Annotated in this window: 47 protein-coding genes, 1 tRNA gene and 1 pseudogene (2 of these 49 only partly in view); 32 read left to right on the top strand and 17 right to left on the bottom strand. The window is 72.9% G+C overall.

Annotated elements, in window-relative coordinates; translation table 11 throughout:
- Positions 1 to 527, bottom strand: partial view of a magnesium and cobalt transport protein CorA gene (locus ACH4TL_RS03015; RefSeq protein ID WP_398313053.1) — the start only. 574 nt of this gene lie to the left of the window's left edge; 527 of the gene's 1101 nt are visible here — the first part of the coding sequence; its start codon is at positions 525 to 527; its stop codon lies beyond the left edge, outside the window.
- A gap of 453 nt (positions 528 to 980) precedes the next feature.
- Here ACH4TL_RS03015 and ACH4TL_RS03010 point away from each other — a divergent pair, with 453 nt between their 5' ends.
- From ACH4TL_RS03010 to ACH4TL_RS03000, 3 genes are all read left to right on the top strand, one after another.
- A complete protein-coding gene (locus ACH4TL_RS03010) occupies positions 981 to 1583 on the top strand; it encodes a suppressor of fused domain protein (RefSeq protein ID WP_398313055.1) in 603 nt (200 codons plus the stop codon).
- Positions 1584 to 1650: 67 nt separating this feature from the next.
- Positions 1651 to 2289, top strand: coding sequence for a DUF6758 family protein (locus tag ACH4TL_RS03005; RefSeq protein ID WP_398313057.1), 639 nt, complete (start codon positions 1651 to 1653; stop codon positions 2287 to 2289).
- Positions 2290 to 2402: 113 nt separating this feature from the next.
- Positions 2403 to 3278: a PHP domain-containing protein gene (locus ACH4TL_RS03000; protein WP_398313702.1), complete on the top strand. Its 876-nt coding sequence runs from the start codon at positions 2403 to 2405 to the stop codon at positions 3276 to 3278.
- 97 nt (positions 3279 to 3375) lie between these two features.
- Here ACH4TL_RS03000 and ACH4TL_RS02995 read toward each other — a convergent pair whose 3' ends face one another.
- Positions 3376 to 3531 carry a hypothetical protein gene (locus ACH4TL_RS02995; protein WP_009715242.1) on the bottom strand — a complete coding sequence of 52 codons (156 nt, stop codon included), beginning with the start codon at positions 3529 to 3531 and terminating at the stop codon, positions 3376 to 3378.
- A gap of 235 nt (positions 3532 to 3766) precedes the next feature.
- Between ACH4TL_RS02995 and ACH4TL_RS02990 the strand changes: the two genes are divergently transcribed.
- Positions 3767 to 4696, top strand: a complete 930-nt coding sequence (locus tag ACH4TL_RS02990) for an NYN domain-containing protein (protein ID WP_398313059.1) — start codon at positions 3767 to 3769, stop codon at positions 4694 to 4696.
- On the opposite strand, the gene ACH4TL_RS02985 is transcribed toward ACH4TL_RS02990, so the two are convergent.
- Both ACH4TL_RS02985 and ACH4TL_RS02980 read right to left on the bottom strand, forming a co-directional pair.
- Positions 4693 to 5556, bottom strand: coding sequence for an alpha/beta fold hydrolase (locus ACH4TL_RS02985; protein WP_398313061.1), 864 nt, complete (start codon positions 5554 to 5556; stop codon positions 4693 to 4695). The two genes, ACH4TL_RS02990 and ACH4TL_RS02985, sit on opposite strands and share 4 nt — an antisense overlap.
- Before the next feature lie 158 nt (positions 5557 to 5714).
- Positions 5715 to 7797: pseudogene (locus ACH4TL_RS02980) on the bottom strand (DEAD/DEAH box helicase).
- Positions 7798 to 8098: 301 nt separating this feature from the next.
- Here ACH4TL_RS02980 and ACH4TL_RS02975 point away from each other — a divergent pair.
- Positions 8099 to 8833 (top strand): ferritin-like fold-containing protein, encoded by a 735-nt coding sequence (locus ACH4TL_RS02975; RefSeq protein ID WP_398313063.1) that lies wholly within the window; start codon positions 8099 to 8101, stop codon positions 8831 to 8833.
- A 105-nt stretch (positions 8834 to 8938) separates the two neighbouring features.
- Here the strand turns inward: ACH4TL_RS02975 and ACH4TL_RS02970 are convergent, their stop codons facing one another.
- The 4 genes from ACH4TL_RS02970 to ACH4TL_RS02955 form a co-directional block, all read right to left on the bottom strand.
- Positions 8939 to 9208 (bottom strand): hypothetical protein, encoded by a 270-nt coding sequence (locus ACH4TL_RS02970; protein WP_398313065.1) that lies wholly within the window; start codon positions 9206 to 9208, stop codon positions 8939 to 8941.
- A gap of 196 nt (positions 9209 to 9404) precedes the next feature.
- Positions 9405 to 9632 carry a DUF3107 domain-containing protein gene (locus ACH4TL_RS02965; RefSeq protein WP_398313066.1) on the bottom strand — a complete coding sequence of 76 codons (228 nt, stop codon included), beginning with the start codon at positions 9630 to 9632 and terminating at the stop codon, positions 9405 to 9407.
- Positions 9633 to 9766: 134 nt separating this feature from the next.
- Entirely contained in the window at positions 9767 to 10408 is a 642-nt protein-coding gene (locus ACH4TL_RS02960) for a TetR/AcrR family transcriptional regulator (RefSeq protein WP_361477576.1), read from the bottom strand.
- Between the two features lie 135 nt (positions 10409 to 10543).
- On the bottom strand, positions 10544 to 10774 hold the full coding sequence (locus ACH4TL_RS02955; RefSeq protein WP_398313068.1) for a hypothetical protein: 231 nt from the start codon (positions 10772 to 10774) through the stop codon (positions 10544 to 10546).
- A 132-nt stretch (positions 10775 to 10906) separates the two neighbouring features.
- Here ACH4TL_RS02955 and ACH4TL_RS02950 point away from each other — a divergent pair, with 132 nt between their 5' ends.
- The 7 genes from ACH4TL_RS02950 (at position 10907) to moeZ (ending at position 19860) form a co-directional block, all read left to right on the top strand.
- Positions 10907 to 11971, top strand: coding sequence for an alpha/beta fold hydrolase (locus tag ACH4TL_RS02950; protein ID WP_398313070.1), 1065 nt, complete (start codon positions 10907 to 10909; stop codon positions 11969 to 11971).
- Entirely contained in the window at positions 11964 to 13475 is a 1512-nt protein-coding gene (locus ACH4TL_RS02945; protein WP_398313072.1) for a DUF3152 domain-containing protein, read from the top strand. The genes ACH4TL_RS02950 and ACH4TL_RS02945 overlap by 8 nt, the downstream gene beginning before the upstream one ends.
- Before the next feature lie 201 nt (positions 13476 to 13676).
- Positions 13677 to 15464: a DUF3492 domain-containing protein gene (locus tag ACH4TL_RS02940; protein WP_398313074.1), complete on the top strand. Its 1788-nt coding sequence runs from the start codon at positions 13677 to 13679 to the stop codon at positions 15462 to 15464.
- Positions 15461 to 16792, top strand: coding sequence for a hypothetical protein (locus ACH4TL_RS02935; protein ID WP_398313076.1), 1332 nt, complete (start codon positions 15461 to 15463; stop codon positions 16790 to 16792). The genes ACH4TL_RS02940 and ACH4TL_RS02935 overlap by 4 nt, the downstream gene beginning before the upstream one ends.
- Positions 16789 to 17814, top strand: coding sequence for an NAD-dependent epimerase/dehydratase family protein (locus ACH4TL_RS02930; RefSeq protein ID WP_398313078.1), 1026 nt, complete (start codon positions 16789 to 16791; stop codon positions 17812 to 17814). The genes ACH4TL_RS02935 and ACH4TL_RS02930 overlap by 4 nt, the downstream gene beginning before the upstream one ends.
- Positions 17815 to 17891: 77 nt before the next feature.
- Positions 17892 to 18596 carry a spherulation-specific family 4 protein gene (locus tag ACH4TL_RS02925; protein WP_398313704.1) on the top strand — a complete coding sequence of 235 codons (705 nt, stop codon included), beginning with the start codon at positions 17892 to 17894 and terminating at the stop codon, positions 18594 to 18596.
- An 85-nt stretch (positions 18597 to 18681) separates the two neighbouring features.
- Complete coding sequence (moeZ, locus tag ACH4TL_RS02920) at positions 18682 to 19860, top strand: adenylyltransferase/sulfurtransferase MoeZ (protein ID WP_398313080.1); 1179 nt, start codon at positions 18682 to 18684, stop codon at positions 19858 to 19860.
- A gap of 67 nt (positions 19861 to 19927) precedes the next feature.
- Here the strand turns inward: moeZ and ACH4TL_RS02915 are convergent, their stop codons facing one another.
- From ACH4TL_RS02915 to ACH4TL_RS02905, 3 genes are all read right to left on the bottom strand, one after another.
- Positions 19928 to 21544 carry an alpha/beta hydrolase gene (locus ACH4TL_RS02915; protein ID WP_398313082.1) on the bottom strand — a complete coding sequence of 539 codons (1617 nt, stop codon included), beginning with the start codon at positions 21542 to 21544 and terminating at the stop codon, positions 19928 to 19930.
- A gap of 79 nt (positions 21545 to 21623) precedes the next feature.
- Positions 21624 to 23165, bottom strand: a complete 1542-nt coding sequence (locus tag ACH4TL_RS02910; RefSeq protein WP_398313084.1) for an alpha/beta hydrolase — start codon at positions 23163 to 23165, stop codon at positions 21624 to 21626.
- Positions 23166 to 23254: 89 nt separating this feature from the next.
- A complete protein-coding gene (locus tag ACH4TL_RS02905; protein ID WP_398313086.1) occupies positions 23255 to 26062 on the bottom strand; it encodes a YbhN family protein in 2808 nt (935 codons plus the stop codon).
- Positions 26063 to 26262: 200 nt separating this feature from the next.
- Between ACH4TL_RS02905 and ACH4TL_RS02900 the strand changes: the two genes are divergently transcribed.
- The 5 genes from ACH4TL_RS02900 (at position 26263) to nudC (ending at position 36073) form a co-directional block, all read left to right on the top strand.
- The gene (locus tag ACH4TL_RS02900) at positions 26263 to 26676 is read left to right on the top strand and encodes an MGMT family protein (RefSeq protein WP_398313088.1); all 414 of its coding nucleotides are present in this window, start codon (positions 26263 to 26265) and stop codon (positions 26674 to 26676) included.
- An 87-nt stretch (positions 26677 to 26763) separates the two neighbouring features.
- A complete protein-coding gene (locus tag ACH4TL_RS02895) occupies positions 26764 to 30075 on the top strand; it encodes an ATP-dependent helicase (RefSeq protein WP_398313090.1) in 3312 nt (1103 codons plus the stop codon).
- Between the two features lie 38 nt (positions 30076 to 30113).
- A complete protein-coding gene (locus ACH4TL_RS02890) occupies positions 30114 to 33608 on the top strand; it encodes a UvrD-helicase domain-containing protein (RefSeq protein ID WP_398313092.1) in 3495 nt (1164 codons plus the stop codon).
- Positions 33609 to 33682: 74 nt separating this feature from the next.
- Entirely contained in the window at positions 33683 to 35086 is a 1404-nt protein-coding gene (locus ACH4TL_RS02885) for a M20/M25/M40 family metallo-hydrolase (RefSeq protein WP_398313093.1), read from the top strand.
- Between the two features lie 51 nt (positions 35087 to 35137).
- A complete protein-coding gene (gene nudC / locus ACH4TL_RS02880) occupies positions 35138 to 36073 on the top strand; it encodes an NAD(+) diphosphatase (RefSeq protein WP_398313095.1) in 936 nt (311 codons plus the stop codon).
- A gap of 37 nt (positions 36074 to 36110) precedes the next feature.
- Here nudC and ACH4TL_RS02875 read toward each other — a convergent pair whose 3' ends face one another.
- A complete protein-coding gene (locus ACH4TL_RS02875) occupies positions 36111 to 36353 on the bottom strand; it encodes a mycoredoxin (protein ID WP_398313097.1) in 243 nt (80 codons plus the stop codon).
- 147 nt (positions 36354 to 36500) lie between these two features.
- Between ACH4TL_RS02875 and ACH4TL_RS02870 the strand changes: the two genes are divergently transcribed.
- The 4 genes from ACH4TL_RS02870 (at position 36501) to ACH4TL_RS02855 (ending at position 39931) form a co-directional block, all read left to right on the top strand.
- Positions 36501 to 38786 (top strand): ATP-dependent DNA helicase UvrD2, encoded by a 2286-nt coding sequence (locus ACH4TL_RS02870; RefSeq protein ID WP_398313099.1) that lies wholly within the window; start codon positions 36501 to 36503, stop codon positions 38784 to 38786.
- A 142-nt stretch (positions 38787 to 38928) separates the two neighbouring features.
- Entirely contained in the window at positions 38929 to 39204 is a 276-nt protein-coding gene (locus tag ACH4TL_RS02865; RefSeq protein WP_398313101.1) for a hypothetical protein, read from the top strand.
- Positions 39205 to 39320: 116 nt separating this feature from the next.
- Positions 39321 to 39683: a WhiB family transcriptional regulator gene (locus tag ACH4TL_RS02860; protein WP_398313103.1), complete on the top strand. Its 363-nt coding sequence runs from the start codon at positions 39321 to 39323 to the stop codon at positions 39681 to 39683.
- Complete coding sequence (locus ACH4TL_RS02855; protein ID WP_398313105.1) at positions 39680 to 39931, top strand: hypothetical protein; 252 nt, start codon at positions 39680 to 39682, stop codon at positions 39929 to 39931. The genes ACH4TL_RS02860 and ACH4TL_RS02855 overlap by 4 nt, the downstream gene beginning before the upstream one ends.
- A gap of 77 nt (positions 39932 to 40008) precedes the next feature.
- On the opposite strand, the gene ACH4TL_RS02850 is transcribed toward ACH4TL_RS02855, so the two are convergent.
- Positions 40009 to 41460, bottom strand: a complete 1452-nt coding sequence (locus ACH4TL_RS02850; RefSeq protein WP_398313107.1) for an ABC1 kinase family protein — start codon at positions 41458 to 41460, stop codon at positions 40009 to 40011.
- Positions 41461 to 41534: 74 nt separating this feature from the next.
- Entirely contained in the window at positions 41535 to 42677 is a 1143-nt protein-coding gene (locus tag ACH4TL_RS02845; protein WP_398313109.1) for a ThiF family adenylyltransferase, read from the bottom strand.
- A gap of 251 nt (positions 42678 to 42928) precedes the next feature.
- On the opposite strand from ACH4TL_RS02845, the gene ACH4TL_RS02840 reads away from it, so the two are divergent.
- The 4 genes from ACH4TL_RS02840 to ACH4TL_RS02825 all read left to right on the top strand — a co-directional run bounded on the left by ACH4TL_RS02840 (position 42929) and on the right by ACH4TL_RS02825 (position 46771).
- Positions 42929 to 43531, top strand: a complete 603-nt coding sequence (locus ACH4TL_RS02840) for a M48 family metallopeptidase (protein WP_398313111.1) — start codon at positions 42929 to 42931, stop codon at positions 43529 to 43531.
- A gap of 100 nt (positions 43532 to 43631) precedes the next feature.
- Positions 43632 to 45302, top strand: coding sequence for a TerD family protein (locus ACH4TL_RS02835; protein ID WP_398313113.1), 1671 nt, complete (start codon positions 43632 to 43634; stop codon positions 45300 to 45302).
- Between the two features lie 11 nt (positions 45303 to 45313).
- A complete protein-coding gene (locus tag ACH4TL_RS02830; RefSeq protein WP_055547996.1) occupies positions 45314 to 45997 on the top strand; it encodes an AIM24 family protein in 684 nt (227 codons plus the stop codon).
- Between the two features lie 15 nt (positions 45998 to 46012).
- Positions 46013 to 46771, top strand: a complete 759-nt coding sequence (locus ACH4TL_RS02825) for an AIM24 family protein (protein ID WP_398313115.1) — start codon at positions 46013 to 46015, stop codon at positions 46769 to 46771.
- 43 nt (positions 46772 to 46814) lie between these two features.
- On the opposite strand, the gene ACH4TL_RS02820 is transcribed toward ACH4TL_RS02825, so the two are convergent.
- Together ACH4TL_RS02820 and ACH4TL_RS02815 are read right to left on the bottom strand one after the other, a co-directional pair.
- A complete protein-coding gene (locus ACH4TL_RS02820; protein WP_398313117.1) occupies positions 46815 to 47342 on the bottom strand; it encodes an NUDIX hydrolase in 528 nt (175 codons plus the stop codon).
- Entirely contained in the window at positions 47339 to 48805 is a 1467-nt protein-coding gene (locus ACH4TL_RS02815; protein WP_398313119.1) for a zinc-dependent metalloprotease, read from the bottom strand. Before ACH4TL_RS02815 ends, ACH4TL_RS02820 begins: the two co-directional genes overlap by 4 nt.
- Positions 48806 to 48996: 191 nt before the next feature.
- Here ACH4TL_RS02815 and ACH4TL_RS02810 point away from each other — a divergent pair, with 191 nt between their 5' ends.
- The 4 genes from ACH4TL_RS02810 to ACH4TL_RS02795 all read left to right on the top strand — a co-directional run bounded on the left by ACH4TL_RS02810 (position 48997) and on the right by ACH4TL_RS02795 (position 52183).
- The gene (locus ACH4TL_RS02810; protein WP_398313121.1) at positions 48997 to 50106 is read left to right on the top strand and encodes an SDR family oxidoreductase; all 1110 of its coding nucleotides are present in this window, start codon (positions 48997 to 48999) and stop codon (positions 50104 to 50106) included.
- A 100-nt stretch (positions 50107 to 50206) separates the two neighbouring features.
- Positions 50207 to 50674, top strand: coding sequence for a molybdenum cofactor biosynthesis protein MoaE (locus tag ACH4TL_RS02805; RefSeq protein WP_398313123.1), 468 nt, complete (start codon positions 50207 to 50209; stop codon positions 50672 to 50674).
- Between the two features lie 175 nt (positions 50675 to 50849).
- Positions 50850 to 51029, top strand: coding sequence for a hypothetical protein (locus ACH4TL_RS02800; RefSeq protein ID WP_398313125.1), 180 nt, complete (start codon positions 50850 to 50852; stop codon positions 51027 to 51029).
- A gap of 65 nt (positions 51030 to 51094) precedes the next feature.
- The gene (locus tag ACH4TL_RS02795) at positions 51095 to 52183 is read left to right on the top strand and encodes a PDZ domain-containing protein (protein WP_398313127.1); all 1089 of its coding nucleotides are present in this window, start codon (positions 51095 to 51097) and stop codon (positions 52181 to 52183) included.
- Positions 52184 to 52274: 91 nt separating this feature from the next.
- Here the strand turns inward: ACH4TL_RS02795 and ACH4TL_RS02790 are convergent, their stop codons facing one another.
- Positions 52275 to 52841, bottom strand: a complete 567-nt coding sequence (locus tag ACH4TL_RS02790) for a PPA1309 family protein (RefSeq protein WP_398313128.1) — start codon at positions 52839 to 52841, stop codon at positions 52275 to 52277.
- A gap of 145 nt (positions 52842 to 52986) precedes the next feature.
- On the opposite strand from ACH4TL_RS02790, the gene ACH4TL_RS02785 reads away from it, so the two are divergent.
- The 3 genes from ACH4TL_RS02785 to ACH4TL_RS02775 form a co-directional block, all read left to right on the top strand.
- The gene (locus ACH4TL_RS02785; protein ID WP_398313706.1) at positions 52987 to 55929 is read left to right on the top strand and encodes a UPF0182 family protein; all 2943 of its coding nucleotides are present in this window, start codon (positions 52987 to 52989) and stop codon (positions 55927 to 55929) included.
- A 67-nt stretch (positions 55930 to 55996) separates the two neighbouring features.
- Positions 55997 to 56070: transfer RNA gene (locus ACH4TL_RS02780), tRNA-Met, on the top strand.
- A gap of 170 nt (positions 56071 to 56240) precedes the next feature.
- Positions 56241 to 57545 carry the 5' portion of a tetratricopeptide repeat protein gene (locus ACH4TL_RS02775; protein WP_398313130.1) on the top strand. It continues 513 nt past the right edge of the window, so only the first 1305 of its 1818 coding nucleotides appear in the window; the start codon lies at positions 56241 to 56243; its stop codon lies beyond the right edge, outside the window.

The raw sequence follows: 57545 nt of genomic DNA, 5'->3' as shown, positions 1-57545 counted from the left end.
TTGGCCAGCAGCTCGGGGTCCTCCTGGAGCCGGTGGCGCAGGGCGCGCAGCGAGCCCTGGCCGCCGTGCCGCACGGTCACGATGAAGTTGTGGCCGGTGAAGCACATCACCTCACCGGTCTCCACGACCTCGCTGGTCGAGGTGAGTTGGGCGTGCTCCACGTAGTGGATGGTCTTGAAGACGGTGAACAGGCTGTCGTCGTACCGCTCCAGCTTGGGCCGCTGGTGCGCCTGCACCGCGTCCTCGACGGCCAGCGGGTGCAGCCCGAACTCCTGTGCGATGCCAGCGAACTCGCGCTCGGTCGGCTCGTGCAGGCCGATCCAGGCGAACCCGCCCTCGGTGCGCACCCGCTCCATGGCCTGCGCCGGGCTGACGTGGTCGCTGACCCGCTTGCCGTCGCGGTAGACGGCGCAGTCGACGATCGCGCTGTTGACCGACGGGTCGCGGGTGGTGTCGTAGTTGCTGGTGCTGTGGGTCCGGCGCAGGGCGGGGCGGACGGCTGCGCGCAGGTCACGGATCATCGACATGACGGGCTCCTTCACGGGCCGGCCGTCAGCGGTGGGCGCGCGGCGCAGCGCGGCGCCCGGAACGTGGACGTACGGCACTCATCGAGGCGTACGTACGTCCGCAAAGCGGGCGGCGCTCCGTGCGATGACGCTGACGGAGTTCGCGGAGAACAGAACAGATGCGTTACGAAGGCGCTCTGCCGTCACATGCCCTTGATGCGGAAGGACTTCACGTGTTTCACCGCGAGGCGGTGGGGTACGGAAGGTCTCAGATCATGAAGCCGCATACCAAGGGGAAACGACGGGAGAACTGTCGGTACTGCACGGTCGACTCGGATCCACCGCAGCCCCACCTCCTCCGGCCGGTCCCCCTTGGGGGACGACGTATTTCCCTGGGCAGGCAGCAAGGCTATCAGTCGGCAGAACCGTTAAGCCGCCGCTTTGCCCGTTCGATACGCGATCTATGCTCACCGCATGTCAGACGTTCTGGAGCTGGTCGAGGCCCGGCTGATCACCGCGCTGGGCGATCCTGACGCCCGCGCCGCCGTCACGTTCGTCGGTACGGACCGCATCGAGGTGCTGCGTTTCCGCGCGGACGGGAACGTCGTCCGGTACGCCACCCTCGGCATGTCGGACCATCCGATGACCGACCCCACCGCCCCCGTCGCCGACCCCCTCCGCGGCCCGCGCGCCGAGCTGGTCCTCACCGTGCGCAGCGGCGTCCCGGGCCCCGGCTCCACCGTCCTGGACGAGGTGCTGCGCCCGCTCGCCGTGCTGGCCGCCTCGCCGCAGGTGGAGGGCGTGGTGGTGGCCCCGGGCGCGTCCCTGGACCTGGGCGGCCCGCTGTGGCCGGGGGCGCCCTTCACCTCCGTACTGGTCGGCGAACCGGGCGGTCTGGTCGAGGACTTGGAGCTGATCGAGCCGATGGAGCCGGTGCGCTTCCTGCCGCTGCTGCCGATGACCGGGAACGAGGCGGCGTGGAAGCGGGTCCACGGCGCCGGTGCACTCCAGGACCGCTGGCTGCGGCACGGTACGGACCTGCGCGACCCGGCCCGCTCCGGTGTGCCGCTGGTCTGACCCTCGTCCCCTCCACACGGGTGATCGTCCTTGACGTGGGGGCGGGCGGGGAGGACCGTGGGGCCCTATGAGGGGCGAACCCAGTTGCCCGAAGTGCGGTGGCCGGGTGCGTGCGCCCGGTCTCTTCGCCGACACCTGGCAGTGCGGTGTGCACGGCACGGTGCACCCCGTCCAGCCGGTCGTCCCGCCGAGCGTGGAAGCACTCGTGGTCGTCACCAACCGCGCCCGGGTGCCCGTATGGATGCCGTGGCCGCTGCCCGTCGGGTGGCTGTTCACCGGGGTCGCGTGCGCCGGTGACGACCGCAGCGGCGGCCGCGCGACCGTCGTGGCCTGCTCGGGCCCGGGACCGCTGGGCGGCCCGGGGGAGCTGCTGCTGGTGGCGGAGGAGCTGGGCGTGGGGCTCGGCGCGCGGTACGCGGGCATCCCAGGCCCCGACCCCGGGCCCGGGATGCGGGTGGACAAGCCGCCGCACGTCAAGGTGCTGGCCGCCGGACGGCCCACCCCGCTGTGGCACGTCGAGGGCACCCCGGACGACCGCGCGGTGTTCGCTGGCGAGGCGTGCGGGCTGTGGCTGTGGGCGGTGGTCTGGCCCGAGCAGACCGGGCTGCTGATGTACGACGAGATGGTGCTCACCGATCTGCGGGACGCGGGCGCCGAGGTGGACCTGGTGCCGTGCGGCGCGCTGTCGCCGCGGCTGCTGTCCTGAGGTGATCCGGGGGCGGTGATCGGGTGATCACCCCTGACGCGGGCATGCCCCGCACTGCGGCTACTCTGAACCCGGCCGCCCGTTCACCCTGTCACCGCTGGGAGCCCGTGTTCGTGCGCATCGACCTGCACACCCACTCCACCGCGTCGGACGGTACGGACACCCCCGCCGAGCTGGTGCGCAACGCCGCCGCGGCCGGGCTGGACGTCGTCGCGCTCACCGATCACGACACGGTCGGCGGCCATGAGGAGGCGGCCGGGGCGCTGCCGGAGGGGCTGACGCTGGTCACCGGCGCCGAGCTGTCCTGCCGACTGGGCGGGGTGAGCCTGCACATGCTGGCGTATCTCTTCGATCCGGACGAGCCCGAGCTGGCGCGCGAGCGCGAGCTGGTGCGCGACGACCGAGTGCCCCGGGCCAAGGCGATCGTGGCGAAGCTGCGGGAGCTGGACGTGCCCGTGACCTGGGAGCGGGTCGCGGAGATCGCCGGGGACGGGGCCGTCGGACGGCCGCACATCGCGACCGCGATGGTCGAGGCGGGCGTCGTCGAGACCGTCTCGGACGCGTTCGGCTCGGGATGGCTGTCGAACGGCGGCCGGGCGTACGTCGAGAAGCACGAGCTGGACCCGTTCGACGCGGTCCGGCTGGTCAAGGGCGCGGGCGGGGTCGCCGTCTTCGCGCATCCGCTGGCCGTCAAGCGCGGCGAGTGCGTACCGGAGAGCGCGATCGGGGAGCTGGCCGCGGCCGGACTCGACGGCATCGAGGTCGACCACATGGACCACGACGAGCCCACCCGGGCCCGGCTGCGCGCGATCGCCGCCGAGTACGGGCTGCTCACCACGGGCTCCAGCGACTACCACGGCAGCCGTAAGACCTGTCGGCTCGGCGAGTACACCACCGATCCCGGGGTCTACGCCGAGATCGTGCGCCGGGCGGCGCTGGCCCCACGCGAAGCGCCCCCGTACGACGGCGTACGGGGGCGGCTGCGGTAAGGCTGTCACTCTCGTCGGTGACTCGTCCGTGTCTGCGCCTGTTCTGTCTGCGCCTGCTGTGGCTGCTGCTGCTTCTGCGTCGGTGCTACCGGGATTACTACCGGGCGGCGGTTTCGGCTGGACGGATGTAGATGCGCTGGCCGATCGCGGCGGCCTGCTGCACGATCCGGTTGACGGAGGCGGCGTCCACGACGGTGCTGTCCACGGCGTTGCCGTCGACATCGTCAAGACGCATGATCTCGAAGCGCTGCAAGGGCTTCTCCCTTCGTCTGATCCTCCTGCTGGAGAACTGTGTGTAGAGGAGACGCGCGGCCTCGCTGCCGCGCGTTCCACAACCTGTTCAACGCAGCATGCCTTGAAAAGATTCCCTACGCTAATGAAATTTTTCGCCAGACTAAGTATTCCCTGGTCGGGCGCACCTGGTCGGCCGCACCTGAGGCCGAGTCCGGTTGTGCCCCTCCAGCGGAGGCCCGGAGAATGAACCGCGTATGAGTGATGTGATGCCTCCGGGCCAACCAGACCTCGCCTCGATCGTCGACGGCATCGAGCGAACGAACGAGCTGCTACAGCGTGTGCTCGCTGAGGTCGCGACTACGCCTTCCACCCATGCGATCTTCGTGGACGCCGGTTATGTCTACGCGGCCGCCGGGAGGCTCGTCGCCGGGACGGAGGACCGCCGGGCGTTCGAGCTGGACGCCGAGGGGATCATCGAGGCGTTCATCGACAAGGCCCGGACGATCTTCCCGGACAGCCGTCTGCTGCGGGTCTACTGGTTCGACGGGGCCCGGCGCCGCATCCACACCCCGGAGCAGCAGGGCATCGCCGAGCTGCCCGACGTCAAGGTCCGGCTGGGCAACCTCAACGCCAACAACCAGCAGAAGGGCGTCGACTCGCTCATCCGCTCCGACCTCGAATCCCTCGCCCGGCACCGGGCCATCGGCGACGCCGTGCTGATCGGCGGCGACGAGGACCTGGTCTCCGCCGTCGAGGCCGCGCAGGGCTACGGGGCACGCGTCCACCTGTGGGGCATCGAGGCCCTCGACGGGCGCAACCAGGCCGAGCCGCTGCTGTGGGAGGTCGACAGCCAGCGCACCTTCGACCTCGACTTCTGCAAGCCGTACGTCACCCGGCGGGCGACCGGCTACGAGCCGAACGGCGACTCCCCGCTGTGCGGGCCCGCGCCCTCCCGCGACGAGGTGCGCTTCATCGGCGCCCAGATCGCCGCCCAGTGGCTCTCCGCGCGCGGCCGCGAAAGCCTCGCCGAGCTGCTGCCCGGCCACCCCTATCTGCCCGGCTCGGTCGACCAGGAGCTGCTGATCGACGCGGAGGGAATGCTCCGGCTGTCCCTGCGCGCCCACGCCGATCTGCGGCGCGCGCTGCGCGACGGCTTCTGGGAGCACCTCCAGGCACAGTACTAGCCGACGTTCAGCCAGAACCTGACCAGCGCGTCCGCCGTGGAATGCGGCCGCTCGGCGTTGGGGGAATGCTCCGCGCCCTCGATCACGGTCCGGCGGGCCGACAGCCGCTCCGCCATGGCGTCCATCAGCGGCACCGGCCAGGCGTAGTCCACCTCGCCCGACAGCACATGCTTCGGGAGCGCCGTCGCGGCCAGCTCCTCGACCCGGTCCGGCTCGCCGTTCAGCTGCCGCCCGGTGGCGATCAGCTGCTCCGGAACGGTGCCGATCCAGCGCGCGTACAGAAAGTCCCGTACGCCGGGCGGGGTCACCTCATCGGCCGCCTCGGGCGGATCGAGCTGACGCATCGCCCGCCACACGGACTCCATGTCCATCGCGCCCAGCGCGTCGATCAGCAGCTTGGTACGGGCCTGCTGCGGCGGCGCGATGGCGGCGGGCCCCGAACTCATGATCGTGAGCGAGGCGAAGGCATCGGGGGAGCGGAGCACGGCGGCCCGTGCGATCAGCCCGCCCAGCGAATGCCCCAGCACGTGGACCGGCCCCGCGCCGTCCGCCAGCGCCGCGGCCTGGGCCAGTAGATCCCGCGCCAGCTCGTCCTGCGCGTAGACGGCCTCGTCGCGCGGCCCGGGGCTCTCGTGCTGCCCCCGCCCGTCGACCGCGACGGCCCGGAACCCGGCGGCGGCCAGCGGCTCCAGGAGCCCGATGAAGTCCTCCTTGCTCCCGGTGAACCCCGGCACCAGCAGCACGGTCCCCCGCGCCGAACGCCCCGGCCGCGCCTCATGCACGGCGAACCCGCCACGCTCGGTCGACAGCCGATGGGCGCGGGCGCCCGAGGGAAGGGTGAGAAACGGCGGCCTGCTCATGGGACGAGGCTATACAGCCCCGGAGAACCCCGCAGGAACGCTGCGCACACCGCTGGCTTGCGGGGCCCCGCCGGTTTGTGCCGGGCAGTGACGCCCCGACGACCCGGGGCCTGATCCGCACCCGCGGATCAGGCCCCGTTTGGTGGTGCTGGGTGCCGTCAGGCCTCGGGGGTCTCCGCCGCGGCCCGGGTCCGGGTACGACGGCGCACCGGCTTGGCCGGGGCCTCGCCCTCGGCGGCCGCCGTCTCGGCGGTGGCCGCCTTGGCGCGGGTGCGACGACGCGGCGCGGCCGTGGCGGCTTCCGCCGCCTCGGTCCCGGCCTCGGCCGTCTCGGCCGTGGTGGCGGCCTTGGCGCGCGTACGGCGACGCACTGGCTTGGCCGGGGCTTCCTCGGCCGCCTCAGCCGTGTCGACGGCCGCCTCGGCGGCAGGGGCGGCCTTGGCCCGCGTACGACGACGTACCGGCTTGGCCGGGGCTTCCTCGGCCGCCTCAGCCGCACCCTCGGCCGTGTCGACGGCAGCCTCGGCCGCGTCGGCCTTGGCGCGAGTGCGACGGCGCCGCGGCTTGGCCGGAGCCTCCTCCGCAGCCGGAGCAGCCTCCGCAGGGGCCGCAGCAGCAGCCTCCACCGTGTCGACGGCGGCAACGGCCGCGGCCTCCGCCTCGACCGCCGCACCGGACCGCGTACGGCGACGACGCCGCGGACGGCGCGGCTCGGTCGCGGACTCGGCCGCCTCGGCCGAAACCGAAGCCGAGGCAGACGCAGACGCAGGCGCACCGTCCACCGTCTGGCCACCCCGCGTGCGCCGCCGCACCCGCGGCGTACGGGTACGCCGCGCGGGCCGCTCCTCCGCCGGAGCGGGGGAGGACGACCGGCGACCGCGGCCGCCGGTCTCGCCGAGGTCCTCGATCTCCTCGGCGGCCAGCCCGGCCCGGGTGCGCTCGGCACGCGGCAGGACACCGGTGGTGCCCTGGGGGATGCTCAGCAGCTCGTACAGGTGGGCGGAGGTCGAGTACGTCTCCTCCGGGTCGTTGAACGGCAGGTCCAGCGCCTTGTTGATCAGCTGCCAGCGCGGGATGTCGTCCCAGTCGACGAGCGTGATGGCCGTACCCGAGGCGCCCGCGCGGCCGGTGCGGCCGATGCGGTGCAGGTAGGTCTTCTCGTCCTCGGGGGACTGGTAGTTGATCACATGGGTGACGCCCTCGACGTCGATGCCGCGCGCGGCGACGTCGGTGCAGACCAGGACGTCGACCTTACCGTTGCGGAAGGCGCGCAGCGCCTGCTCGCGGGCGCCCTGGCCGAGGTCGCCGTGGACCGCGCCGGAGGCGAACCCGCGGCGGGAGAGCTGGTCGGCGATGTCGGCGGCGGTCCGCTTCGTACGGCAGAAGATCATCGCGAGCCCGCGGCCCTCGGCCTGGAGCACGCGCGCCACGACCTCCGGCTTGTCCATGGAGTGGGCCCGGAAGACGTGCTGGGTGGTGTTGGCGACGGTCTGGCCCTCGTCATCCGGCGCGGTGGCGCGGATGTGCGTGGGCTGCGACATGTAGCGCCGGGCCAGCGAGATGACCTGGCCCGGCATCGTCGCTGAGAACAGCATGGTCTGGCGCTTGGCGGGCAGCAGCTGGATGATCTTCTCGACGTCGGGCAGGAAGCCCAGGTCGAGCATCTCGTCGGCCTCGTCGAGGACGAGCGCCTTGACGGACGAGAGCCGCAGCTTCTTCTGCCCCGCGAGGTCGAGCAGCCGCCCGGGGGTGCCGACGACCACGTCGACGCCCTTCTTCAGGGCCTCGACCTGCGGTTCGTACGCGCGGCCGCCGTAGATCGACAGGACCCGGACGGCGCGGACCTTACCGGCGGTCAGCAGGTCGTTGGTGACCTGCTGGCACAGCTCGCGGGTGGGGACGACCACGAGCGCCTGCGGGGCGTCGGTCAGCTGACCGGGCTCGGCCCGGCCCGCCTCGACGTCCGCGGGGACGATGACGCGCTCCAGCAGCGGGAGGCCGAAGCCCAGCGTCTTGCCGGTGCCGGTCTTGGCCTGACCGATGACGTCGGAGCCGGAGAGGGCTACCGGAAGCGTCATCTCCTGGATGGGGAACGGGGACGTGATGCCGACGGCTTCAAGGGCCTCGGCCGTCTCGGGGAGGATCCCGAGGTCTCGGAAGGTGGTCAGGATGCTTGCCTCTTCTGTGAGACGCGGCGAGAGGCGGCGAAGGGGGTCGCACGGCGCCCGGTGCACCGGCCAAGGGGTCGGCCGGTTCGGCGCGGGACCACTGCCTTCGCTCGAGCGCTCACGCCGCGAGCGGGTCCCTCCTGCCGTGCGCATGGGGATGCGCGCCGCGCGGAGGGCGGTCGGGTGTAAAGGAGCCGATCGGGCCACCGACCGGGCATCCGCATTCGTGGAACGACCCGCCGATACTCGACGGGTGCAAATACCACTGTACCCCGGAAGTGCGCATCTGTGACCGGCCAACCCGAACCGGGGCGTCAGGGGACTTGGCTGACCAGGGCCTTCCTCGGCCCACGCGGCGGACTATTGTGCGCTCCATGGAGACGTCTGATACGCCTGAGACCGAGAAGACCCCGACCGGAATCGCCGCCCAGGACTGGGACACGGCCGCGGCCGACCCGCAGTACCGGGCCGCGGTGGTGGATCTGCTCGGGGCGCTCGCCTATGGCGAGCTGGCAGCCTTCGAGCGACTCGCGGAGGACGCCAAGCTGGCGCCCACGCTGGAGGACAAGGCGGAGCTGGCGAAGATGGCGTCGGCCGAGTTCCACCACTTCGAGCGGCTGCGGGGCCGGCTGGCGACGGTCGGTGAGGAGCCGACCGCGGCGATGGAGCCGTTCGCCGCGGCACTGGACGGGTTCCACCGCCAGACCGCGCCGTCCGACTGGCTGGAAGGCCTGGTCAAGGCGTACGTGGGCGACTCGATCGCCAGTGACTTCTACCGCGAGGTGGCGGCCCGGCTGGACTCGGACACCCGCGACCTGGTGCTCCAGGTGCTGGACGACACCGGGCACGCGAGCTTCGCGGTGGAGAAGGTGCGGGCCGCGATCGAGGCCGATCCGCGGGTCGGCGGGCGGCTGGCGCTGTGGGCGCGGCGGCTGATGGGCGAGGCGCTGTCGCAGGCGCAGCGGGTGGTCGCGGACCGCGACGCGCTGTCCACGATGCTGGTCGGCGGGCTGGCCGACGGCTTCGACCTGGCCGAGGTCGGCAAGATGTTCTCGCGGATCACCGAGGCACACACCAAGCGGATGTCGGCCCTGGGCCTGGCGGCCTGAGGCCGCCGCCCGAGGCGGTGGAAAAGGGCTCCGGGGTTCCCCGGAGCCCTTGCGCCGCGGCAGTCCGCCCGCAGCGCCTCAGTGGGCCCTCTGCGGCCGGGAGCCCTACGCCGGGACCGACCGGCGGCGCCCGGCCCGGGGCCGGACGAGCAGCGACAGCATGGCCGCGGCGAAGGCGAACGCGACGGTGAGGACGACCGCCGAGTGGCCCGAGCCCAGCACCGTGTGGGCGATCATCGCCCCGAAGAACGCCGCACCGGGGCCGGTGGACAGGACGAGGGGCGTGGCGGGCAGGCGCCGGGGCAGTCGGCGACTCGCCCCGTAGGCGACGGCGAGGCCGATGAGTACCGAGCCGAGCGCTTCCCAGAGGATCATGGCGCGTCCTTCCCGTGAGCAGACCGTGACCGAAGCGTGATCACGCGTCGGTCCTGCCGGTCCTACCCGGGCCCAGGCAGGGGCAATCCTGATCGAGGGGGCGGGCTGCGGCGTAGCCGCGGCGCCACGGCGCACAACGGCGGCGGGGCCCGGTGGGAACGATCCCACCGGGCCCCGCCACCGTCACGTCAACCGCTCAGAGCGCGCTGAAGCCGACCTTGCGGGCGCTGGGCTCGCCGATCTCGATGTAGGCGAGACGGTCGGCCGGAACCAGGACCTTGCGGCCGTGTTCGTCCACCAGGCTCAGCAGCTGGGCCTTGCCAGAGAGCGCGTCGGCCACCACGCGCTCGACCTCCTCGGCAGACTGCCCGCACTCCAAGGTGATCTCGCGGGGCGCGTGCTGCACGCCGATCTTGACCTCCACGGCCTTGTCCCTCCGACGGTCAGTTGGTGCGCGGCCGGTCAGTTGGTGCGCGGCCGTCCGCGCTGTACGCAGCACACATTAGCCCGGGATCAGGGCCCGCTGGGCGGCGCGGGACAAGCCCGCAGCGAACAGGCTCAGGTCCCGCTCTCCGCTCCGTGCAGCGGGAAGCCCGCGATACCGCGCCAGGCGAGCGAGGTGAGCAACTGCACAGCGGTGTCCCGGGGGACGGTGCTGCCGCTGGAGAGCCAGTAGCGGGCGACGACCTGGGAGACGCCGCCGAGGCCGACGGCCAGCAGCATGGACTCGTCCTTGGACAGCCCGGTGTCCTCGGCGATGACCTCGCTGATCGCCTCGGCGCACTGGAGCGAGACCCGGTCCACGCGCTCGCGCACGGCGGGCTCGTTGGTGAGGTCGGACTCGAAGACGAGCCGGAAGGCGCCGCCCTCCTCCTCCACGTACGCGAAGTAGGCGTCCATGGTGGCGGCCACTCGCTGCTTGTTCTCGGTGGTCGAGGCGAGCGCGGTGCGCACCGCTTGCAGCAGGGCATCGCAGTGCTGGTCGAGCAGGGCGAGGTACAGCTCCAGCTTGCCCGGGAAGTGCTGGTAGAGCACGGGCTTGCTGACTCCCGCGCGCTCGGCGATGTCGTCCATCGCAGCCGCGTGATAGCCCTGTGCGACGAAAACCTCCTGGGCTGCCCCCAGGAGCTGATTGCGTCGGGCTCGGCGCGGCAGGCGCGTACCCCGCGGGCGCGCCTCGGTCTGCTCGATGGCTGTCACGCCGCCTCCCATTGAATGTTCCGAGCACGGTGTCCACCGCGCCCGCCATCGTACTTTTGGGTAACAGGGCCGCGCGCGGTCCGTGCGGAGATTTTCACGGACTGGACTCTATGAAAAGCCCACAAAGGGTGCTGGTCACCGGTAGTCCTCCTCGTTCTCCTCGACGACCCGGGCCTGCTCCGCGCGGTCGGCCTCATTGGCCTCCAGCGGTTCGTCGGCGGTCCGGCGGTCGTCGCGGTGGGGGACGAGATCGTGGTGCTGCTCGGCGGCGTCCGCCTCGGGGGCCTCGACGCTGTGGGACGCGGGGCCGTCGCCGTCCTCGACGGTGTTCGCGAACGTCTCGGGGTCGCTCGGATCGACGGTCATGTAATCCCCTTCCCAGGGGCAGATGATCGCCCCTGTGTAATAACGAGCCTAGGAGAGGTCACTTTCGGACGCTACGTGGTCTGTGAGGGTGAACACACGGTCAGCCATGTGATCGTCTCGTAACATTGCGGCATGTCTTCGACCGAGCCGCCGGAAGCCCGCATCGTTGCCGCGGTGCCCCCCGCGCGGCCCGTGCGGGTCGGTGCGGGTGAAAAGCTGCGTACCACCAGCCTGCCCGGTCTCACGCTGAACGTGCGTACCCGTCCGCCGGAGGTTTCAGGGCTTCCGCCCGCCGTTTTTCTCCACGGTCTCGGCGGCTGCTCGCAGAACTGGTCGCCGCTGATGGAACAGCTCGCCGACCGGCTGGATATCGAGGCCCCTGACCTGCCCGGATTCGGTGACTCCCCGCCGCCCGACGACGGCGACTACTCCATAACCGGCCACGCCAGGGCCGTCATCCGCTATCTCGACGCGAGCGGCCGCGCGCCGGTGCATCTGGCCGGAAACTCCATGGGCGGCACGATCGCCATCCGGGTCGCGGCCGTGCGGCCCGATCTCGTGCGCAGCCTCACCCTCGTCTCGCCCGCGCTGCCCGAGCGGCGCCCGCAGCGCACCGCGGTGCCCACCGGGCTGCTCGCGATCCCCGGGGCGACCCGCCTCTTCAGTCGCGCGACCCGCGGCTGGGACGCGGAGCGGCGCACCTGGGAACTGCTGGCGCTCACCTACGGCGACCCCCGGCAGGTCGGCCAGGAGGACTTCGCGCTGGCGGTCGAGGAGTACGAGCGGCGGCTCGCGCTCCCGTACTTCTGGGACGCGCTCGCCCGTTCGGCGCGCGGCCTCGTCGACTCGTACGCGCTCGGCGGTCAGCAGTCGCTGTGGCGGCAGGCCGAGCGGGTCCTCGCGCCCACCCTGCTCGTCTACGGGATGCGCGACCAGCTGGTGGCCTTCCGGATGGCCCGGCGGGCGAGCGCAACCTTCCGCGACTCGCGTCTGTTGACGCTGTTGGACGCCGGACATGTGGCGATGATGGAGTACCCCGGAGCAGTGGCGCGCAGTATGCGCGAACTGCTCGACGACGTCGACGGGCGACCCGCAGGCGTACGAGACGGACGACAGGCACGAGACGGGCGGGACAGCCGGAAGACACGGGGCGTACCGGTGCCCGGAACAGACGGGAGCGGTGCGGCGCGTGGGTAAACACAGCGCACGGGGCAGCCAGGAGGACCGGGACCCCGGGTCCGCCGAGGCGGATTCCGGCCCCGGTGCGGGGCGCCGTAGGCGCCCCGCCGCCGCGCCCGGCGCCCAGGACCCGGGCGTGACGCCGCCGCAGGGCACCCCGGTGGCGGCCTACGGACCGGGCGCCCCGCAGGCCCGCGCCAGGGGCGGACACCCCGGGCCGCCGGGGCACCCCGGGCACTCGGGCCACCCGGGGCACGGTGGACCCTCCGGGCGCCGTGAACCGAGCCGTGAACAGACCGGCGGCTGGAGCGCCTTCGGCACGGCCACCATGAACGCGCCGCAGCGCCCCAGTGGACCCGTCGCCGGTGGCGCACGCGGCAGTGGCGGGCCGGGCGACGGCGGAGCGGGCCGTGGTGCGGGCGGGCTGATGCCCGGGCCGCGCAAGGAGTACCTGGAGGCGTTCGAGGCCCCCGGCGCACCCGAAGCCCCTGACGCGCTCGACGCCGACGGCGAGGACGTCTTCGCGGCCGGTGCCCCCGGAGCGGTACCGCCGCCGAGGCGTACCGGCCCCGGCGCCGACGACGACCGTAAGGACGGCCGTGGGGCCGCCGAAGCCGGTCAGGGCCCCGGCGGCCAGGCCGCCGCCACCTCGGCCGACGGGCTCGACGGTACCGATCCGGCCGACGCCCAGGGCAAGGGCGCGCGCGGGGTCGCCAAGGGCGGCAAGGGACGCACGTTCACCGGTGTCGCCGCGGCGGCCGTGACCACCGTGCTGGCCGTCGTGGTGGCCGGGCAGGTGGCGAACGGCCCGCAGAGCGACAGCAAGGCGCAGTCCAAGGGCGGTCCGGAGCGCGGCGACGGGGGTGCCGCCTCGTCCCGTACGGACGGCCGGGCCACGCCGTCCGCGACCCCCGAACTCGCCACGTACAGCCAGAAGATGGCCGCCCTGTATCCGCTCGACCCGAAGCTCAAGGGCTCGGGCGCCTTCACGGCCGTCCCCGGGCGGGACAAGGCGCCCGGCAAGGGCCAGGTGCTGCGCTACCGGGTGGACATCGAGAAGGGGCTGCCGCTCGATGGCGCGCTGTTCGCCGAGGCGGTGCACAAGACGCTCAACGACGACCGCAGCTGGGGCCACGGCGGCACCCGCACCTTCGAGCGGGTCTCGTCCGGGCGTCCCGACTTCGTCATCACCCTGGCGAGCCCCGGCACCACCGCGGTGTGGTGCCAGAAGTCCGGTCTCGACACGACCCAGGACAACGTCTCGTGCGACTCGGCCTCCACCGAGCGCGTCATGATCAACGCCTATCGGTGGGCGCAGGGCGCCCGCACCTTCGGCGACGACAAGATGCATTCGTACCGCCAGATGCTCATCAACCACGAGGTCGGGCACCGGCTCGGGCACAACCACGAGACGTGCACCAAGCAGGGCGCGCTCGCTCCGGTGATGATGCAGCAGACCAAGTTCCTGGCGACGGACGGCGTGACGTGCCGCCCCAACGCCTGGCCGTTCCCCAAGGGCTGACCCTTCCGTAAGGGCTCGCGCCCGTTATAGCGCCCGACAACGCCTGAAATCCAGGAAGGTCACGGGCGTTCACCCCTTCCGGTGGCGCGACGGACAACCGTCCGTCGCGCCACGGCCATGCGCGCATAACGTGCTCCCGCTGCCCGACGTGCCGAATCGCGGCATGACGGCTTGCCCACATGGGAGATCGGGGGTGCGCTCATGCGCGTGGGACTGCTTACGGAGGGTGGGTACCCGTATGCGACCGGTGAGGCGTTGGTGTGGTGCGACCGGCTGGTGCGCGGTCTCGACCAGCACGACTTCGAGGTCTACGCGCTGAGCCGCGACGCCCGCCAGGAGTCCGCGGGCCGGGCGGAGCTGCCCCCTTCGGTGCGGCGGGTGCGCACCGCGCCGCTGTGGGGCGAGCCGGACGGGCGGCGGTCGTACAGGGCGTACGGGCGGCGGCAGCGGCGGCGGTTCGCCGAGCACTTCGGGGACCTGGCGGTGGCGATCAGCGTGCCGGGAGGTGTGGGCCGTACGGAGGGCCCGGGCGGTCCCTGCGATGCCCAGGCGGACCGTTTCGCCAGCGGTCTCCACGGCCTGGCCGACCTCGCCCACGACGCCGGGGGACTGTCCGCCGCGCTCCGCTCCGAGGACGCCCTGCGCACCCTGGAGCGCGCCTGCCACACCCCCGGCGCGCCGCGCGCCGCCCACCGGGCGCGGGTCGGCGATCTGCTGGCCGTGACCGAGGCCCTGGAGCGGGCGCTGCGCCCGCTGTCGCTCGACTGGTACGGCGGCGTCGGCCGCGACCCGGGGCTGTCCGACGCGGACCTGTGCCACGCCACCTCCGGCGGCGCCGCGGCGCTCCCCGGGCTGCTGGCCAAGCGCCGGTTCGGTACGCCGCTGCTGGTCACCGAGTACGGCGTACGGCTGCGCGAGCACTATCTGCGGCGCCCGGCCGGGCGCGACGAGCGCTCCGGTCCGGTCCGCGCCCTGCTGGCCGCCTTCCAGCGGCGGCTGACCGCCGAGGCGTACGCGCAGGCCGCGCTGGTCACCCCCGGCAATACCCACGCCCGCCGCTGGCAGGAGCGGTGCGGTGCCTCCCCGGAGCGGCTGCGCACCGTCTACCCCGGCATGGACGCCGCGTGCTTCGCGGAGGTCGGCGAGGGCGGCGCGGGGGAGGACCGGACGCTGGTGTGGGTGGGGCGGCTCGAACCCGCCAAGGACGTCGTCGCGCTGCTCCACGCCTTCGCCGAGGTGCGCCGGTGGCAGCCGGACGCGCGGCTGCGCGTCATCGAGACCCGGCGGCCCGGCGACGACCCGTCCGGCGGCGACAGGCTCGGCGGCGACAGGCTCGGCGGCGACAGGTCAGGGGACGACTACGCGGCCCACTGCCGGGCCCTGGCCGACCACCTCTTCCCAGACGAGGCCGCGAACGCCCATACGCCAGGCGACAATCCGGTCTCCTTCGAGCACGTCGGCGATCCCGAGGTGCCCACCCTCGCGGACGCCTACGCGGCGGGCGCCGTCGTGGTGCTGTCCAGCGTGGTCGAGGGCTTTCCGGTAGGGCTGGTCGAGGCGATGTTCTGCGGCCGGGCCACGGTCTCGACGGACGCGGGCGCCGTGTGCGAGGCCATCGGCGGCACCGGCCTCGTGGTGCCGCCGCGCAACCCCAGGGCGCTCGCCGACGCGTGCCTCGCGCTGTTGCGCGACCCCGAGCGCCGCGCCCGCCTGGGCGCCGCCGCGCGCGCCCGGGCGCTGGAACTCTTCACCGCCGAGCAGAACGTGGTCGCCTTCCGGGGCATCTACCTGGAGCTGATGTCGCACTGCCCGGTGCGCCGTGAGGAGGTCGGCGCGGGCGGTGCGCCCCTGCCGTTCGCCCGCCCGCCGGAGGCCCACATCCCGGGTGGCTGGACCGCGGGTCAGCGGCCCGCGCACACCCCCGGCTGGGCCGAGGCCGGACCGCCGCCGCGGCAGCCCCTGGCCGCCCTGTCGGAGGAGGGCGCATGACCGGGCCCGCCGACCGTCCGGGCACGCCCGGGGCGCGCCGCGAACAGCCCAGCGCCCCCGCGTCCGCCCATGAGCGGGGCGCGAAGGCGCGGCGCGGATCGGTCGATCCGGTGCGGGCGCTGATGCACCGCCACCGCGAGCTGTGCGCCCGGGCCGTCGATCCGCTGGAGATCGCCGCAGGTCTGGAGGCCCATGGGGTGACCGACCGCACGGCCGCCCGCTTCCGGCACCGCGATGTCTTCTCGCTCGCCGAGGAGCTGTACGCACGGGTCCCGCGCGACGGCGACGGCGGGGACGACGCCCGCCCCGGGGACACCGCCCCGGCCCGGCCATGGGGCGTGCGGGCGGCGCTCGGGCTGCTCGCCCTGCTGCCCGGGGTGCTGGCCACGGCGACCGTCGTCGGGGCGTACCGGACCGGGGCCGTCGCCGTGGGCGCGGGCGGTGCGGTGCTGACGGCGGGCGCGCTGTGGCTGTGCCTGCGCCGGGGCCCGCTCGGCCGGACGCGTCCGCATGCGGAAGCGGGCCGATTCGCGGGCCGCCTCGCCGGCCGTTTCGCGGGCCTGCCGGGAGTGCTGCGCACCGGCTGGCTGCTCGGCTACGCCGCCTGCGGCGACTGGCTGCTGGCCGGGCTCATCGGCCGTACGGACGGCGCCCCCGGCCCGTACGCCCCCGGCCCGTACGACCCCGCCGCGGCGTGCGAGGCCGCCGTCGTCCTCGGCCTCGCCGTCGCCCCCGCCGTGTGGTGCGCCCGCTGGTTCGCCGTCCGGGCGCGCCGCAGGCTGGCCGCCAGCAGCGGGCTCGACGAGTTCGCGGCGGGCGTCCGGCCGCTGTGCGCGGCCGCCGCCCTGGCCTTCCTGCTCGCCCTGCCGCCGCTGGTGCTCACGGCCCGGCTCACGGTGCCCGGCGCCGCGCCCGGACCCCTCGCCGAGGCGGGCGTCGCCGCGCTGGCCGGGCTGCTGTTCCTCGCCCGGCTGCTGGCCGTCCACGGCTTCCGCGCCGCCGCGGCCCTCGGCACCGCCCTGGCCTGCGCCGCCGAGGCGGCCGTGCCGGGCGCCGCCGCTGCCGCCCGGCTGCCGGGCGGCGCGGCGCTCGGCGAGCCGGTGCGGCGGCTGGCCGCCACCCACGGCACGGCCGCCGTCCCCGCCGTGGCCTGCGGGGCCGCCGCGCTCGCGCTGCTGGTGTACGCGTGCGCCGCGCTGTCCCGCGCCTCGGCCCACACCGCCCCCACCACGCCCCCCACGTCACCCCCTCCCATCCCTCCGAGGAGCACATCCATGAGCGACGAGACGACCGCCCCACACGCCATCTCCGGGGAGGCGCGACGATGAGAGTCCTGCTGCTCGGCTCCGGCGGCTACCTGGGCCGCTACGTCGCCGAACACCTGCTGGCCGACCCCGCCGTCCAGCTCACCGCGCTCGGCCGCGGCGACGACGCCGACGTGCGGTTCGACCTGTCCAACGGCAGCCCCGGCGCGCTCACCCGCTTCCTCAACGCGGTCCACCCCGGTGTGGTGATCAACTGCGCGGGCGCGACCCGCGGCGGGGCCCGGGAGCTGACCCGGCACAACACCGTGGCCGTCGCGACCGTCTGCGAGTCGCTGCGCCGCAGCGGCTGCGGCGCCCGGCTCGTCCAGATCGGCTGCTCCTCCGAGTACGGGCCCTCGCAGCCCGGTTCGTCGACCGCCGAGGACGCCGTGCCGCGCCCCGGCGGGCCGTACGGGGTGAGCAAGCTGGCCGCGACCGAGCTGGTGCTCGGCTCCGGTCTGGACGCGGTGGTGCTGCGGGTCTTCTCGCCGGTCGGGCCCGGCACCCCGGCCGGTTCCCCGCTCGGCCGGCTCGCCGAGGCGATGCGGCGCGCGATGCAGTCAGGGGACAGCGAGCTGAAGCTGAGCGGCCTCGGGGTGCAGCGGGACTTCGTGGACGTACGGGACGTGGCGCGGGCGGTGCACGCGGCCTCGCTGTCGGCCGCGCAGGGCGTCGTCAACATCGGCACGGGGCGCGCCGTCCGGCTGCGCGAGGCGGCCTCCGTGCTGGCCCGGGTGGCGGGCTTCGGCGGCACCCTGCACGAGGTCGACGTTCCGCCCGGGCGGAACCCGCTGCACCCGGCCGCCCACATCCCGGCCCCGGCGCACGCCCCCGGTCACGCCATGGCGACCGTCCCGCACGCCCCCGGTCACGCCCCCGGAGCGGCGGAGCACGGCGGCGCCACCGCCTATCCGTACCCGGACGGCTGCGGCAGCTGGCAGCAGGCCGATGTGCGCACCGCGCGCGACCGGCTCGGCTGGCGCTCCCGGATCCCGCTGGAGGAGTCGCTGGCCGACATCTGGATGGAGGCGGCGTGTCGCATCTGATCTCGCCGGGACCGGGACCGGGACCGGGACCGGGTCCGGGGCCCGGCCCCGCGCCGCCGCCCGCGGCCGGTCTCGGCCTGGGGGTGCCGGGCTGGGCGCACCCCTTGGTCGCCCCGGCCGAATGGGGTGAGCTGACCCGCTGCGGCACCCCGGTGCACTGGGCGGTGCTGGACGTCGCGCGCGGCCCCGGCTCGTGCCCCGACCCGTACTGCGCCGCCGCGGTGGCCCGGCTGCGGGCCGCGGGCGTACGGGTGCTGGGGCGGCTGGACGTGAGGTTCGGCACCCGCCCCTTCGGCGAGCTGGCCTCGGACGCGGGCCGCTATCTGGGCTGGTACCGGCCCGACGGCTTCTATCTGGACCGCTGCCCGTCGGAGCGCCCTGGCCTGCCGGAGGTCCGCCGGATCGTCACCATGCTGCGGACGCTGCGCGGCGGGGCGTACACGGTGCTGGGCCAGGACACCCATCCGTACGAGGAGTACGCGGAGATCGCCGACCAGCTGGTGACCTTCCGCGGCCGGTGGGCGGACTACCGTTGGTCCCAGGTCGCGGAGTGGACGGCGGGCCATCCGCCCGAGCGGTTCTGCCATCTGGTGCACGGGGTGCCCCGGCCGCATCTGGACGAGGCGCTGCGCATCGCCCGGTGGCAGGGGGCGGGCACGGTCTTCTTCACGGACCGCACGACCCGCCCGGGCCAGCGCGCCAGCTCCGCGGCGCTGTGGGAGACGCTGCCCGGTCACTGGGACGCCATCGTCTCGCGCATCGGACCGTGTGTCATGGAATGAGATGGGGCGTGGCAGTGTTACGAGAAGACAACCTCCCCGCTCACGCGGGGGTGAACCTCCCGCTCCTACCCACTACGGAGTCCTTGTGTCGCTGCCACCCCTGGTCGAGCCGGCTGCCGAGCTCACCGTCGACGAGGTCCGCAGGTACTCACGCCATCTGATCATCCCGGATGTCGGCATGGAGGGCCAGAAGCGGCTGAAGAACGCCAAGGTGCTCTGTGTGGGCGCGGGCGGTCTCGGTTCGCCCGCCCTGATGTACCTCGCCGCCGCCGGTGTGGGCACGCTCGGCATCATCGAGTTCGACGAGGTCGACGAGTCCAACCTCCAGCGCCAGATCATCCACAGCCAGGCGGACATCGGCCGTCCGAAGGCGCAGTCCGCGCGGGACACCGTCCTCGGCATCAACCCGTACACGAACGTCGTGCTGCACGAGGGCCGCCTCGAGGCCGACAACGTGATGGAGATCTTCTCCGAGTACGACCTGATCGTCGACGGCACCGACAACTTCGCCACCCGCTACCTGGTCAACGACGCGTGCGTGCTGCTGAACAAGCCGTACGTGTGGGGTTCGATCTACCGGTTCGACGGCCAGGCGTCGGTCTTCTGGTCCGAACACGGCCCGTGCTACCGCTGCCTGTACCCGGAGCCCCCGCCCCCCGGCATGGTCCCCTCCTGCGCCGAGGGCGGCGTCCTGGGCGTGCTGTGCGCGTCCATCGGCTCCATCCAGGTCACCGAGGCCATCAAGGTGCTCACCGGGGCCGGTGACCCGCTGGTCGGCCGCCTGATGATCTACGACGCCCTGGAGATGACCTACAAGCAGGTCAAGGTCCGCAAGGACCCGGACTGCGCGGTCTGCGGCCCGAACGCCACGGTCAAGGAACTGATCGACTACGAGGCGTTCTGCGGCGTCGTGTCCGACGAGGCCCAGGAGGCGGCGGCCGGTTCGACGATCACTCCCAAGCAGCTCAAGGAGTGGATCGACGACGGCGAGGCCATCGACATCATCGATGTCCGGGAGCAGAACGAGTACGAGATCGTCTCGATCCCGGGCGCCCGGCTGATCCCGAAGAACGAGTTCCTGATGGGCACCGCCCTCCAGGACATGCCGCAGGACAAGAAGATCGTCTTGCATTGCAAGACGGGTGTCCGCTCCGCGGAAGTCCTGGCGGTCCTGAAGAACGCGGGCTTCGCGGACGCCGTCCACGTGGGCGGCGGCGTGATCGGCTGGGTCAACCAGATCGAGCCCGACAAGCCGGTCTACTGACGCCGGTCGGCACCTCGGTGTGACGGGGCCCGGGCCGCTTCCGCGAGCGGCCCGGGCTCCTCGCCGTTCATCCGCAGGTCGTGCCGCCCGCCGGTACCTTCCCGTCGAGCAGATAGGCGTCCACGGTCCTCGTCATGCAGGCGTTGCCGCTGTTGTACGCGCCATGGCCCTGCCCCCGGTACGTGACCTCGACGCCCACTCCCCGGCCCAGTCGGCGGGCCATCGTGCGGGCCCCCTCGTACGGGGTGGCCGGATCGCCGGTGTTGCCGACGACGAGGACCGGCGCGGAGCCCTCGGCGCTCACGTCCGGGGTGTTCGCCGTGCCGTCGACCGGCCAGCCGGTGCAGGCGAGCAGGGACCAGGCCAGATAGTCGCCGAAGACCTTCGAGGTCGTGCGGAACCGCGACAGCCGCTCCTTCACCTCGCTCACCGTGTAGCGCTTCTTCTCGTCCGCGCAATTGATCGCCGTATTGGCCGCGGTGATATTGCTGTAGCGGCCCTGGTCGTCGCGGCCGGACATCGAATCCGCCATCGCGAGCAGCAGATTGCCCTTGCCCAGGGTCATCGCTTCCTGAAGGCCCAGCGTCAGATATTTCCAGCTGTCCTCGGAGTAGAGCGCGGCGGCGATACCGCCGAGCGCCCCGCCCTGGGTGAGCTTGCGGCCGCTGTCGGTCTCCAGCGGCTTCTTGTCGAGTTTCTTCAGCAGGGTGACGATCTTCTCGGCGCCCGCCTCGGGATCGTCGCCGACCGGGCAGGCGGACCCCTTCTCGGCGCAGTCCCCGAGGTAGTTGTCCAGCGCGAGCTGGAACCCCCTGGCCTGGGCGAGGGCGCCCTGTTCGGTGTCCGCTGACGGGTCGACCACGGCGTCGAGGACCGCGCGCCCGACATGCCGCGGGTACAGATGGGCGTAGACGCCGCCGAGTTCGGTGCCGTAGGAGATGCCGAAATACGAGAGCTTCCGGTCGCCCAGCACCTGCCGCATGAGGTCCATGTCGCGGGCGGCGCTCACGGTGTCCACATGGGGGAGCATCTTTCCGGAGCGCTTTTCGCATCCGGCGATGTATTTCCTCGCGTCCGCGGTGGCCGCCTTGATTTCGGCGGCGTCGTCCGGAGTGCCGTCCACCGCGTCCGCCGCGTCGATTTCCTTGTCGCTCCGGCAGGTCACGCCCTCGCTTTCGCCGACGCCGCGCGGATCGAAGCTCACCAGGTCATAGCGCGTCCGCAGATTCTGGTAATCGCCGCCGAAGGCGGGCAGGGAGGAGACACCGGAGCCGCCGGGTCCGCCGAAGTTGAACACCAGGGAGCCGATCCGCTTCTCCGGCTTCGTCGCCTTGGCGCGGATCATGGCGAGATCGATGGTCTCTCCGCCCGGCTTCGTCCAGTCCAGCGGCACCGTGAGGCCGGCGCACTGCCAGTCGCCGCCCGGCGCCTTGCCGGTGCCCTGGCGCGGGGTCGGCGCCTCGCACTCCTTCCAGCGCGGCTGCTGGCCCGTGAGCGAGCGGGGCAGCCCTGAGGCGCCCGGGGGCGCGGCCGGGGCGGTGGACGCGGCGCCGGAGGACGGGGTGGCCGGTGCCTTCCCCCGGTCCTGTCCGCCGTCGTCGCAGCCCGCGACGGCGACGAGGGCGGTCACGGCGGTCGCGGCGGCCAGCGCCCTGGTCCGTATGGTGCGGAGGGAACTCGACATGGTCGGTGATCCTATGAGGATGGTATGAGCGGGAGTGTGCGCGCTTGTTCTCCATACCGTCACAGCTGCGGACGGTCGGCTAGGTGCAGACCTTGCCGTTCTGCGGGACCCGGCCGTTCAGCAGGTAGTCGTTCACGGTGGTGCGCACACAGCTGTTGCCGCTGTCGTACGCGCCGTGGCCCTCGCCCTTGTAGGTGAGCTGGACGCCGACCCCGGGCCCCAGTTCCTCGGCCATCTTCCGCGCCCCGGCGTACGGCGTGGCCGGGTCGCCGGTGTTGCCGACGACCAGGATGGGGGCGGCGCCGTGGGCGCTGACGTCGGGATTGGTCCAGGCGCCGTGGACGGGCCAGCCGGTGCACTGGGTGAGGCTCCAGGCCATGAAGTCGCCGAACACCGGGGACGCCTTGCGGAACGTGGGCAGCTCTCGCCTGACGTCGGCCAGGGTGTAGCGCTGTTTGAAGTCGGCGCAGGTGACGGCGGTGAGCGAAGCCTGGAGCGTGCTGTAGTCGCCGTTCTCGTCGCGCCCGTTCATGGAGTCGCCCAGGGCCATCAGGATCCGGCCGTCGCCCTGCTGGGCCCCGGCGATCCCCTGGGTGAGGTACGGCCAGAAGTCCCGTGAGTACAGGGACTGCGCGATGCCCCCGTCGGCCAGCGACTGGGTGAGCTTCCGGTTGCCGATGCCCGCCACCGGATGCTGGTCGAGGCGCTTCAGCAGCGCCTCGATCCGGGCCTGGGTCGGACAGCCCGCCGCGCTGGTGCGGCGGCATCCCTTCAGGTAGTCGCCCAGCGCCAGCTGGAATCCCTCGGCCTGGCCGAGGGCGCCCTGTTCGGGGTCCTGGCTGGGGTCCACGACTCCGTCGAAGAGCGCCCGGCCGACCTTCTTGGGGTACAGATGGGCGTAGACGCCGCCCAGTTCGGTGCCGTAGGAGACGCCGAAGTAGTACAGCTCGCGGTCGCCGAGGACGCGGCGCATCAGGTCCATGTCGCGGGCGGCGTTGGTGGTGCCGACGTACGGGAGCACCGTGCCGGACCGCTTCTCGCATCCGGCGGCGTAGCCCTTGACCCGGTGCACCAGGGACTTCCCTTCGGCGGAGTCGTCCGGGGTGGCGTCGGCCGCGTAGTAGGCGTCGAGCTGCCGGTCGCCCAGGCAGTGCACCCCCTTGCTGCGGCCGACTCCGCGCGGATCGAAGCTGACCAGGTCGTAGCGGGTGCGCAGTTGCTTGTAGCTGCTCGCGAGGGCGGGGAGCGTGGCGACGCCTGAGCCGCCGGGGCCGCCGAAGTTGAAGATCAGCGAGCCGATCCGCTTCTTCGGCTGGGTGGCCTTGGCGCGGATCATCGCGATGCCGATGGTGTCGCCGTGCGGTTTCGAGTAGTCGAGCGGGACGTGCAGGGTCGCGCACTCCCACTGCTTCCCCGGGGCCTTGGTCGGCGCCCCGTCCTCGCTGTCGGAGGGGACGGGGCAGGCGGCCCAGTGGAGCTTCTGGCCCGCGGTGGTGTCCGGCCGTCCGGGGTCGCCGCCGCATCCGGCGGTGGCGGCGAGCAGCAGGGCGGCGGCGGACAGGGCACCGGTGCGCAAGTGTCGGGACACGGCGGCTCTCCCGGGGTGGCGGCGTACGGCCATCCTGCGGGCCGTGGCGGGGTCGCGCGCGCACAGCGCGGGCGTACGGGTGAGGGGCGGGGCCCTTACGGTCTTCGGGACGGTGAGCGGCCCTACAGCGCCTCTCGGCGGGTGAGGTGGGTGAACGCCAGCCAGCCGGGCAGCACCGGCAGCCAGAAGACCATCAGCCGGAACAGCAGCACCGCGGGCGCGGCCATCTCGTACGGCAGCCCGGCGAAGGTCAGACCGGCGATCAGGGCGGCCTCGACGGCGCCGACGCCGCCCGGGGTGGGCGCGGCCGATCCCAGGGCGTTGCCCGCGAGGAAGACGACCGCGACGCTCGCGTAGCTCAAGTCGCCGCCGAACGCGCGGATCGACGCGTCGAGGCACATCACGTTGGCCGCGGTCAGCAGCAGCATCCCGCCGATTCCGGCGAGCAGCTTCCTGGGCCGCTGGAGCACGTCCAGCATGCGCGGCACGACCCCGGCGAACAGCGACCGCACCCGGGTGGAGACGAACTTGCGCAGGGCGGGCACCGCGGTGACCACGAGGGTCAGCACGGCGCCCGTCAGCAGCCCGGCGATCACGGTCCGGGACGGGGAGAGGGTCGGGGTGCGCTCGGTGCCGGTGATGTAGCCGAAGATGGCCAGCAGCACGATGTGGCTGGCCAGGCCGAACAGCTGCGAGGCGCCGACGCTGGCCACCGCGAGCCCGGAGCGCACCCCGGCGCGCTGGAGGAAGCGGGCGTTGAGGGCGACGCCGCCGACCGCCGCGGGGGCGACCAGCTTCACGAACGACGAGGCGACCTGCGCGAGCACCGTGCGCCCGAAGGGCACCTTCTCGGGGACGAAGCCGAGCAGGCTCAGGGCCGCGGCCACATAGGTGAGCGCGGAGAACAGGAGCGCGAAGACCACCCAGATCCAGTTGGCCTCGCCGACCAGGGCGCCCAGCTTGAGGTGGGTGAACTGGGACAGCAGGAAGTACGCGGCGAAGGCGCCCGCGCAGAAGGTGACCAGGGTGCGCGGCTTGATGCGCTCCAGCCGCACCGGCTCGACCGGCGCCTGCGGCCGCACCAGCAGCACCTGGCGGCGGATCTGGGCGAGCAGATCCTCCTCGCGCGCCTCCTCCAGGGCCTCGTCGATGGCCCGCTTCTCGGCCTGCTTCTCGGCCTTGGCGATCTTCCGCTCGCTGACGGCCGGTTCGGCCTTGCCGCCGCCGGTCTCCCCGCGGGCCTCCTCGGCCTCCCGCGCCCTGGCCTCCTTGGCGGCGCGGGACGCCTCCAGCACCGCTTCCCGCTGCCGCTGGGCGCGCTCGCGGGCGAGCTGGCGCAGCGTCGCCCGGGTGGCCCGGCCCAGGGCGAGGGGCTGGAGCAGGGGGAGGCTGTCCGCGACCGCGTCCGGGCCGATGACGTCGACCGCGACGGCCACGGAGCGCTCGGCGCCGACCCGCAGCCCCAGGGTGGTCAGCAGCTGCGCGATGTCCATCCGCAGCACCACGTCGCCCGCCGCGATCTCGCCGCCGCGCAGATCCGTCAGGACGACCGCGCCGGAGCGGTCGATCAGCAGGGCGTCGCTGTCCAGCCGCCGGTGGGCGATGCGCCGCGACTGGAGCGCCTGCACCTGGTGCCAGGCCCCGGCCACCAGCTCGTCGGTGATCTCCTCGTCCGGCAGGGCGTGCAGCGGGCGGCCGCCGATGTGCTCGTACACCAGCATCACGGCGTCCGGGCCCAGCTCGGAGGTGGCGATCAGCTTGGGCGCGTTGGCGCCCGCCGCGATCGCCGCGTACGCGAGCAGCGCCTCCTGCTCCAGCGCCTGGCGCAGCGACTGGAGGCTGCGCGGCGGGGTGACGGTGCGCAGCGTCAGCCGCTGCCAGACGCTGTAGAAGAAGCCCTGGGCCTGCTGTTCGCGGTCGACCACGGTGACGTCCAGCGGCGGCCCGTCCTCCAGGGTGACCAGATAGCGGCGCCCCCGGTCGCTGTGGTTGCCGTGCTCGTCGACGGCTTCCTCGGCGCGCATCGCACTGACCGGGTTGAAGCCGACCCGGCGCAGCCCGGCCAGCAGGTGCTGACCGGTGGGCCGGACATTGGGGGAGCCGACGGCGTAGAGCGTGCCGTAGGCGACGGTCCAGCCGATGAGTACCGTGACGATGATCGAGAACGGGGTGGTGTAGCCGCCGACGAGCACCGCGAACGCGTCGAGCAGCAGGACGCCCCACATGGCCACCCGCCAGCGGGGGCGGCGCGCCATGCCGACGGCGGTCATATAGGCGATGACGGGGGCGAGATAGCCGTGCACGGGATCGCTCAGGGCGCCGCCGGGCGCGGGCTGGGTCAGGGCCTCGCGGATCGACACGGGCGCGGCCCTGGCGACCCACAGATCGGTGGCGAGGGAGATGCCATGGGCGAGGACCGCCGCCAGGACGCCGTCCGCGATGCGCAGCCCGTCCCGCTTGACCAGCCGCTCGATCGCGAACGCCACCGGCAGGACGAGCACGGCGATGCTGGCCGTCAGCCCCGCGAAGTCGATCATCAGCGGGGGCGCCTGGTTGGCGCCGTGGCCGATGTCCTTCTCCAGCCCGGCGGTGGTGCCGTGCGCGAAGGCCGCGACGGCCAGGACGATGCCGATGCCCAGCGCGCCGAGCAGCAGCCGCATCAGGTCCGAGGGGCGGTGGACCCGGGCGGGCAGCAGTGGTTCGTCGCCTGAGACCCGGTCGTTGTGCCCCTGGGGGTCGTCGGAGCCGTCGGAGCCGTCAGGGTCGTCCGGGCCGTCGTAGCCCTCGGCGCCGCCGTGGTCGTGGGGGCCGTGCGGTCCGTCGGTGCCATCGGAGCCGTCGGAACGCGGCAGCGCCTCAGGGGTGCGGGCCTCCTCTTCAGGAGGCTGCGCACCCTGCTGCTTCGCCGTCTCTTCTTGATCTCGTATCACCAGTCACCGCCCGGAAGATGGTGGCATGCCCGGGCTGCGGAGGAGGGCATCAGGGTGCATTTCGGGGATGTGAGCTTCGGATCGTACGCCCTGTAGTCGGTTCCCGCACAATGCGTGATCGAACCCCGCTGCCGTCCGCAGAGCCTTCGACGGTACCGCGCGGGGCTGTGCCGGTGTCGCTGTCGGCGGTGTGCGCGAGGATGGGCGGGATGAGGCGAGAGAGCGAGGAGCCGGAAGAGGCGGGCGAGCTGCCCCCGTACGCGGAGCGGGTGCTGGACGTCGCCGAGCTGATCCCGCCGGGCCGGGTGATGACCTACGGGGACGTCGCCGAGTGGCTGGAGGAGGGCGGACCGCGCCAGGTCGGGCGGGTGATGGCCCTCTACGGGGGCGCCGTGCCGTGGTGGCGGGTGGTGCGCGCGGACGGCGCGCTGCTGCCCGGCTCCGAGCTGCGGGCGCTGGACCACTACCGCGAGGAGGGCACTCCGCTGCGCGGGGCGCCGCGCTCGGCCGAGGGCCATCTGCCGAGGCTCGACATGCGCCGGGCCCGCTGGGACGGCGTGGAGGGCGGAGAGGGTGCGGTGGGCGCGAAGGGGGCTGACGGTGCTGCGGGTTAGGGGTTGTCCACAGCCATTCGGGTGACGCGGAGCGGCGCGTGAGACGCTGTCCCGCACCCAGCCAACCCACCAGGACCGGCGATCCATGTGAGTACCTCCTCCTCGTCCCTGCCGCGACAGCGGCAGGGACGGCAGCCGTATCTGCGGCTGCCGTCACCGGGCACTTACCGCTTGGTCCGCCGTCGGCCGGATCCGGTGGCCCTCCCTGTTCTGGACGCACGGCAGCAGGCCGTGGTTGACCACCGGCACGGTCCGCTGCTGGTGCTCGCCGGACCGGGCACGGGGAAGACCACGACGCTCGTGGAGGCCGTCGCCCGGCGGGTGCGCGAGGGCGCGGACCCGGAGCGGCTCCTGGTGCTCACCTTCAGCCGCAAGGCGGCCGTCGAGCTGCGCGACCGGATGGCCGCGCGGCTGGGGCGCGCGACCGGGCCGCGGGCCACCACCTTCCACTCCTTCTGTTACGCGCTGGTCCGCGCCCATCAGGACGTCGACCTGTTCGCCGATCCGCTGCGGCTGCTGTCAGGACCGGAACAGGACGTCGTCGTACGGGAACTGCTCGCCGGACAGGCCGAACTGGAGCGCGCGGGCCGCGCCTCGGCCCGCTGGCCAGACGACCTGCGCGCCTGCCTGACCACCCGCGGCTTCGCCGACGAGGTGCGCGCGGTGCTCGCGCGCAGCCGGGAGCTGGGACTCGGCCCGCGGTCGCTGGGGGAGTTCGCGGCGCGCACCGGGCGCCCGGACTGGGGCGCGGCGGCGGCCTTCCTCGCCGAGTATCTGGACGTCCTGGACGCCCAGGGGGTGCTGGACTACGCGGAGCTGGTGCACCGCGCGGTGCTGCTCGCCGAGCGGCCGGACGTATCGGCGGAGCTGGCCGGCCGCTATGACGCGGTGTTCGTGGACGAGTACCAGGACACGGACGTGGCCCAGACCCGGCTGCTGCGCGCACTGGGGGGCGGTGGCCGGACCCTCGTCGCGTTCGGCGACCCCGATCAGTCCATCTATGCCTTCCGGGGCGCCGATGTGAACGGCATCCTCGGCTTCCGGGACGCCTTCCCGCGCGCGGACGGCCGCCCGGCGCCCGTGGAAGTCCTCACCACCTCGCGCCGCTCGGGCGCCCGGCTGCTCGCCGCGACCCGGCTCGTCACCGGCCGGATGCCGCTCACCCGCCTCCCGGCGCACGCCGTGCGCGCCCACCGGGAGCTGACGGCGGCCCGCGACGGCGGCCGCGCCGAGGTGTTCACGTACCCCACCGCGGGCGCCGAACTGGACAACGTCGCCGACATCCTGCGCCGCGCCCATCTGGAGGACGGGGTGCCTTGGAGCGAGATGGCCGTCCTGGTGCGCGCCGGGGGGCGCTCGCTCCCGGGCCTGCGCCGGTCGCTCACCTCCGCAGGGGTGCCCATCGAGGTGGACGGCGACGACATCCCGCTGCGCCACGAACCCGCCGTGGCCCCCCTGCTGACGGCGCTGCGGGCCGCCGCCACGGCCGCGCTGCCCGACTCCGGCGGACTGCCCGCCGCCCTCGACGTCGAGACCGCGCTCACCCTGCTGACCTCGCCGCTGGGCGGCATGGACGCCGCGGATCTGCGCCGCCTCGGCCGCGCGCTGCGCGAGGAGGAGCGCGCCGCGGGCCACACTGTGCCGCGCCCCTCCGACGTGCTGCTCGCCGAGGCGCTGGCCGCGCCCGAGCGGCTGGCCGTCCACGACCCGGCGTACGCGCGCGGCGCCCAGCGGCTCGGCCTGCTGCTGCGCAAGGCGCTGGAGGCGCTGGCGGGCGGCGGCACCGCCGAACAGGCGCTGTGGGAGCTGTGGAACGGCACCCCCTGGCCCGGGCGGCTGGAGGGCGCCGCCCAGCGCGGCGGGGCCGCCGGGCGCAACGCCGACCGCGACCTGGACGCGGCGTGCGCGCTGTTCGAGACCGCCGCGCGCGCGGAGGAGCGCACCGGCGGCCGCGGCGCGCTCAACTTCCTCGACCAGCTCGACGCCCAGGACATCGCCGCCGACACCCTCTCCCGCCGCATCGCCCGCCCCGACGCCGTGCGGCTGATGACCGCCCACCGCTCCAAGGGGCTGGAATGGCGCCTGGTGGTGGTCGCGGGCGTCCAGGAGGGGCTGTGGCCGGATCTGCGGCGCCGCGGCTCGCTCCTGGAGGCCGACCGGATCGGCCGGGACGGGCTCGCCGAGCCGCTGACGCCGGGCGCGCTGCTGGCCGAGGAGCGGCGGCTGTTCTACGTGGCGGCGACCCGCGCCAGGGACCGGCTGGTGGTCACCGCGGTGAAGTCCGCCTCCGACGACGGCGACCAGCCCTCGCGGTTCCTGAACGAGCTGGGCGTCACCCCGGTCGACGTCACCCAGCGGCCGCGCCGCCCGCTGTCGGTCGCCGCGCTCGTCGCCGAGCTGCGCGCCACCACCGTCGACCCGGACGCCTCGGACGCCCTGCGGGAGGCCGCCGCGCGGCGGCTGGCGCGGCTCGCCGCGCTGCGCGACGAGGACGACCGGCCGCTCGTCCCCGCGGCCCATCCCTCCGGCTGGTGGGGCCTGTACGAGCCCACGCACAGCGAGGTGCCGCTGCGCGACCGCGACCGGCCCGTGGCGCTGTCCGGCAGCGCGCTCGACCAGCTCGTCAACACCTGCTCGCTCCAGTGGTTCCTGGGGCGCGAGGTCAAGGCGGACGCCCCGTCGACCGCCGCCCAGGGCTTCGGCAACGTCGTCCACGTCCTCGCCGACGAGGTGGCCTCCGGCCGCACCCCGGCCGATCTCGCCGTCCTCATGGAGCGCCTGGACTCCGTATGGGACGCGCTCGCCTTCGACGCGCCCTGGAAGTCGCGGCAGGAGAAGGAGCACGCCCGGGCGGCCCTGGAGCGCTTCCTGCGCTGGCATGTGATGGAGCGCGGCGGCCGCACGGCGGTCGCCTCCGAGCACGGCTTCGACGTCACCCTCGAAGCGGACTCCTACGAGGTGCGCATCCGCGGCAGCATGGACCGCGTCGAGGCGGACGGCGAGGGGCGCGCGTACGTCGTGGACTTCAAGACCGGCAAGCAGCCGGTGACCCGCGGCGAGGTCGACCGCCACCCCCAGCTGGCGGTCTATCAGCTCGCGGTGCGCGAGGGCGCCGTCGACGGCGTCTTCGGCGAGGAACGCCCCGAGCCCGGCGGCGCCGAACTGGTCCAGCTGCGGCAGGGCGCCCCCAAGAAGGAGGGCGGCGACACCGTCCCCAAGGTGCAGGCGCAGGACCCGCCCGTGGGGCCCGACGGGGAGTGGGTCGGCGAACTGCTCGCCACCGCGGCCGGGCGCGTCCTCGACGAGCGCTTCGCGCCGAGCACCGGCGCGCACTGCGAGCGCTGTGCGTTCCGGGCCTCGTGCAGCGCCCGCGCGGAGGGCCGCCACGTGGTGGAGTGAGGGACCGGCTGTCAGTGGCGACCGATAGCCTCACTGGAGTGTCAGCCCGCATCACCGATCCCGAACAGCTCAAGGAGCTGCTCGGGATTCCGTTCACCCCCGAGCAGACGGCGTGTATCACCGCGCCGCCCGCCCCGCAGGTGATCGTCGCCGGAGCGGGCTCCGGCAAGACCACGGTGATGGCCGCGCGCGTCGTCTGGCTGGTGGGCACCGGCCAGGTCGCGCCCGACCAGGTGCTGGGCCTCACGTTCACGAACAAGGCGGCGGGCGAACTCGCCGAGCGGGTACGGAAGGCGCTCGTCGAGGCGGGCGTCGTGGACCCCGACCCGGATCCGGGCGCCGCCGAGGAGGCGGTGGGCGAGCCCACCATCTCCACGTACCACGCCTTCGCCGGACAGCTCCTCAAGGAGCACGGGCTGCGCATCGGCCTGGAGCCCAGCGCCCGGCTGCTCGCCGACGCCACCCGCTACCAGCTCGCGGCGCGCGTGCTGCGCACCGCCCCCGGCCCCTATCCGGCGCTCACCCGCCCCTTCGCCGACCTGGTGACGGATCTGCTCGCGCTCGACGCCGAGCTGGCCGAGCACCTGGTCCCCGCGAAGCGGCTCCGTACGTACGACGCCGACCTGCTGGACACCCTCGACGGGGTCAAGCTGACCAACGACGCGCTGCGCAAGGTCCCCGAGGCCGCCCGCGCCCGCCGCGAACTCCTCGGCCTGGTCGAGGAGTACCGCGCCGAGAAGAGCCGCCGCGATCTGCTCGACTTCGGCGACCAGATCGCGCTGTCCGCCACCCTGGCCCGCACCGGCCCGGAGGTCGGCCGCATCCTGCGCGAGAGTTACGCGGTCGTCCTGCTGGACGAGTACCAGGACACCTCCGTCGCCCAGCGGCTGCTGCTGTCCGGCCTGTTCGGCGGCGGCACCGGACACCCCGTCACCGCCGTCGGCGACCCGTGCCAGGCCATCTACGGCTGGCGCGGCGCCTCGGTGGCCAACCTCGACGACTTCCCCGCGCACTTCCCCCACCGGGACGGCAGCCCCGCGCGCCGCCACGCGCTCAGCGAGAACCGGCGCAGCGGTGGCCGTCTGCTGGACCTCGCCAACGGACTCGCCGCCCCGCTGCGCGCGATGCACCAGGGCGTCGAGGCGCTGCGCCCCGCGCCCGGCGCCGAGCGGGACGGCCTGGTGCGCTGCGCGCTGCTGCCCACCCACGCCGAGGAGCTGGTCTGGCTGGCCGACTCGATCGCCCATCTGGTGCGCACCGGCACCCCGCCCGGCGAGATCGCGGTCCTGTGCCGCACGGCCGGTGACTTCGCCGAGATCCAGGGCGCCCTGGTGGAACGGGACGTTCCGGTGGAGGTCGTGGGCCTGTCGGGGCTGCTGCACCTGCCCGAGATCGCCGACCTCGTGGCGGTCTGCGAAGTGCTCCAGGACCCGGGCGCCAACGCGGCGCTGGTCCGGCTGCTCACCGGCCCGCGCTGGCGCATCGGCCCGCGCGACCTGGCGCTGCTCGGCCGCCGCGCCCGCGCGCTCGTCTCCTACGGCGGCCATGGCGACCAGGAGGACGACCCGGACCGGCGGCTCGCCGAGGCCGTCGAGGGCGTCGACCCGTCAGAGGTCATCTCGCTAGCCGACGCTCTCGACACCTTCCTGGAGTCCGGCGGCGGCCCGGACGACGGGCTGCCGTTCTCGGCCGACGCCCGGGTGCGCTTCGCCCGTCTCGCCGCCGAGCTGCGCGAGCTGCGGCGCTCGCTGGCCGACCCGCTCATGGACGTCCTCCACCGGGTGCTGGCCACCACCGGTCTGGAGGTCGAGCTGTCCGCCTCGCCCCACGCCCTGGCCGCCCGCCGCCGCGAGACGCTGAGCAACTTCCTGGACGTCGCCGCGTCCTTCGCCGCCCAGGCGGGCACGGCGGTGGACGGCGAGGCCACCCTCCAGTCGTTCCTGGGGTTCCTGAGGACCGCCGAGCAGTACGAGAAGGGGCTCGACAACGCCCTCCCCGGCGGCGAGAACACGGTCAAGGTACTCACCGCGCACAAGTCCAAGGGGCTGGAGTGGGACGTGGTCGCGGTGCCCGGACTGGTCGCGGGCCGGTTCCCGAGCGAGCAGAGCCGCGAGGCGTGGACGGCGAATGCCAGGGTCCTGCCGCACGCCCTGCGCGGCGACGCCGACACCCTCCCGGAGGTCGACGCCTGGGACGCCAAGGGGCTCAACGCCTTCAAGGGCGCCATGAAGGAGCACCAGCGGACCGAGGAACTCCGCCTCGGCTATGTCACCTTCACCCGGCCCCGCTCCCTGCTGCTCGGCTCCGGGCACTGGTGGGGCCCGTCCCAGAAGCGCCGCCGCGGCCCGTCCTCGTTCCTGGAGGCGCTGCGCGCGCACTGTGAGACCGGCTACGGCGAGGTCGAGGCATGGGCGGACGAGCCTGAGGACGGCGCGGAGAACCCGGCCCTGCGCGAGACGGCCACCGACCGCGCCTGGCCGCTCCCGCTCGACCCGGCCGCCCTGACCCGCCGCCGCCGCGCCGCGGACGCGGTCCTGGCCCACCTGGCCCGCCTGGAGGCGACGGACGACCCGGATGACCCGTACGACGACGGGCCGCTCCCCGAGCCGCCGTACGACCCGTACGACCCGGAGTGGCCGGAGCCGCCGGAGGACGCGTACGGCGACCCGTACGACGCGCTGCCCGGGGATGCCACCGCGCTGCCCGGGGATGCCACCGCGCCGGATGGCGGCCTCGCGCCGGACGGCGGCCTCGCGCCCGAGGAGGCGCGGCTGGCCGACTCCTGGGACCGTGACCTCGACGCGCTCGCCGGGGAGCTGCGGCGCGCCCGCGCGAGCGTGCACGAGGTGCCCGTACCGCGCACCCTGACCGCCTCCCAGCTGATGCGGCTCGCCGCGGATCCGGACGGCTTCGCGCGGGAGCTGGCCCGGCCCATGCCGCGCCCGCCGCAGCCCGCCGCGCGCCGCGGCACGCGCTTTCACGCCTGGGTCGAGTCGCGCTTCGAGGCGCTGCCGCTGCCGTTCCTCGGTCCGGACGAGCTCCCGGGCGGCGAGGACGACGAGCCGGAGATCGCGGACGAGCGGGAGCTGACGGCGCTCAAGGAGGCGTTCGCGCGCACGCCGTACGCCCGGCGCACCCCGCACCGCGTCGAGGTGCCGTTCCAGCTGACGCTGGCCGGTCGTACCGTGCGCGGCCGGATCGACGCGGTGTACCGGGAGCCCGCGGCGGCCACCGGGGGCGGCCAGGCGTACGAGATCATCGACTGGAAGACCGGCCGCTCACAGGACGCCGACCCGCTCCAGCTGGCCATCTACCGCCTGGCCTGGGCCGAACAGCACGGCCTGCCGCTGTCGGCGGTCTCGGCTGCGTTCCTCTACGTACGCAGCGGGGAGGTCGTGCGCCCCGCTGAGCTGCCGGGCCGGGCGGAGCTGGAACGCATCCTGACCGGTGAACCGGAGGCGGACCGGGCGACCGACGAGGCCGATGATGTCCGCGGCGATGTCCGTAACGCGTTCACGGACGTCGAACCGTGACCGAGGGCGACCGCGGATGAGCGGCCCGGAGACCCCGGCTCTCGCGCTCCCGCGCGCCGGATAGGCTCACATCCATGAGCACCACCCCGGACACGGACGACGGAGTCCGCGCCTTCGTCGAGGACCACAGCGCCTCCTTCCTCGACGACCTCGGCGCGTGGCTGCGCATACCCTCCGTATCCGCCGACCCCGCGCGCGCCGGTGACGTCCGCCGCAGCGCCCAGTGGCTCGCGTCGCACCTCACCGCGACCGGCTTCCCGGAGGTCGAGGTCTGGGAGACGCCCGGCGCCCCGGCGGTGTTCGCCTCGTGGCCGTCCGGCGACCCGGACGCCCCCACCGTGCTCGTCTACGGGCACCACGACGTCCAGCCCGCCGCCCGCGAGGACGGCTGGCACACCGACCCCTTCGACCCGGTCACCAAGGACGGCAGGCTGTACGCGCGCGGCGCCGCCGACGACAAGGGGCAGGTCCTCTTCCACACCCTGGGAGTGCGCGCCCACCTGGCCGCGACCGGCCGCACCGCACCCGCCGTCAACCTCAAGCTGCTGGTCGAGGGTGAGGAGGAGTCGGGCTCCCCGCACTTCCCCGAGCTGATCCGGGCGCACGCCGACCGGCTCGGCTGCGACACCGTGATCGTCTCCGACACCGGCATGTGGTCCGAGGACACCCCGACCGTCTGCACCGGCATGCGGGGGCTCACCGACTGCCAGATCGACCTGTACGGGCCGGACCAGGACATCCACTCCGGCTCCTTCGGCGGCGCGGTGCCCAACCCGGCCACCGAGGCCGCGCGGCTGGCCGCCGCGCTGCACCGCGACGACCGCACGGTGGCCGTCCCGGGCTTCTACGACGGTGTGGTGGAGCTGACCGGCCGCGAGCGCGAACTGTTCGCCGAGCTGCCCTTCGACGAGGCGGGCTGGCTGCGCACCGCGCATTCGCACGGCCTGCTCGGCGAGGCCGGGTACACCACCCTGGAGCGCATCTGGGCCCGCCCGACCGCCGAGGTCAACGGCATCGCCGGGGGCTACCAGGGGCCGGGCGGGAAGACGATCGTGCCGTCCACCGCCCAGCTCAAGCTGTCCTTCCGGCTGGTGGCCGGTCAGGACACGGAGAAGGTCCAGCAGTCCGTGCGGGAGTGGGCCGCCGCGTCCCTCCCGGACGGCATCCGGCACGAGATCACCTTCTGGGGCGCGACCCGCCCCTGTCTGACCCCCTTGGACCATCCCGCCCTCCGGTCCCTGGTACGGGCCATGGGGCGGGCGTTCGACCGGAAGATCCGCTTCACCCGCGAGGGCGGATCGGGACCGGCGGCCGACCTGCGAGACGTCCTGGGCGCTCCGGTGCTCTTCCTGGGCATCTCGGTGCCGTCCGACGGATGGCACGCGCCCAACGAGAAGGTCGAGCTGGACCTTCTCGCGAAGGGTGCCGAGACGGCCGCCCACCTCTGGGCCGATCTCGCGGAGAATGGACCCGTATAGCTCGCGTATGTACGTAAACCACCCGTTTCTCAGGGGGAGTTGGAAGCAGTCGTGACCACCTGGACCGAGCGCGCCGCCACCCGGCCGATCACGCTCAGCGCCCCGAGCGGCATCGACCGCGCGGCGCACCACCGATTGGACGAGGCGTGGCTGGCCGCGGCGTGGAGCCACCCGACGACGCGGGTCTTCGTGGTCTCCGGAGGCCAGGCCCTGGTCGACGACACCCCGGACGGCCGTACCGAGCTGGTCATGACCCCGGCCTTCGAGGCCCCGCCCACCGAGACCCACCGCTACTTCCTGGGCACCGACGAGGACGGGGTGCGCTACTTCGCGCTACAGAAGGACACCCTGCCGGGCCGCATGGACCAGTCGGCGCGCCCCGCGGGGCTGCGCGAGGCGGGCTCGCTGCTGTCGGAGCGCGACGCGGGGCTGCTGGTGCACGCGGTCGCGCTGGAGAACTGGCAGCGGCTGCACCGCTTCTGCTCCCGCTGCGGTGAGCGCACGGTGATCGCGGCGGCGGGCCACATCCGCCGCTGCCCGGCCTGCGGCGCCGAGCACTACCCGCGCACCGACCCCGCCGTGATCATGCTGGTGACGGACGAGCTGGACCGCGCCCTGCTGGGGCGGCAGGTGCACTGGCCGGAGGGGCGCTTCTCGACGCTCGCGGGCTTCGTGGAGCCGGGGGAGTCGATCGAGCAGGCGGTGATCCGCGAGGTGGCCGAGGAGGCGGGCGTCCGGGTCGGCGAGGTCGAGTACGTCGCCAGCCAGCCCTGGCCGTTCCCGTCCAGCCTGATGCTCGGCTTCATGGCGCGGGCCACGTCCTCGACGATCCAGGTGGACGGCGAGGAGATCCACGAGGCGCGCTGGTTCTCCCGGGACGATCTGCGCACCGCGATCGAGTCCGGCGAGGTGCTGCCCCCGTCCGGGATCTCGATCGCGGCGCGGCTGATCGAGCTGTGGTACGGCGAGCCGCTGCCGCGCGGCTGACCGCCGTATCCGGAGGTGCTGCTCCGGACCTGCTGACTCAGGCCCCGACCTTGGCCTTCACCTGGGCGAGGGAGGGGTTGGTCAGCGTCGAACCGTCGGGGAAGAGAACGGTCGGCACGGTCTGGTTGCCACCGTTCGCCTTCTCCACGAAGGCCGCGGACTCCGGGTCGTGCTCGATGTTGACCTCGGTGTACGCGATCCCCTCGCGGTCCATCTGGCCCTTGAGCCGGCGGCAGTAGCCGCACCAGGTGGTGCTGTACATCGTCACAGTCCCGGACATCGGTCTTCGCTCTCCTCGGGGTCGTGGGTGGTGGGCAATGGGTGAACGTTCATCTTCCGTCGCTCATTCCCGGCGTTCATATGACCGCATGGTCACGGCTGTGGACAACCTGCGCGGTGGTCCCGGGGTACCTGGCAGCATGGCGGGGTGACACCAGCAACGCACTCCACTCTCTTCCCGCAGGTCTCCACGCCGGGCGGCTACGCGGCCACGCCGCGTGACGCCGACGCGGTGCTGGAGGGGCTCGACCCCGAGCAGCGCGAGGTGGCGACGGCCCTGCACGGGGCGGTGTGTGTGCTGGCCGGTGCGGGCACCGGCAAGACCCGGGCGATCACCCATCGGATCGCCTACGGGGTGCGCGCGGGCATCCTCCAGCCCGCCAGCGTGCTGGCCGTCACCTTCACCAACCGCGCGGCGGGCGAGATGCGCGGGCGGCTGCGGCAGCTGGGCGCGGGCGGGGTGCAGGCGCGCACCTTCCACTCGGCCGCGCTGCGCCAGCTCCAGTACTTCTGGCCCAAGGCTGTCGGCGGGGACGTGCCGCGGCTGGCCGAGCGCAAGGTGCAGCTGGTCGCCGAGGCCGCCGCGCGCTGCCGCGTCCGGCTGGACCGCAATGAGCTGCGGGACGTCACGGGCGAGATCGAATGGTCGAAGGTCACCCAGACCGTGCCCGAGGACTATCCGGCGGCGGCTGCCAAGGCCGGCCGGGAGGCCCCCCGCGACCCGGCCGAGATCGGCCGGATCTACGCCGGGTACGAGCAGCTGAAGCGCGACCGCGGCGTGATCGACTTCGAGGACGTGCTGCTGCTCACGGTCGGTGTGCTGGAGGAGCGGCCGGACATCGCGGACCAGGTGCGCCGCCAGTACCAGCACTTCGTGGTCGACGAGTATCAGGACGTCAGTCCGCTCCAGCAGCGGCTGCTGGAGCTGTGGCTCGGCGACCGGCAGAGCCTGTGCGTGGTCGGCGACGCCAGCCAGACCATCTACTCCTTCACCGGCGCCACCCCCGACCATCTGCTGGACTTCCGCACCCGCCACCCCGGTGCCACGGTGGTCAAGCTCATCCGGGACTACCGCTCCACCCCCCAGGTGGTGCACCTGGCGAACGGGCTGCTGTCCCAGGCCCGCGGCCGGGCAGCGGAGCACCGGCTGGAGCTGGTCTCGCAGCGTGACCCTGGCCCGGAGCCGGTCTACGCCGCCCATGCCGACGAGCCCGGCGAGGCCGAGGCCACCGCGCGTAAGATCCGCGAGCTGATCACCCCGGTCGCGCAGGGCGGCGCGGGCGTCCCGCCCAGCCAGGTCGCGGTCCTCTACCGGGTCAACGCCCAGTCCGAGCTGTACGAGCAGGCGCTGGCCGACGCCCAGGTGCCCTATCAGCTGCGCGGCGCCGAGCGGTTCTTCGAGCGACCCGAGGTCCGCGAGGCGGGGATGCTGCTGCGGGGCGCGGCCCGCGCCGGAAGCGCCGACCCGGTGCTGTCCGACGACGACCTGCCGTCCCAGGTGCGGGCCGTGCTCGGCACCCGCGGCTGGACGGCCGAGCCCCCCGCGGGCTCCGGAGCGGTCCGCGACCGCTGGGAGTCGCTGGCCGCGCTGGTGCGGCTCGCCGAGGACTTCGCCCGGGGCAGGCCCGGGGCCACCCTCTCCGATCTGGTGGCGGAACTGGACGAGCGGGCGGCAGCCCAGCACGCCCCGACCGTGGAGGGTGTGACGCTCGCCTCACTTCATGCCGCCAAGGGCCTGGAGTGGGACGCGGTCTTCCTGGTGGGGCTGACCGAGGGCATGATGCCGATCACCTACGCCAAGACCGATCAGCAGATCGAGGAGGAGCGTCGGCTGCTCTATGTGGGGGTCACCCGGGCCCGCCGCCATCTGAGCCTGTCGTGGGCGCTCTCGCGGGCTCCAGGCGGCCGCCCCTCCCGCAGGCCCACCCGCTTTCTGAACGGGCTGCGGCCCGGCTCCGCGGCGCCCGCCGCCCGGATGCCCGGCGGGGGCGGCGGAATCGAGCGCGGCACCGCCCCGGGCGCCCCGGTGCGCAAGCGGCGCACCCCGGTGCACTGCCGGGTCTGCGGCAGGACGCTGACCGACGCGGGCGAGATGAAGCTGATGCGCTGCGAGGACTGCCCCTCGGAGCTGGACGAGGCGCTGTACGAGCGGCTGCACGACTGGCGGGCCGAGCAGGCCGGGCTGCTGGGCCAGCCCGCCTTTTGCGTCTTCACCGACAAGACGCTGCTCGCCATTGCCGAGGCCGTGCCGGGAACCGAATCGGAGCTGTCCGGCATCTCCGGTGTCGGACGACGGAAACTCGGCAGGTTCGGCGCCGACGTTCTCGCGCTCTGCGCGGGCCGGGAACTGCCCCGGGCGCACGACGGTGACGGGGGTGTCGAGGGTGAGGGAAGCCAACCGGGTGACCCCGCGGAAAACTCGACGGAAAAATAGTTTGCGCGCGCGGACGGCATACCCATAGCCTTCCGAGCACGGAGACAACGGCCCTTCCGGGAACCGAGGAATCCGTGTTGTACTACGTAAGTCCGGACCGGTTCCCACTGGTCCCTGAGACGCCGAGAGGAGGCGGAGACCAATGATCAGCTTCATCGAGACCATCAAAATGACCGATCGCTCGGTCGTCGCCACCTGCCCGCTCGGCTCCCCGCTTCCCGGCACCGGTATGCCCGGCGCCAATGAAGCACGTCTCAGCGAGCGCAGTGAGCGACCGACGCAGGCACCTGCGGTAGCGGCAGCGGCACGGGCATTTGCCTATGCCCTGGCGGCCAATGGTGCCGGATCCCGGACGACGCAGCAGCACCACGAGAAGTGGGCCTTCCGCAGGCTCGAACCCTGGAGTTATCCAGCCTGATTCAGGATCAGGTCGGCACCTTCCAGGGCCGCGGAACCCACACCGGGATCCGCGGTCCTTTTGATTTGCCAGCGCCCGGCCACGAGCCGGACCGAACAGACGAGGAACACACCACCGTGCAACTCAATGCGCACGCCCCGTCAGCAGAGACCGACCTGAACCGCCCGCCTGACTCCTCGGAGGACTCCTTGACCCCGCTCACCGCCCTGACCGAGCTCGATGACGCCATCGAGAACCTGGGCGTACCCGTCCCGTGCCGCTCCTACGACCCGGAGGTCTTCTTCGCCGAGTCCCCGGCCGACGTCGAGTACGCCAAGTCGCTCTGTCAGACCTGCCCGCTGCGCGAAGCCTGCCTCGCCGGGGCCAAAGACCGTCGCGAGCCCTGGGGCGTCTGGGGCGGCGAGCTGTTCGTCCAGGGCGTCGTCGTGGCCCGCAAGCGGCCGCGTGGCCGCCCGCGCAAGAACCCGGTCGCGGCATGAGCACCCCCGGCACCATCGATCGCCCAGCGACGCACGACCCCATGAAGCAGGTCCCGACGATGACCCCCCCGGTCTCCGACACCCCCACACGCCATCAGTCCGGCGCGCCCGAGTCGCGCCAGAACAGGACCCGAGAAATGCAACTCATCCCAGAAGCCCTGGCGCGTGCGCATATGCGCATTCAGCGCAGTGCCGGGCGGGCGTCGCTGCGCGCCCGGCGGGCGCTGGCCACGGCGGTCATGTCCTGACCGCGGTCACGCCACCGCGCACGTCGACACGGAGGGCCGGTCCGGGAACGGACCGGCCCTCCGGCTTTTCCGGAAGGTCAGGCCGAGCTCTCCGCACCCTCGGCCGCGCGCTCCGCCGGGACCTCGTCGCCCTCGGCGTCCAGCGCCTGGGCGTCCTCGTCGGTCTCGGCGTTCTCGTCCGGCTCGTCGGTGTCCTCGGCGAACCCGGGTACCCAGGCTTCCAGTTCATCCCGCAGCCGCACCGTGGCGCCCAGCTGGCACAGCACCCCGATCGTGCTCAGCGTCACCCGGTGGATCAGCAGATAGGCGGGCGGCAGATTGAGCTGATTGCCCAGCTCGTAGACGGCCGAACCGCGGTCGGCCATCCGCGCCGCCTGGCCCCGTATCCACTGCCGCTCGAAGTGGAACGCCTCGACCTGGGCCGGTTCGAGCATCGGCAGCAGGAACTCCAGCAGCGCCTCGGGGTCCAGCTCGATCGTCGGCTTGACGAACCCCTCACCCCGCATCAGGTCGTAGACCCCCGCGGCGTCGCCCTCCAGCGCCATCCGCAGCGCTATGCCGACGGGCTCGGGAAGCCCTCCGGGCAGGCGGTCCACCGAGCCGAAGTCCAGGACGCCCAGCTTCCACTCCTCCGGCGGTCCGTCCGGGGCGTCTCCCTTGATCAGCCGGAAGTTCCCGGGGTGCGGATCGGCGTGCAGCAGGCCGGTGCGGGGCGCCCCCGAGAACAGGAAGCGGGCCAGCAGCTGACCGGCGCGATCGCGCTCCTCGGGCTCACCCTCGGCGATCACCTCGGAGAGCGGTATGCCCTCCAGCCACTCGGTGATCAGCACCTGATCGCTCTGGTGCACCACCTCGGGCACCACGATCTCGGTGTCCTCGGCGTACTCCACCGCATGGGTGCGCTGGGACTCGGCCTCCTGCTCGTAGTCCAGTTCCTCGGCCACCCGGTCGCGCAGCTCCGCGATCAGCGGCTTGATGTCCATGCCCGGCACCAGCGGCCCCAGCACCCGGGCGAACCGGCTCAGTTGGCCGAGGTCGGACAGCAGCGCCTCACCCGCCCCCGGGTACTGCACCTTGACCGCGACCCGGCGCCCGTCGTGCCAGACCGCCCGGTGCACCTGCCCGATCGAGGCGGCCGCCGCGGGCTTGTCCTCGAACTCCAGGAACAGCTCCTGCCACTCCGGGCCGAGCCGCTCCGCCAGCGCCGCGTGGACCGTGCCGGTGGGCATGGGCGGCGCGGCCTCCTGGAGCTTGGTGAGGGCCGCCCGATAGGGCTTCGCGATCTCTTCGGGCAGCGCCGACTCGAAGACCGACATCGCCTGGCCGAGCTTCATCGCCCCGCCCTTGAGCTCGCCGAGGACCTTGAACATCTGCTCGGCGGTGCGCTGCTGCATCTCGCGCGCGACGATCTCCGCCGGTCGCCCTCCTATCCGCTTCCCCAGCCCCCAGGTGGCGCGCCCCGCGAATCCCAAGGGCAGCGCCGCCAGTTTGGCGGTGCGGGTGATCGCCTTGCGCGGCAGATCGGACATGCGCCCTCCAACTACAGCTGAGCCATCCCGGGAGCAGCCTCCCGGACCCCCGTCGCCCACTCCGCGGACGTCGGTCACCCGCACATTGTCGCGTGCGGCCTCTCCGCGGCCGAGGCATATACCGCATCATCCCGCCCGGCCGCTCCGCACTCGCATCCGGGATGCGCTTCGGCGCGCTCGGCCTGCCAGGACAGGGCCGGCAGCGCCAGCTCCCAGCGGTCCGCCGCGCCCACGGGCAGCCCTTCGTCGAGGAAGGCCAGCGCCCGGGAGGCGGTGAGCCCGGCCACCACCGTGGCCAGCGCGACGTCACAGGCGGGTGCGGTGCCCCGGCGGCCGGACCGCCACTGGGCCAGCATCCGCGGCCATACCGGCTCCCGCTCGGCGCGAGCCGCCGCGGCGCAGCCCGCACATGGGGTCGCCCCCGGGAGGACGAAGGGCCCCACCACCCCGGTGTTCTCGATCACCCCCGCGTAGAGATGGGGTGTGCCGGAGGCGAGCAGCGGCTCGGCCGCCGCCGGATCCGGTGCGTACGCCGCGAGACCGTCGCGCGGGGCGATCACCACCAGGGCCAGCCCCGGCTCCCCGCCGGGCGGGGGCTCCCCGGCCCTCGGGCGGGGCCGCGGCCCGGGTGCGGTCCTGCGCACCAGCCGCCGCGCGGCCACGTCCCGCCGCTCGCCGATCTGCTCGGCCGACAGCCCGCCGGGCGCCACGTCCCACGGCTCGACACAGCCCCCGTCCACCACATCGACCTGCCCGACGCCCGCGGCGGACAGCACCGCGGCGATCGCCGCCCCGACCCGGCCCGCGCCGCGCACCTGCACCCGCATCGCCCGCCGCGCGGCGAGCAGCCGCGCCGCCGCCCCCGGCTCCGGATGCAGCACCGACAGCGCCGCCGCGTCCGGCCGCAGCCGGTCCCGGGCCACGCCGGGGCCGCCCGCCGCGGCCGCGAGCGGGCCATCGGGTCTCGTATCGTCCAGCAGCCCGGCCGCCGTGAGTCTTCTCAGCAGCTCATCGGCCCGCTCCTCCGGCAGCCCGAGGGCCTGGGCCTCCTGCCGCAGCAGGGGCAGCCCGCGGGTGCCGTCGAGCAGCTCCAGAAAGCTGCCCGTCGCCGTGTCCAGCGGGCCCACCAGCACCGCATGCGCCCGGGCCACCCCGAACTGCACCGTGTCCCGGCTTCGCCAGCCGCGCCGCAGCGCGGGCTTGAGCATGGGATGCATCGCCGTCCCCCGTTCGTCGATGTGTCATATGCGCCGTATTTGCCATATATGCCGTACGAGTCGATGTGCCGCATCTGATCGCATCGTCTCGTCGAACGGTTCTCAGCATGCGCCCCGCCGCCCACCCGCCGCCGAAAGTTATCCACAGGCTGTGTTGATAGTCGTACAAGCCGTGCAGTCGAGGGGGGCTTCGCCCCGCGACCGCGGGCGAGGGCAGGACTTCCCCGGCTGCCAGCGGGTAACGTCGGGGCGTGCCCGCCGATCCTTCCCCGCGCACCGCCCCGAGCCCGTCGAGTCCGCCGAGTCCGCAGAACCGAGGCTCGGGCACGAGCGCCGTCGAGGTCCGCCGCAGTTCGCGTCGGCGCAGGACCGTCTCCGCGTACCGCGAGGGCGACCGCACCATCGTCCTCATCCCCGCCCGGATGTCCGAAGCGGAGGAGCAGCGCTGGGTCGGCGTGATGCTGGACAAGCTCGCCGCGCAGGAGAGCAAGCGCATGCTGGGCGACACGGAGCTGGCGGCGCGCGCGGAGTGGCTTTCCGAGCAGTATCTGGGCGGCCGGGCCCGGCCCGCCTCGGTCCGCTGGGTCACCAACCAGAACACCCGCTGGGGCTCGTGCACCCCGGCCGAGGGAAGCATCCGGCTCTCCCACCGGCTCAAGGGCATGCCGGAGTACGTGGTGGACTACGTCCTCGTCCATGAGCTGGCCCATCTGCTGGTGCCCGGTCACGGCCGCGGCTTCTGGGAGCTTCTGGAGGCGTATCCGCGCACCGAGCGGGCCCGGGGCTATCTGGAGGGCGTGGTGGCCGCCGGCCGGCTGCCGCATCTGCCGGGCACCGGAACGGAACCGGGCTGAGGAACCGCGCCGTGCTCCCCAGCGTCGTTCACAGTCGGCGGCAGCGGCTAGCCTGGCGCAAAAGCACTCACCGGTTCGGGATGGGGGACGGTCGTTACGTATGGCCAGGGAATTCCAGCGCGGCCACAAGGCCAAGATCAGCGACCTGACGGCCGGGAGGGATCTGTACGTCGGCGTGCAGATCGCCGGACCCGGTCTGACCTTCGACATCAGCTGCTTCGGTCTCGACGCGGACGAACGGCTGTCGGACGACCGCTACTTCATCTTCTTCAACCAGCCCAAGTCGCCTGAAGAAGCGATACAGCAGCTCGGCGCGCAGGCCGGTGACACCGAGTCGTTCCGGGTGACGCTCGACAGCATTCCGGCGGCCATCCAGAAGCTCTCCTTCACCGCGACCCTCGACGGCGCGGGCCAGATGTCGCAGATCGGCCCCGGCTACATCCGGATCGTCGCGGGCGGCGAGGAGGTCGCCCGGTACGCCTTCAGCGGTGCGGAGTTCAGCACCGAGCGCGCGGTGATGCTGGGCGACTTCTACCTCAAGGACGTGTGGCGCTTCGCCGCCGTCGGACAGGGCTTCGACGGCGGACTCGACGCGCTGCTCAAGAACTTCGGCGGCGAGGTCGCCGAGGAGGAGCCCGCGCCCGCACCGGCGCCCGCGCAGGGCGGTGCGCCCGGTTTCGCGCCCCCCGGACAGGCGGCCCCCGCCCCGGGCTTCGGCGCCCCGGCGGCTCCCGCCCCCGCGGCCCCGCCCGCCCCGCAGCCGCCGCAGCCCGCGCCCAGCTTCGGCGCGCCCCAGGGCACTCCGCCCCAGGGCACTCCGCCCCAGGGCACGCCCCCGCAGCCCCCGGCCCCGCAGCCCGCGCCCGGGTCACCGCAGGTGCACGCGGCGCCGACGCTCGCTGCGCCGGTCGTGCCGCCGGGTCAGGTGCCGCCGCCCGGTCCGCCCGGACAGGTACCGCCGCCCGGTCCGCCCGGCCAGTACCCCGGCCAGCAGCCGCAGTTCGGCCAGACGCCGGGTCAGGCGCCGCCCGCCCCGTACGGACAGCAGCCGCCCGGTCAGCCCCAGGGCGGCACCGTGCCCCAGGGCATGGCCGCGCCGCAGGGCGGAGCCCCCGGCGTGCAGGCCGCGCTCGCCCAGTACCGCGAGTCGGCCACCGGCCAGCGCTGGACGCCGCAGAACCCGCGGATGATGCGGGTCGACCTCGGCGTCGACGGTCAGCCGGTGCTCGCCCGCCAGGGCAGCATGGTGCTCTACCAGGGCAAGGTCGACTTCAGCTACAAGGGCGCGGGCATGCGCGGCCGGATCGTCGGCAACGCGACCGGCCAGGAGATGCAGCTGATGCGGTGCAGCGGCCAGGGGCAGGTCTTCCTCGCGGAGAACGCCGCCGAGCTGCACCCGATCGAGCTCCAGGGCGACGCGATCTGCGTCTCCGCCGAGAACGTGCTCGCCTTCGACGAGTCGCTCCAGCACGAGGTGCGCCGGATCGAGGGCCACGGCATCCCCGGCGGCGCGCTGTTCACCATGCAGTTCCAGGGCACCGGCACCGTCATCGTCAAGACCCAGGGCACCCCGGTGGTGCTCCCCGTCACCCCGACGACCTTCGCCGACAGCAACGCCATCGTGGCCTGGTCCGCCGGTTCGCAGGTGATCATCTCCAGCCAGGTGCGGCTGCGCCGCAGCTCCTACCCCGGCCACAGCGGGGAGACCGTGAACCTCCAGTTCCGCGGTGCGCCCGGCAACTTCATCGTCGTCCAGCCCTACGAGGTCTGAAGGAGCCCGTCATGGACCAGCAAATGATCTCGGGCTTCGCCGCCACCCCGGTCGCGGCCCGCATGGAGAACCACGGCAGCAGCATGCTCAAGGTCGCCATGCAGAGCGGCCAGGACCTCTTCGCCCGCACCGGTTCGATGGTGGCGTACGAGGGCTTCGTGCAGTACGAGCCGAACCCGCCCGCGGTGCGCCAGATGGCCTCCCAGTGGCTCACCGGCGAGGGCGCGCCGCTCATGCGGTGCAGCGGCGACGGGCTGCTCTACCTCGCCGACTACGGGGCGAACATCGTCTGCATCAACCTCAACGGCGACGCGCTCTCCGTCAACGGCACCAATCTGCTCGCCTTCGACGCTCACCTCCAGTGGGGTGTCGAACGGGTCAAGGGCATCGCCAAGTTCGCCGGGCAGGGCCTGTTCAACGTGGGCGTCTCCGGCACCGGATGGGTCGCGCTGACCTCCCGCGGCACCCCGATCGTCGTCGACTGCGGCCGCGGCGAGGACGAGACCTATGTGGACCCGGACGCGCTCGTCGCCTGGTCCAGCGGTCTCAAGGTGAAGGGCAAGCGCAGCTTCAAGGCGTCGTCCCTGATCGGCCGGGGCAGCGGCGAGGCGTACCAGCTCGGCTTCTCCGGGCAGGGCTTCGTCGTCGTACAGCCCAGCGAGGACAGCACCGACCGGCTCCGGGCCCGGGGCTGAGGGGGAGAAGGACACATGCAGAGCCCGCTTTTCGGCTTCACCGAGGCCCAGACCGAGGAGCGTTACGCGCTCCAGAACCGCAAGATGCTGCGGGTCGCGCTCACCGGCCACGAGGACGTGCTCGCCCGCAAGGGCAGCATGGTCGCCTATCAGGGGCTGATCGAGTTCGACGGCGAGTACCAGACCCAGGGGCAGCGGCGCGCCCGTGCCCGCACCGGGGAGGGCCTGGATCTGATGCGCTGCTCCGGGCAGGGCACGGTCTACCTCGCCAACCTCGCCCAGCACGTCCATGTGGTGGACGTGGACCACGATGGTCTGACGGTCGACAGCGCGTACGTGCTGGCGCTCGACTCCACGCTGCACTGGGAGTCGATCGCGGTGGACAGCCAGTTCGGCATCACCGGCTCCGGCAAGTACAACCTCAACATCTCCGGCCGCGGCAAGGTCGCGCTCATGACCTCGGGCCAGCCGCTGATGCTCCAGGTGACCCCGGACAAGTACGTCAACGCCGACGCGGACGCGATCGTCGCGTGGTCCAGCTCGCTGCGCGTCCAGATGCAGGCGCAGACGCATTCCTCCGGGGTGTGGCGCCGCCGAGGCAGCACCGGGGAGGGCTGGGAGCTGAGCTTCCTCGGCCAGGGGTACGCCCTCGTCCAGCCCAGCGAGCTGCTGCCGCCGCAGAACGCGGTGATCGGCGGCGGCGCGGCCGCCCAGTTCGGCATGGGCCAGCAGGGGGCCCGCGGGCAGAACCAGGGCAACATCTTCAGCAACTGACGCCCGGCGGAGGGCCGTCACCCGGTCCGTGCCCGCGCGCTCCTCAGACCAGCGCGCGGGTACGGGCCACCAGACGGCGCACCGACGCGTCCGCCACGTCCGCCACCTCGTCGTACCCGAACCAGCGGAGGTCCAGCGACTCGTCGCTGATCTCCGCCACCGCGTCCGGCGGGGCCACCGCCGCGTACTGCACGTCAAGATGCCAGGCGCACGGCGTGTGATGCCGGTCGAGCCGCACCGGCCCGCCCGGCAGCAGGGTCAGCCCCGCGATGCCCGACTCCTCGGTGGCCTCCCGCAGCGCCGCGTCCGCAAGCGTGGCGTCCCCCGGCTCGCAGTGGCCGCCCATCTGGAGCCACATCCGCAGCTTGCGGTGGAGCGTGAGCAGGACGCGCTCCCGCGGCGGGTCGATCACCAGCGCGCTGGCCGTGAGATGCCCGTCGCCGCACGCCTTCCACATGCCGTCCGGATACGCGGCCAGATGGTCGCCGTACGTCTGCCGCAGCCGCTCCTGGTCGGCGTCGGGCGCGGGCCACTGCTCGAGGACCCGCGCCGCGTCCTTATGGAGGCTCACTTCTCGTCGTCGCCCCGCTCGCCGCGCTCGTCCTCAGGGCCGTCCTTACGGTCGTCAGAGCCCTTCGTACGGTCGTCACCGCCCGCCTTTCCACCGGCCGCCTCGCCGAGCATCTTGTCCAGCTCGGAGAAGTCCAGCTGCTCGCGGTGGACGAAGCCGTCCGGGTCGTCGAGGTCGTCGGCCGTCGGCAGCATGTCCGGGTGCTCCCACAGCCCGTCGCGGCCGTCCACGCCGCGCGCGTCGGTGAGTGACGCCCACAGGCGCGAGGCGTCCCGCAGCCGCCGCGGCCGCAGCTCCAGGCCGATCAGCGTGGCGAAGGTCTGCTCGGCGGGCCCGCCGCTCGCCCGGCGGCGACGCAGCGTCTCCCGCAGGGCGTCCGCGGACGGCAGATGGGGCTTGGCCGCGGCGTGCACCACCGCGTCCACCCAGCCCTCGACCAGCGCGAGTGCCGTCTCCAGCCGGGCCAGCGCGGCCTTCTGCTCCGGGGTGTCCTCCGGCTGGAACATGCCCTGCTGGAGCGCTTCCTGAAGCTGCTCGGGGTGGGTCGGGTCGAGCTGGCCGACCGCGTCCTCCAGCTTCGCGGTGTCCACCTTGATGCCCCGGGCGTACCCCTCGACGGCACCGAACAGATGGGACCGCAGCCACGGTACGTGCGAGAACAGCCGCTGGTGGGCCGCCTCCCGCAGCGCCAGATACAGCCGCACCTCGTCCTTGGGGACGCCGAGGCCGTCGCCGAGCGCCGCGATGTTGACCGGCAGCAGCGCCGCCTTGCCGGACGGGCCCAGCGGCAGCCCGATGTCCGTCGAGCCGACCACCTCACCGGCCAGCACGCCGAGCGCCTGCCCGATCTGGGTGCCGAACATCGCGCCACCCATCGAACGCATCATCCCGAGCAGCGGGCCGGCCATGGCCTGCATCTCCTCGGGCAGCACATCGCCCATGGCGGAGCCGACGCGCTCGGCGACCGGGTCGACCAGGTCCTTCCACACCGGAAGGGTCGCCTCGACCCACTCGGCGCGGCTCCAGGCGACGGCGGTCCCCGAGCCCGAGGGCAGCGAGGTGACCCCGTCGAGCCACAGGTCCGCCAGCCGCACGGCCTCCTGGACCGCGGCGCGGTCGGCGGGGCCGACGCTCTCGTCCTTGGTGCCGTCGGCGGTGCCGCGCGCCACGGTCTGCCGCGCGATGTCCTTGGCCATGTCCCAGTTCACCGGGCCGCCCTCGTAGGAGAGCATCTGCCCGAGCTGCTGGAAGGCGGCGCCCAGGTCGCCCGGGTTGAGCGAGCCGAACATCGCCGCGAACGGATTGTCCGCGCCGCCTGCTCCGGCCGGGCCGCCCGCCCCGCCACCGAACCCGAAGGGATTCGCGGGGCCCTGCTCGCCGCCCTGGCCGCCCTTCTTCTTGCCGTCGTCGCCGTCCTCCGGCTCCTCCGGCGGAAGGCCGAATCCGAATGGGGTGTCACTCACGGGGTTCCTCGGCTCGTTGGGCCACCGGCCACTAACCGGCGGCGGATGCCCGACATCACCACCCAGCCTAGACACCTCGCCGGTTTACGGGCTCAGTGCTTCGCTGATCGCCGCGCTGCGGCAGGATGGGCGTTACCTGGTACGTACGTGTGCACGCGCTGCGTACTGAAGACAACCGCTGGAGACGCCCGGTGAGTTCCCCAGACCGAGAAGTTCGCGCTGCGCGAAACGATACGGCCCGTACCGCACGACGACCCGTCGTGGCGGTCACCGGTGCCGCCTCGGGCCCCGGCGCCCTGCTCACGCAGCGGCTCGCGGAGTCCGAAGAGATCAAGCAGGTGCTGGCCCTCGACGAGCGGCGCGGCGAGGTGACCGAAGCGCAGTGGCATGTGCTGGACGTGCGCGATCCGGCCATCGCCGAGAAGCTGCGCGGCGCCGATGTCGTCGTGCACCTCGCCGTCGACCTGGACTTGGGCACCGACCCCGCCGCCCGCACCGCCTACAACGTGCGCGGCACCCAGACCGTGCTGACCGCCGCCGCGGCCGCGGGAGTCCGCCGGGTGGTGCTGTGCACCTCCGCGATGGTCTACGGCGCGCTCCCCGACAACGATGTTCCGCTCGCCGAGGACGCGGAGCTGCGGGCCACCGCCGAGGCCACCGGCGTCGGCGACCTGCTGGAGATCGAGCGGCTGGGGGAGCGTGCGCCCCGGGCCCATCCGGGGCTGAATGTGACCGTCGTGCGCCCCGCCGTCCTGGTCGGCGGCACGGACACCGCGCTCACCCGCTACTTCGAGTCGCCCCGGCTGCTGGTGGTCGCCGGTTCCCGTCCCACCTGGCAGTTCTGCCATATGGAAGACCTGGTCAGTGCGCTGGAGTACGCCGCGCTGGAGAAGGTCGAGGGGGAGCTGGCGGTCGGCTGCGACGGCTGGCTGGAGCAGGAGGAGGTCGAGGAGCTGTCCGGAATCCGGCGCATGGAGCTGCCGTCGGCGGTCGCCCTCGGCGCCGCCTCCCGGCTGCACCGGCTGGGCCTGACCCCGTCCCCGGCCGGTGACCTCGCGTACACGATGCACCCCTGGGCGGTCAGCGGCAGCCGTCTGCACGCCGCGGGCTGGCGGCCCCGGTGGACGAACGAGGAGGTGCTGGCGGAGCTGCTGGAGGAGGTCTCCGGGCGGCATACGGTCGCCGGGCGGCGGCTGGGCCGCAAGGACGCCGCCACCACGCTGGGCGCCGCGGGCGCGACCGTCGCCCTGGTGGGCACCGCCGCGATCGTGCGCCGCGCCCGCAAGGCGCGCCGCCGCTAGCCGCGTCCCCGGACGGAGGCGCCCGGGACCGGCACGACGGGACGCCACACCAGAGACGCCACATCAAGCGACGCCACACCACGGGACGGCATACGGCACGATGGACGACATGGCACACACGTACGATCACCCCGGCGAGGGCGCGGCAGCCGACCCCATCCGCCTGCTCGCGGTCCGCGACACCCCGCTGTCGGTGGACGAGGTGTTCGGGGCGGTCGGCGACGCCGCGGCGGGCGGTACGGCGCTCTTCGTGGGCACCGTGCGCAACCACGACGGGGGCGCGGACGTGGGCGCGCTGGGCTACTCCGCGCATCCGAGCGCCGAGGCCGAGCTGCGGCGGGTGGCCGAGAAGGTCGCGGCCGACTTCCCGGTGCGGGCGCTGGCCGCCGTCCACCGGGTCGGCGATCTGGTGATCGGCGATCTCGCCGTGGTCGTGGCGGTGTCGTGTCCGCACCGCGCGGAGGCGTTCGCGGCCTGCCGCCGGCTGATCGACGACCTCAAGAGCGAGGTCCCGATCTGGAAGCACCAGACCTTCGCGGACGGTACGGAGGAATGGGTGGGGGTCTAGGAGGGCACGCGAGAAAGCAGCGCCTGGTGGGGCGGGATAACAGTTACGCCATGAAGTCCACTCGGAATGGTGTACTCCACTTGCGTAACGACCACCCTGCCGTGAGCGTTGACCTCGCAGGGGATTAATCTGCTCATCTGTCAGTCGCGGTGCTTTAAGGGGTCGGGAGGCCGCTATGGGAGCGCTTCTCTGGTTGCTCATTCCCGTTCTCGCGGCGATAGCCGCCACGCTCTATGCCGGTTGGGCCGCGCGCAACAACCGCAAGACCGTGGGGGACGTCGAGGAACTGGCCGGATATACGCGGTTCCGAGAGGCGATGGAACGCGCCCGCACGGATACGGACGCGGCGGCCTGAGCTCCGGCCCCTCGGACGGACGGCCCCGGGAGTGGACTGACAGGCGCGTCCCGTACTGTCGTTCCATGCCACGCCGCACCGCGACGATGCTCGCCTCCCTCCTGATGCTGATCGCGCTGCTGTGCGCCGGTGTGCTGATCCCGGTGCCGTACGCGGAGATGTCGCCGGGGCCGACCTACAACACGCTGGGCGAACACAACGGTGAGTGCGTGCTTCAGATCTCCGGCCACAAGGGCTGTGAGACCACCGGGGGCCACCTCAACATGACGACGGTCCGGGTCACCGGATCCGAGTACCGGATGAACCTCGTGGAGGCCGTCTACGGCTGGCTCTCCCACGACAATGTGGTGGTGCCGCACGACACCCTTTACCCGGATGACAAAACTCCGGACGAGGTGAACCAGCAGAACGCGGAGGAATTCAGCCAGTCCCAGGAGAGCGCCAAGGTCGCGGCGCTCAGGGCACTGCACAAGAAGGTCAGCTCCCAGGTGATCGTGGGTGCCGTGGTGAAGGACAGCCCGTCCCAGGGCAAGCTGCACGCGGGCGATGTGATCAAGTCCGTGGACGGCACCGCGGTGCGCGAGCCCGGCGACGTCGCCAAGCTGGTCACCAAGCACAAGCCCGGCGAGCGGGTGGCCTTCTCGATCATCCCGGCCAAGCAGGCCGCCGCGGCCGAGAAGAGCGGCAAGCGGCCGACCGGCGAGAAGCAGGTCGCGATCACCACCAAGAAGGCCGGGGGCCGGGCCATCGTCGGCATCCAGGCCGGGATCGACTACACCTTCCCGTTCAAGATCGACATCAAGCTGGCCGACGTGGGCGGGCCGAGCGCCGGTCTCATGTTCGCCCTCGGCATCGTGGACCGGGTGTCGAAGGACGGCGACCTGACCGGCGGGAAGTTCATCGCGGGCACCGGCACCATCGACGACAAGGGCGTCGTGGGCCCGATCGGCGGGATCGAGATGAAGACGATCGGCGCCCGCGAGGCCGGGGCCCGCTTCTTCCTCACGCCCAAGGAGAACTGCGCGGCGGCGGCCAAGGACGTGCCCGACGGGCTGCGGCTGGTGAAGGTGCACACCATCGACGACGCGCTGAACGCCCTCAAGAAGATCCGCTCGGGAGACACCGCCGGTCTGCCCCGGTGCGCCGCGAGCTGAGCGGCGCCGGATACGGGAACAGCATGACGCGAGGCGGCCGCCGGACTCCTGGTCCGGCGGCCGCCTCGCGTCCGGTACGGGCTTCCGGTGATCAGTCGGTGGCGAAGGTGGCGGCCAGCGCGTCGGCGAGCCCGGGCACCAGGCCGGAGCCGGTCAGCACCTCGGTCGCGGCGTCCTTCTCGCGCAGCCGCACCGCCGACTCGCGCTCCCCGTCCCGCAGCACGGCGACGGTCATCCGGACCTCCTGGCGCTCCGGGTGCTCGGCCACCCAGGACGCCAGCTGGGCCTCGTCCAGGTCCTTCGGCACGGAGGACTCGGCGGCCGGCGGCAGCATCAGCCGCTCCACGGTCATGGCGCAGCCGATCACGGCGTCGGGCCAGGCGATGGTGGCCAGGAATTCGTCGAGCGGGGCCTGCGAGGGCAGCTCGTCCTGCTCGATGGGGGTGAGGGCCGCCGCGGGCTCGTCACCGTCCTCGTCGAGCCCGAGCTGACCGGCCAGCTCGGGCTCCTGGGCGCGCAGCTGGGCGGTGTCGACGAGGGCGAAGAGCCGGGCGGGCTGGTCCCAGCCGAGCCCGGAGGCGTACTCGTCGATCTCCAGGACGGCGCGGGTGAGCGGATTCGCGGCGATAGGGCCGCTACCGGGGGTTGCGTTGGACATGCTTCATATCGTGCCCTGATCGGACCCGGAATCGGGAACTGAGTAAAGCCTGAGTAAGTTGCAACAGGTGGGCCCATCTGTCCGGGCCCGTGCAGAGCCCGTACAGACAACAGCGAACTTCGAGGTGCGCACCTTGGCTTTCCAGATGCCGGACCGCGGCGGAGGCCCGACGGGACCGCGGATCAGAGTCGGCCGACCGTCCCGGCGAGTCCGGACCCTGTTCATGACGCTGGGTGTGCTGGCCGTGCTGGCCATGCTCTTCGTCATGTTCGCGGGGTTTTGGACGGATTGGCTCTGGTATCGCTCGCTTCATTACTCCTCGGTCTTCAGTACCACCCTCCGGACCAAGATCGGGCTGTTCTTCGTCTTCGGCCTGCTGATGTCCGCGGCCGTCGGGGTCAACATCTGGCTGGCGCACCGGCTGCGGCCGCCGCTGAGCGCGATGTCGATGGAGCAGCAGAGCCTCGACCGCTACCGGATGGGCATCGCGCCGTTCAAGAAGTGGGTGCTGCTCGCGGTCACCGCGCTGGTCGGGCTGATCGCCGGGGCCTCCGCGGCCGGGCAGTGGCGGCTGTGGCTGCTGTGGATCAACAGCGTGCCCTTCGGACAGAAGGACGCGGAGTTCCACAAGGACGTGGCGTTCTTCGCCTTCGACCTGCCCTGGTACCGCTTCCTGCTGAGCTTCGGCTTCGCGGCCACGGTGCTCTCCCTGATCGCCGCGGCCCTGGTGCACTACCTCTACGGGGGCCTGCGGGTCACCAGCCCGGGAGCGCGGGCGACCGGCGCGGCCACCGGCCATCTGTCGGTGCTGGTGGGCGTATTCGTGGCGCTCAAGGCGGTGGCGTACTGGCTGGACCGGTACGGCCTGGCGGTGAAGTCCAGCGACTTCAAGGCGACGGGCAACTGGACCGGTCTGCGCTATGTCGACGCCAACGCCTATCTGCCCGCCAAGACGATCCTGTTCTGCATCGCCGTCATCTGCGCGCTGCTGTTCTTCGCGACGCTGTGGCGGCGCACCTGGCAGCTTCCGGTGATCGGCTTCGGGCTGATGGTGCTGTCGGCGATCCTGATCGGCGGGCTCTACCCGGCGATCGTGCAGAAGTTCCAGGTCGAGCCGAACGAGCAGGCCAAGGAGTCGCCGTACATCAAGAAGAACATCGAGGCCACGCGCAAGGCGTACGGCATCGATGACTCCAAGGTGGCGGACTACACCGGCAAGACCGACGACAAGGCGGGCAGCGAGCTGCGCCAGACCGCCAACTCGACGGCCAGCTACCGGCTGATCGACCCGAGCGTCGTCTCGCCGACCTTCCAGCAGCTCCAGCAGAAGCGGAAGTACTACCAGTTCCCGTCGACCCTGGACGTCGACCGCTACAAGGACGCCAGCGGCAAGGATCAGGACACCGTCGTCGGTGTGCGCGAGCTGAACCTCGCCGGTGTGCCGAAGCGGAACTGGATCAACGACCACTTCACCTACACCCATGGCTACGGCATGATCGCGGCCAAGGGCACCAGCCCGGACCCCGAGGCGGACCAGCAGGGCGCCCCGGACTTCACCGAGGCCGGGCTGCCCACCACCGGGAGCCCCGGCAGCGGCGGGCTGAGCACCTACCGCCAGCAGGTCTACTACGGCGAGAAGACCAACCAGTACTCGATAGTGGGCGGCCCCCAGAAGGAGCTGGACTACGAGGACAACGGGGAGAAGACCACCAGCTACAAGGGCAAGAGCGGGGTCAGCCTCTCCAACCCGGTCAACCGCGCCGCCTACGCGGTGGCGTTCGGCGAGCCGCAGATGCTCTACTCCGGCGCCATCGGCGAGGGTTCGCGCATCCTGTACAACCGCACGCCCAAGGAGCGCGTCGAGAAGGTCGCCCCGTGGCTGACCATCGACGGGGACGCCTACCCGGCGGTGGTCGACGGCCGCATCAAGTGGATCGTGGACGCTTACACCACCACCAACGGCTATCCGTACGCGTCGCGGACCACCCTGGGTGACAGCACGGCCGACTCGCTGAGCGGCCAGGACCGCTCGGTGGTCGCCCAGCAGAACAAGGTCAACTACATCCGGAACTCGGTGAAGGCGACCGTCGACGCGTACGACGGCTCGGTCGACCTCTACGAGTGGGACTCCAAGGACCCGGTGCTCAAGACCTGGGAGAAGGCGTTCCCGGGCACGGTCAAGCCGAAGAGCGCGATCAGCGGCCAGCTGAAGGAGCATCTGCGGTATCCGCAGGACCTGTTCAAGGTCCAGCGCGAGCTGCTGACCCGCTACCACGTCACCGACCCGCAGCAGTTCTACAGCGGCAGTGACGCCTGGCAGGTGCCGGACGACCCGACCCGCAAGGACGGCAGCGCGGTCCCGCCGTACTACCTGAGCATGAAGATGCCGGACCAGCAGCGGCAGGCGTTCTCGCTGACGACGACCTTCACGCCCAACGGGCGGCCCACGCTCGGGGCGTTCATGTCCGTCGACGCCGATGCCAACAGCAAGGACTACGGCACGATAAGAATGCTGAAGGTCACCAATGACGTGCCCGGTCCACAGCAGGTGCAGAGCAAGCTGAACGGCACCCCGGAAGTGGCCGAGTTCGTACGGAACCTCAGGGGCACCGACTCGGACATCGAGTACGGCAACCTGCTGACGGTGCCGTTCAACGGTGGCTTCCTCTACATCGAGCCGGTGTACGCGCGGGGTGGCAACTCCAACTACCCGCTGCTGAAGAAGGTGGGCGTCTCCTACAACGGCAACGAACCCGCCTTCAAGAACACCCTGCCCGAGGCGCTGGACGCGGTCTTCGGCGAGGATTCCTCCGACGAGCAGCAGCCGCCGGGCGACGACACCGGGAAGCCGAGTGCCGATCCCACGGTGCAGGAGGCGCTGAAGGACGCCGGGCAGGCGTGGGAGGACAGCCAGAAGGCGCTGGAGCAGAAGCCGCAGGACTGGGAGGCGTACGGACGGGCCCAGAAGGACCTGAAGGACGCGCTGGACAAGGCCGCGAAGGCGGAGCAGAAGGCCGCCGAGAAGAAGAGCGGCTCCGGCACCCGGACGCAGAACGGTGCCCAGGGGGCGTCGAACAAGGGCGGCTGACGCCCGCGACCAGGGGAAAGACCGGAAAGAGGGTGCCCCGCGCCGTGGTACGGTGGTGACAACACGGCGCGGGGTGGAGCAGCTCGGTAGCTCGCTGGGCTCATAACCCAGAGGTCGCAGGTTCAAATCCTGTCCCCGCTACTGACAGACGAGGCCCGGATCCGCAAGGATCCGGGCCTCGTTGTGTGTCTACTCAACGATTCGGGATACAAGCGTTTGGGTTGTCTCTCTGTGGGCAAGTCGACAAAACGCTGAAGTGACCTCACTGGCTGCGGTATACCAGGTGTACGGCGGATGCGGGTGATGCCACGATGGAATTTATGGGGGACAGGGTCAGTCTGTTGGAGACAGGGCGTTTTGCGCACACGCATGACGATGCCGAGGAAGAGACACGGCATCGCCGTGCCGCCGACTCCGGTGATACGGCGTCGATGAGCGCCCTCGGCGCGCTGCTGCTGCGCCGCGGCGACCTCGACGGCGCCGAGCCGTATCTGCGGGGGGCCACGGCCGCGGGCGACCGCGCGGCCGCCAACAACCTCGGCGTCCTTCTCCACCAGCGCGGCTACGCCGACGAGGCGGCCGGCTGGTGGCGCATCGCCGCCGTAGCGGGCTCCGCCGCGGCCGCGCACGCCCTCGGCCGTCACCACCGCGAGCGCGGCGACGAACCGGCCGCCGAGTACTGGCTGCGCCAGTCCGCCGAATCCGGCCACACCCTGGGCGCGTACGCCCTCGCCGATCTGCTCGAGCACCGCAGCGACATCGGCGCCGAGCGGTGGTTCCGCGCGGCCGCCGAGCGCGGCCACCGCGAGGCCGCGTACCGGCTCGCCCGGCTGCTGGACCACAGCGAGGAGGGCGACGAGCGCGGCCGGGCCGGTGCCGAAGCGGAGCCGGAGGAGGCCGAGCAGTGGTACCGGCAGGCCGCCGCGCGCGGCCACCGGCGCGCCGCGCTCTGCCTCGGCACGCTGCTGGAGAAGCGCGGCGAGACCCAGGAGGCGGGCCGCTGGTACCTGACGTCCGCCAAGGACGGCGAGCCGCGCGCCGCCTGCGCGCTCGCCTTCCTGCTGCGCGACGCGGGCGACACCGACAGCGCCGCCGTCTGGTGGCACCGCGCCGCCCAGGACGGCGACGGCAACGCGGCCAACGCCCTGGGCGCGCTGCACGCCGACCGCGGCGAGACCCAGACCGCCGAGCGCTGGTACCGGGCCGCCCTGGACGCCGGGGACATCAACGGCGCGTACAACCTCGGCCTGCTCTGCGCCGAGCAGGGCCGCACCACCCAGGCCGAGCAGTGGTACCGCCGCGCCGCCTACGCCGGGCACCGCGAGGCCGCCAACGCGGTCGCCGTCCTGCTGCTCCAGCGCGGCGACGCGGCGGGCGCCGAGCCGTGGTTCTCCAAGGCGGCCGAGGCGGGCAGCGTGGACGCCGCGTTCAACCTGGGCATCCTGTACGCGGGCCGGGACGAGGAGCGGGCCGCCCGGCAGTGGTACGAGCGGGCCGCGGCCGCCGGGCACACCGAGGCCGCCCTCCAGGTCGGCATCGCCCTGCTGCGGGAGGGTGACCACCAGGCCGCCGAGCGCCATCTGCGCTGCGCCGCGGGCGGCGGCAGCGCCGAGGCC

Source organism: Streptomyces sp. NPDC021115, from assembly GCF_044333065.1.
In the GTDB taxonomy this organism is placed as follows: Bacteria; Actinomycetota; Actinomycetes; order Streptomycetales; family Streptomycetaceae; genus Streptomyces.
This window is presented reverse-complemented; position numbering and strand designations above follow the sequence as displayed.

Bases quoted from the DNA above. Each gene is read 5' to 3' on its own strand.
- ACH4TL_RS03010 (WP_398313055.1), top strand. From the start codon at position 981: ATGTCAGACGTTCTGGAGCTGGTCGAGGCCCGGCTGATCACCGCGCTG.
- ACH4TL_RS03005 (WP_398313057.1), top strand. From the start codon at position 1,651: ATGAGGGGCGAACCCAGTTGCCCGAAGTGCGGTGGCCGGGTGCGTGCG.
- ACH4TL_RS02990 (WP_398313059.1), top strand. From the start codon at position 3,767: ATGAGTGATGTGATGCCTCCGGGCCAACCAGACCTCGCCTCGATCGTC.
- ACH4TL_RS02985 (WP_398313061.1), bottom strand. From the start codon at position 5,556: ATGAGCAGGCCGCCGTTTCTCACCCTTCCCTCGGGCGCCCGCGCCCAT.
- ACH4TL_RS02975 (WP_398313063.1), top strand. From the start codon at position 8,099: ATGGAGACGTCTGATACGCCTGAGACCGAGAAGACCCCGACCGGAATC.
- ACH4TL_RS02970 (WP_398313065.1), bottom strand. From the start codon at position 9,208: ATGATCCTCTGGGAAGCGCTCGGCTCGGTACTCATCGGCCTCGCCGTC.
- ACH4TL_RS02955 (WP_398313068.1), bottom strand. From the start codon at position 10,774: ATGACCGTCGATCCGAGCGACCCCGAGACGTTCGCGAACACCGTCGAG.
- ACH4TL_RS02950 (WP_398313070.1), top strand. From the start codon at position 10,907: ATGTCTTCGACCGAGCCGCCGGAAGCCCGCATCGTTGCCGCGGTGCCC.
- ACH4TL_RS02940 (WP_398313074.1), top strand. From the start codon at position 13,677: ATGCGCGTGGGACTGCTTACGGAGGGTGGGTACCCGTATGCGACCGGT.
- ACH4TL_RS02935 (WP_398313076.1), top strand. From the start codon at position 15,461: ATGACCGGGCCCGCCGACCGTCCGGGCACGCCCGGGGCGCGCCGCGAA.
- ACH4TL_RS02930 (WP_398313078.1), top strand. From the start codon at position 16,789: ATGAGAGTCCTGCTGCTCGGCTCCGGCGGCTACCTGGGCCGCTACGTC.
- ACH4TL_RS02915 (WP_398313082.1), bottom strand. From the start codon at position 21,544: ATGTCGAGTTCCCTCCGCACCATACGGACCAGGGCGCTGGCCGCCGCG.
- ACH4TL_RS02910 (WP_398313084.1), bottom strand. From the start codon at position 23,165: ATGGCCGTACGCCGCCACCCCGGGAGAGCCGCCGTGTCCCGACACTTG.
- ACH4TL_RS02900 (WP_398313088.1), top strand. From the start codon at position 26,263: ATGGGCGGGATGAGGCGAGAGAGCGAGGAGCCGGAAGAGGCGGGCGAG.
- ACH4TL_RS02885 (WP_398313093.1), top strand. From the start codon at position 33,683: ATGAGCACCACCCCGGACACGGACGACGGAGTCCGCGCCTTCGTCGAG.
- ACH4TL_RS02875 (WP_398313097.1), bottom strand. From the start codon at position 36,353: ATGTCCGGGACTGTGACGATGTACAGCACCACCTGGTGCGGCTACTGC.
- ACH4TL_RS02865 (WP_398313101.1), top strand. From the start codon at position 38,929: ATGATCAGCTTCATCGAGACCATCAAAATGACCGATCGCTCGGTCGTC.
- ACH4TL_RS02855 (WP_398313105.1), top strand. From the start codon at position 39,680: ATGAGCACCCCCGGCACCATCGATCGCCCAGCGACGCACGACCCCATG.
- ACH4TL_RS02850 (WP_398313107.1), bottom strand. From the start codon at position 41,460: ATGTCCGATCTGCCGCGCAAGGCGATCACCCGCACCGCCAAACTGGCG.
- ACH4TL_RS02845 (WP_398313109.1), bottom strand. From the start codon at position 42,677: ATGCATCCCATGCTCAAGCCCGCGCTGCGGCGCGGCTGGCGAAGCCGG.
- ACH4TL_RS02835 (WP_398313113.1), top strand. From the start codon at position 43,632: ATGGCCAGGGAATTCCAGCGCGGCCACAAGGCCAAGATCAGCGACCTG.
- ACH4TL_RS02830 (WP_055547996.1), top strand. From the start codon at position 45,314: ATGGACCAGCAAATGATCTCGGGCTTCGCCGCCACCCCGGTCGCGGCC.
- ACH4TL_RS02825 (WP_398313115.1), top strand. From the start codon at position 46,013: ATGCAGAGCCCGCTTTTCGGCTTCACCGAGGCCCAGACCGAGGAGCGT.
- ACH4TL_RS02805 (WP_398313123.1), top strand. From the start codon at position 50,207: ATGGACGACATGGCACACACGTACGATCACCCCGGCGAGGGCGCGGCA.
- ACH4TL_RS02800 (WP_398313125.1), top strand. From the start codon at position 50,850: ATGGGAGCGCTTCTCTGGTTGCTCATTCCCGTTCTCGCGGCGATAGCC.
- ACH4TL_RS02795 (WP_398313127.1), top strand. From the start codon at position 51,095: ATGCCACGCCGCACCGCGACGATGCTCGCCTCCCTCCTGATGCTGATC.
- ACH4TL_RS02790 (WP_398313128.1), bottom strand. From the start codon at position 52,841: ATGTCCAACGCAACCCCCGGTAGCGGCCCTATCGCCGCGAATCCGCTC.
- ACH4TL_RS02785 (WP_398313706.1), top strand. From the start codon at position 52,987: ATGCCGGACCGCGGCGGAGGCCCGACGGGACCGCGGATCAGAGTCGGC.